Origin of the sequence: Burkholderia sp. AU31624 (assembly GCF_020420065.1) — a bacterium.
GTDB lineage: Bacteria > Pseudomonadota > Gammaproteobacteria > Burkholderiales > Burkholderiaceae > Burkholderia.
Genome location: NZ_JAIZRT010000005.1, coordinates 170,566 through 225,571 on the forward strand (window position 1 = coordinate 170,566; position 55,006 = coordinate 225,571).

58 protein-coding genes and 1 pseudogene (2 of these 59 running past the window's edge) are annotated in these 55,006 nt (G+C 66.9%); 25 read left to right on the forward strand and 34 right to left on the reverse strand.

Features of this window, described 5'->3' with window-relative positions; genetic code table 11:
- Nucleotides 1–26, reverse strand: partial view of an ATP-NAD kinase family protein gene (locus LGM89_RS19810; protein WP_226207704.1) — the 5' end (the start) only. Its footprint begins 1,033 nt before the window's first position; the window shows 26 of its 1,059 coding nt (coding positions 1–26); the start codon lies at nt 24–26; its stop codon lies beyond the left edge, outside the window.
- 529 nt (nt 27–555) lie between these two features.
- On the opposite strand from LGM89_RS19810, the gene LGM89_RS19815 reads away from it, so the two are divergent.
- Nucleotides 556–2,472, forward strand: coding sequence for a sigma-54-dependent Fis family transcriptional regulator (locus LGM89_RS19815; protein WP_226273717.1), 1,917 nt, complete (start codon nt 556–558; stop codon nt 2,470–2,472).
- Between the two features lie 19 nt (nt 2,473–2,491).
- Here LGM89_RS19815 and LGM89_RS19820 read toward each other — a convergent pair whose 3' ends face one another.
- Both LGM89_RS19820 and LGM89_RS19825 read right to left on the reverse strand, forming a co-directional pair.
- Entirely contained in the window at nt 2,492–2,926 is a 435-nt protein-coding gene (locus LGM89_RS19820) for a carboxymuconolactone decarboxylase family protein (RefSeq protein WP_089495000.1), read from the reverse strand.
- Nucleotides 2,910–3,377 (reverse strand): MerR family transcriptional regulator, encoded by a 468-nt coding sequence (locus LGM89_RS19825; protein ID WP_226273718.1) that lies wholly within the window; start codon nt 3,375–3,377, stop codon nt 2,910–2,912. The genes LGM89_RS19820 and LGM89_RS19825 overlap by 17 nt, the downstream gene beginning before the upstream one ends.
- Nucleotides 3,378–3,652: 275 nt before the next feature.
- Between LGM89_RS19825 and LGM89_RS19830 the strand changes: the two genes are divergently transcribed.
- Together LGM89_RS19830 and LGM89_RS19835 are read left to right on the forward strand one after the other, a co-directional pair.
- Nucleotides 3,653–4,264, forward strand: a complete 612-nt coding sequence (locus tag LGM89_RS19830; protein ID WP_089495002.1) for a ComEA family DNA-binding protein — start codon at nt 3,653–3,655, stop codon at nt 4,262–4,264.
- Nucleotides 4,265–4,352: 88 nt separating this feature from the next.
- Entirely contained in the window at nt 4,353–4,790 is a 438-nt protein-coding gene (locus LGM89_RS19835; protein ID WP_069248127.1) for a YidB family protein, read from the forward strand.
- A 103-nt stretch (nt 4,791–4,893) separates the two neighbouring features.
- Here LGM89_RS19835 and clpB read toward each other — a convergent pair whose 3' ends face one another.
- Both clpB and LGM89_RS19845 read right to left on the reverse strand, forming a co-directional pair.
- The gene (clpB, locus tag LGM89_RS19840; RefSeq protein WP_226273719.1) at nt 4,894–7,491 is read right to left on the reverse strand and encodes an ATP-dependent chaperone ClpB; all 2,598 of its coding nucleotides are present in this window, start codon (nt 7,489–7,491) and stop codon (nt 4,894–4,896) included.
- A gap of 157 nt (nt 7,492–7,648) precedes the next feature.
- Nucleotides 7,649–8,164 carry an Rrf2 family transcriptional regulator gene (locus tag LGM89_RS19845; RefSeq protein ID WP_089495003.1) on the reverse strand — a complete coding sequence of 172 codons (516 nt, stop codon included), beginning with the start codon at nt 8,162–8,164 and terminating at the stop codon, nt 7,649–7,651.
- 249 nt (nt 8,165–8,413) lie between these two features.
- On the opposite strand from LGM89_RS19845, the gene LGM89_RS19850 reads away from it, so the two are divergent.
- Nucleotides 8,414–8,974, forward strand: a complete 561-nt coding sequence (locus tag LGM89_RS19850) for a group III truncated hemoglobin (RefSeq protein ID WP_226207710.1) — start codon at nt 8,414–8,416, stop codon at nt 8,972–8,974.
- 66 nt (nt 8,975–9,040) lie between these two features.
- Here LGM89_RS19850 and LGM89_RS19855 read toward each other — a convergent pair whose 3' ends face one another.
- The 6 genes from LGM89_RS19855 to LGM89_RS19880 form a co-directional block, all read right to left on the reverse strand.
- Complete coding sequence (locus LGM89_RS19855; protein ID WP_043188206.1) at nt 9,041–9,517, reverse strand: molybdenum cofactor biosynthesis protein MoaE; 477 nt, start codon at nt 9,515–9,517, stop codon at nt 9,041–9,043.
- Between the two features lie 10 nt (nt 9,518–9,527).
- On the reverse strand, nt 9,528–9,785 hold the full coding sequence (gene moaD, locus LGM89_RS19860) for a molybdopterin converting factor subunit 1 (protein WP_089425581.1): 258 nt from the start codon (nt 9,783–9,785) through the stop codon (nt 9,528–9,530).
- A 19-nt stretch (nt 9,786–9,804) separates the two neighbouring features.
- Nucleotides 9,805–11,052 carry a gephyrin-like molybdotransferase Glp gene (glp, locus tag LGM89_RS19865; protein WP_089495005.1) on the reverse strand — a complete coding sequence of 416 codons (1,248 nt, stop codon included), beginning with the start codon at nt 11,050–11,052 and terminating at the stop codon, nt 9,805–9,807.
- Between the two features lie 242 nt (nt 11,053–11,294).
- Nucleotides 11,295–12,746: a threonine synthase gene (gene thrC / locus LGM89_RS19870; protein ID WP_226273720.1), complete on the reverse strand. Its 1,452-nt coding sequence runs from the start codon at nt 12,744–12,746 to the stop codon at nt 11,295–11,297.
- Between the two features lie 12 nt (nt 12,747–12,758).
- Complete coding sequence (locus LGM89_RS19875) at nt 12,759–14,087, reverse strand: homoserine dehydrogenase (protein WP_226273721.1); 1,329 nt, start codon at nt 14,085–14,087, stop codon at nt 12,759–12,761.
- Between the two features lie 52 nt (nt 14,088–14,139).
- Nucleotides 14,140–15,378 carry a pyridoxal phosphate-dependent aminotransferase gene (locus LGM89_RS19880; RefSeq protein ID WP_089425584.1) on the reverse strand — a complete coding sequence of 413 codons (1,239 nt, stop codon included), beginning with the start codon at nt 15,376–15,378 and terminating at the stop codon, nt 14,140–14,142.
- A 316-nt stretch (nt 15,379–15,694) separates the two neighbouring features.
- Here LGM89_RS19880 and LGM89_RS19885 point away from each other — a divergent pair, with 316 nt between their 5' ends.
- From LGM89_RS19885 to LGM89_RS19925, 9 genes are all read left to right on the forward strand, one after another.
- Complete coding sequence (locus tag LGM89_RS19885) at nt 15,695–16,069, forward strand: Mth938-like domain-containing protein (protein WP_041492864.1); 375 nt, start codon at nt 15,695–15,697, stop codon at nt 16,067–16,069.
- A 124-nt stretch (nt 16,070–16,193) separates the two neighbouring features.
- Nucleotides 16,194–17,870, forward strand: a complete 1,677-nt coding sequence (locus LGM89_RS19890) for a glycosyltransferase family 39 protein (RefSeq protein WP_226207714.1) — start codon at nt 16,194–16,196, stop codon at nt 17,868–17,870.
- A gap of 13 nt (nt 17,871–17,883) precedes the next feature.
- The gene (locus LGM89_RS19895; RefSeq protein ID WP_011352303.1) at nt 17,884–18,255 is read left to right on the forward strand and encodes an EamA family transporter; all 372 of its coding nucleotides are present in this window, start codon (nt 17,884–17,886) and stop codon (nt 18,253–18,255) included.
- A gap of 133 nt (nt 18,256–18,388) precedes the next feature.
- On the forward strand, nt 18,389–19,540 hold the full coding sequence (locus LGM89_RS19900) for a DegT/DnrJ/EryC1/StrS family aminotransferase (RefSeq protein WP_226273722.1): 1,152 nt from the start codon (nt 18,389–18,391) through the stop codon (nt 19,538–19,540).
- 6 nt (nt 19,541–19,546) lie between these two features.
- The gene (locus tag LGM89_RS19905; RefSeq protein WP_226273723.1) at nt 19,547–20,584 is read left to right on the forward strand and encodes a glycosyltransferase; all 1,038 of its coding nucleotides are present in this window, start codon (nt 19,547–19,549) and stop codon (nt 20,582–20,584) included.
- On the forward strand, nt 20,581–21,528 hold the full coding sequence (locus LGM89_RS19910) for a formyltransferase (protein ID WP_226207716.1): 948 nt from the start codon (nt 20,581–20,583) through the stop codon (nt 21,526–21,528). Before LGM89_RS19905 ends, LGM89_RS19910 begins: the two co-directional genes overlap by 4 nt.
- On the forward strand, nt 21,525–22,580 hold the full coding sequence (locus LGM89_RS19915) for a bifunctional UDP-4-keto-pentose/UDP-xylose synthase (RefSeq protein ID WP_006482864.1): 1,056 nt from the start codon (nt 21,525–21,527) through the stop codon (nt 22,578–22,580). The genes LGM89_RS19910 and LGM89_RS19915 overlap by 4 nt, the downstream gene beginning before the upstream one ends.
- Nucleotides 22,581–22,593: 13 nt before the next feature.
- Nucleotides 22,594–23,490 (forward strand): polysaccharide deacetylase family protein, encoded by an 897-nt coding sequence (locus tag LGM89_RS19920; protein ID WP_226273724.1) that lies wholly within the window; start codon nt 22,594–22,596, stop codon nt 23,488–23,490.
- A gap of 108 nt (nt 23,491–23,598) precedes the next feature.
- Nucleotides 23,599–24,060: a peroxiredoxin gene (locus LGM89_RS19925; RefSeq protein ID WP_006756046.1), complete on the forward strand. Its 462-nt coding sequence runs from the start codon at nt 23,599–23,601 to the stop codon at nt 24,058–24,060.
- Nucleotides 24,061–24,252: 192 nt separating this feature from the next.
- Here the strand turns inward: LGM89_RS19925 and LGM89_RS19930 are convergent.
- Nucleotides 24,253–24,497 (reverse strand): annotated as a pseudogene (locus tag LGM89_RS19930) (hypothetical protein); the annotation flags it as partial.
- Here LGM89_RS19930 and LGM89_RS19935 point away from each other — a divergent pair.
- Nucleotides 24,393–26,195, forward strand: coding sequence for a PhoH family protein (locus LGM89_RS19935; protein ID WP_089425590.1), 1,803 nt, complete (start codon nt 24,393–24,395; stop codon nt 26,193–26,195). The pseudogene LGM89_RS19930 and the gene LGM89_RS19935 overlap by 105 nt on opposite strands.
- Nucleotides 26,196–26,431: 236 nt before the next feature.
- Nucleotides 26,432–27,526 carry a C40 family peptidase gene (locus LGM89_RS19940; RefSeq protein ID WP_226273725.1) on the forward strand — a complete coding sequence of 365 codons (1,095 nt, stop codon included), beginning with the start codon at nt 26,432–26,434 and terminating at the stop codon, nt 27,524–27,526.
- A 148-nt stretch (nt 27,527–27,674) separates the two neighbouring features.
- On the opposite strand, the gene LGM89_RS19945 is transcribed toward LGM89_RS19940, so the two are convergent.
- The 10 genes from LGM89_RS19945 to LGM89_RS19990 all read right to left on the reverse strand — a co-directional run bounded on the left by LGM89_RS19945 (nt 27,675) and on the right by LGM89_RS19990 (nt 35,310).
- Complete coding sequence (locus tag LGM89_RS19945) at nt 27,675–28,685, reverse strand: inorganic phosphate transporter (protein ID WP_089495013.1); 1,011 nt, start codon at nt 28,683–28,685, stop codon at nt 27,675–27,677.
- Between the two features lie 10 nt (nt 28,686–28,695).
- Nucleotides 28,696–29,322 carry a DUF47 domain-containing protein gene (locus tag LGM89_RS19950; RefSeq protein WP_089495014.1) on the reverse strand — a complete coding sequence of 209 codons (627 nt, stop codon included), beginning with the start codon at nt 29,320–29,322 and terminating at the stop codon, nt 28,696–28,698.
- Between the two features lie 138 nt (nt 29,323–29,460).
- On the reverse strand, nt 29,461–30,843 hold the full coding sequence (locus tag LGM89_RS19955) for a replicative DNA helicase (RefSeq protein ID WP_006486249.1): 1,383 nt from the start codon (nt 30,841–30,843) through the stop codon (nt 29,461–29,463).
- 139 nt (nt 30,844–30,982) lie between these two features.
- Nucleotides 30,983–31,435 carry a 50S ribosomal protein L9 gene (gene rplI / locus LGM89_RS19960; RefSeq protein ID WP_021156519.1) on the reverse strand — a complete coding sequence of 151 codons (453 nt, stop codon included), beginning with the start codon at nt 31,433–31,435 and terminating at the stop codon, nt 30,983–30,985.
- A gap of 27 nt (nt 31,436–31,462) precedes the next feature.
- Complete coding sequence (rpsR, locus tag LGM89_RS19965; RefSeq protein ID WP_006486248.1) at nt 31,463–31,738, reverse strand: 30S ribosomal protein S18; 276 nt, start codon at nt 31,736–31,738, stop codon at nt 31,463–31,465.
- A gap of 4 nt (nt 31,739–31,742) precedes the next feature.
- Nucleotides 31,743–32,042 carry a primosomal replication protein N gene (gene priB / locus LGM89_RS19970; protein ID WP_011657069.1) on the reverse strand — a complete coding sequence of 100 codons (300 nt, stop codon included), beginning with the start codon at nt 32,040–32,042 and terminating at the stop codon, nt 31,743–31,745.
- A 40-nt stretch (nt 32,043–32,082) separates the two neighbouring features.
- A complete protein-coding gene (gene rpsF / locus LGM89_RS19975; protein ID WP_006402295.1) occupies nt 32,083–32,457 on the reverse strand; it encodes a 30S ribosomal protein S6 in 375 nt (124 codons plus the stop codon).
- 243 nt (nt 32,458–32,700) lie between these two features.
- On the reverse strand, nt 32,701–33,591 hold the full coding sequence (locus tag LGM89_RS19980) for an anti-sigma factor family protein (RefSeq protein WP_226273726.1): 891 nt from the start codon (nt 33,589–33,591) through the stop codon (nt 32,701–32,703).
- Complete coding sequence (locus LGM89_RS19985) at nt 33,581–34,222, reverse strand: RNA polymerase sigma factor (protein ID WP_226273727.1); 642 nt, start codon at nt 34,220–34,222, stop codon at nt 33,581–33,583. Before LGM89_RS19985 ends, LGM89_RS19980 begins: the two co-directional genes overlap by 11 nt.
- A gap of 176 nt (nt 34,223–34,398) precedes the next feature.
- Nucleotides 34,399–35,310: a LysR family transcriptional regulator gene (locus tag LGM89_RS19990; protein WP_226273728.1), complete on the reverse strand. Its 912-nt coding sequence runs from the start codon at nt 35,308–35,310 to the stop codon at nt 34,399–34,401.
- Nucleotides 35,311–35,482: 172 nt separating this feature from the next.
- On the opposite strand from LGM89_RS19990, the gene gcl reads away from it, so the two are divergent.
- The 5 genes from gcl (at nt 35,483) to lysM (ending at nt 39,982) form a co-directional block, all read left to right on the forward strand.
- Nucleotides 35,483–37,258: a glyoxylate carboligase gene (gene gcl, locus LGM89_RS19995; RefSeq protein ID WP_226207720.1), complete on the forward strand. Its 1,776-nt coding sequence runs from the start codon at nt 35,483–35,485 to the stop codon at nt 37,256–37,258.
- A 43-nt stretch (nt 37,259–37,301) separates the two neighbouring features.
- Nucleotides 37,302–38,093 carry a hydroxypyruvate isomerase gene (gene hyi / locus LGM89_RS20000; protein ID WP_226273729.1) on the forward strand — a complete coding sequence of 264 codons (792 nt, stop codon included), beginning with the start codon at nt 37,302–37,304 and terminating at the stop codon, nt 38,091–38,093.
- Nucleotides 38,094–38,152: 59 nt separating this feature from the next.
- Nucleotides 38,153–39,046 (forward strand): 2-hydroxy-3-oxopropionate reductase, encoded by an 894-nt coding sequence (locus LGM89_RS20005; RefSeq protein ID WP_089440271.1) that lies wholly within the window; start codon nt 38,153–38,155, stop codon nt 39,044–39,046.
- Between the two features lie 328 nt (nt 39,047–39,374).
- Nucleotides 39,375–39,500, forward strand: coding sequence for a hypothetical protein (locus tag LGM89_RS37195; protein WP_256093589.1), 126 nt, complete (start codon nt 39,375–39,377; stop codon nt 39,498–39,500).
- Nucleotides 39,501–39,511: 11 nt separating this feature from the next.
- Nucleotides 39,512–39,982 (forward strand): peptidoglycan-binding protein LysM, encoded by a 471-nt coding sequence (gene lysM, locus LGM89_RS20010; protein WP_039367010.1) that lies wholly within the window; start codon nt 39,512–39,514, stop codon nt 39,980–39,982.
- Nucleotides 39,983–40,079: 97 nt separating this feature from the next.
- Here the strand turns inward: lysM and LGM89_RS20015 are convergent, their stop codons facing one another.
- On the reverse strand, nt 40,080–41,102 hold the full coding sequence (locus tag LGM89_RS20015; RefSeq protein WP_089495019.1) for an asparaginase: 1,023 nt from the start codon (nt 41,100–41,102) through the stop codon (nt 40,080–40,082).
- Nucleotides 41,103–41,363: 261 nt separating this feature from the next.
- On the opposite strand from LGM89_RS20015, the gene LGM89_RS20020 reads away from it, so the two are divergent.
- The 3 genes from LGM89_RS20020 (at nt 41,364) to LGM89_RS20030 (ending at nt 43,203) form a co-directional block, all read left to right on the forward strand.
- On the forward strand, nt 41,364–41,654 hold the full coding sequence (locus LGM89_RS20020) for a PsiF family protein (RefSeq protein WP_043188161.1): 291 nt from the start codon (nt 41,364–41,366) through the stop codon (nt 41,652–41,654).
- A gap of 281 nt (nt 41,655–41,935) precedes the next feature.
- Nucleotides 41,936–42,385 (forward strand): hypothetical protein, encoded by a 450-nt coding sequence (locus tag LGM89_RS20025; protein WP_179254817.1) that lies wholly within the window; start codon nt 41,936–41,938, stop codon nt 42,383–42,385.
- A 230-nt stretch (nt 42,386–42,615) separates the two neighbouring features.
- Nucleotides 42,616–43,203 carry a YSC84-related protein gene (locus tag LGM89_RS20030; protein WP_039367021.1) on the forward strand — a complete coding sequence of 196 codons (588 nt, stop codon included), beginning with the start codon at nt 42,616–42,618 and terminating at the stop codon, nt 43,201–43,203.
- A gap of 105 nt (nt 43,204–43,308) precedes the next feature.
- On the opposite strand, the gene LGM89_RS20035 is transcribed toward LGM89_RS20030, so the two are convergent.
- The 9 genes from LGM89_RS20035 to mltG form a co-directional block, all read right to left on the reverse strand.
- Nucleotides 43,309–44,373, reverse strand: coding sequence for a glycosyltransferase family 4 protein (locus LGM89_RS20035; protein ID WP_226273730.1), 1,065 nt, complete (start codon nt 44,371–44,373; stop codon nt 43,309–43,311).
- A gap of 239 nt (nt 44,374–44,612) precedes the next feature.
- Nucleotides 44,613–45,791 carry an AAA family ATPase gene (locus tag LGM89_RS20040; RefSeq protein WP_089473030.1) on the reverse strand — a complete coding sequence of 393 codons (1,179 nt, stop codon included), beginning with the start codon at nt 45,789–45,791 and terminating at the stop codon, nt 44,613–44,615.
- A 30-nt stretch (nt 45,792–45,821) separates the two neighbouring features.
- On the reverse strand, nt 45,822–46,994 hold the full coding sequence (locus LGM89_RS20045; RefSeq protein ID WP_089495022.1) for a mechanosensitive ion channel family protein: 1,173 nt from the start codon (nt 46,992–46,994) through the stop codon (nt 45,822–45,824).
- Nucleotides 46,995–47,083: 89 nt separating this feature from the next.
- A complete protein-coding gene (locus LGM89_RS20050; protein ID WP_059506076.1) occupies nt 47,084–47,440 on the reverse strand; it encodes a Rap1a/Tai family immunity protein in 357 nt (118 codons plus the stop codon).
- A 119-nt stretch (nt 47,441–47,559) separates the two neighbouring features.
- Complete coding sequence (locus LGM89_RS20055) at nt 47,560–48,270, reverse strand: ankyrin repeat domain-containing protein (RefSeq protein ID WP_089425602.1); 711 nt, start codon at nt 48,268–48,270, stop codon at nt 47,560–47,562.
- 43 nt (nt 48,271–48,313) lie between these two features.
- Nucleotides 48,314–49,093 (reverse strand): TatD family hydrolase, encoded by a 780-nt coding sequence (locus tag LGM89_RS20060; RefSeq protein WP_089495023.1) that lies wholly within the window; start codon nt 49,091–49,093, stop codon nt 48,314–48,316.
- A gap of 140 nt (nt 49,094–49,233) precedes the next feature.
- Nucleotides 49,234–50,262, reverse strand: coding sequence for a DNA polymerase III subunit delta' (locus tag LGM89_RS20065; RefSeq protein WP_089495024.1), 1,029 nt, complete (start codon nt 50,260–50,262; stop codon nt 49,234–49,236).
- A 19-nt stretch (nt 50,263–50,281) separates the two neighbouring features.
- Nucleotides 50,282–50,902 (reverse strand): dTMP kinase, encoded by a 621-nt coding sequence (tmk, locus tag LGM89_RS20070; protein WP_069248156.1) that lies wholly within the window; start codon nt 50,900–50,902, stop codon nt 50,282–50,284.
- On the reverse strand, nt 50,902–51,921 hold the full coding sequence (gene mltG / locus LGM89_RS20075) for an endolytic transglycosylase MltG (RefSeq protein WP_226273731.1): 1,020 nt from the start codon (nt 51,919–51,921) through the stop codon (nt 50,902–50,904). The genes tmk and mltG overlap by 1 nt, the downstream gene beginning before the upstream one ends.
- Before the next feature lie 77 nt (nt 51,922–51,998).
- On the opposite strand from mltG, the gene LGM89_RS20080 reads away from it, so the two are divergent.
- Nucleotides 51,999–53,033 (forward strand): YgfZ/GcvT domain-containing protein, encoded by a 1,035-nt coding sequence (locus LGM89_RS20080; protein ID WP_226208126.1) that lies wholly within the window; start codon nt 51,999–52,001, stop codon nt 53,031–53,033.
- 76 nt (nt 53,034–53,109) lie between these two features.
- Nucleotides 53,110–53,955, forward strand: coding sequence for an NRDE family protein (locus tag LGM89_RS20085; protein WP_089495027.1), 846 nt, complete (start codon nt 53,110–53,112; stop codon nt 53,953–53,955).
- A gap of 20 nt (nt 53,956–53,975) precedes the next feature.
- On the opposite strand, the gene LGM89_RS20090 is transcribed toward LGM89_RS20085, so the two are convergent.
- Nucleotides 53,976–54,416, reverse strand: a complete 441-nt coding sequence (locus LGM89_RS20090; RefSeq protein ID WP_069248160.1) for a GNAT family N-acetyltransferase — start codon at nt 54,414–54,416, stop codon at nt 53,976–53,978.
- 41 nt (nt 54,417–54,457) lie between these two features.
- On the reverse strand, nt 54,458–55,006 hold the 3' portion of the coding sequence (locus LGM89_RS20095) for an alpha/beta hydrolase (RefSeq protein ID WP_226273732.1). The gene runs 411 nt beyond the window's last position; only the last 549 of its 960 coding nucleotides appear in the window; the start codon falls outside the window, past its right edge — the gene reads right to left on this strand; its stop codon occupies nt 54,458–54,460.

A 55,006-nucleotide genomic window follows, 5' to 3' on the forward strand; every position in this document is an offset into this window, starting at 1 on the left:
ACGCCGACGGTAACGGGCGTCGTCACGGGTTCGTCTCCATCCAGTTGGCCGGCCGCGGCGCGTGGGCGTGCCGCGGCTCTGCCTGTCTCGTCCGCTGCCATCGCCGGGCGGCGGATCGTCGTCGACGCGACCGCGCCGACTTGCCCGTGATCTCTGCAAGCGGCGTGCCACCCTACGTGCGATGAACGTGAAACCCTTGTGAATGCTGACGCGACTGGGATGCCCGTGATCCGGAATCGCTGCTGGAAGGACGGCGCGCGCGGCCATTCGGCCCGCTCGTCTCACGGCGTCGATACGACGAAACGGTCACCGCGACGCCGGTGCAAGCGCACCGCCCTGCCCGCAAACCCCGCCATGTCGCGGCGCCGCGCAGGCCGCGTCATGCCGGACGATCTCCGCCTGTCGCACACCAACGCGTCTCAACGACACGAGACAGCCCGCGATACCGTGAGACGAACGTCTCAGGCTCGCCGCGTGCTGCGATGCAATGTGATCCGTCGAACGGGATGTGCTACAAGAACATCGCATCCCCGCCGTACGGAACCGGAGCCGACCATGCCCTACGCCGTCCCCCAGGCCCAGCACGCCGACCGCGTGCTCGGCGCGCTCGCCGGACGCCTGCCCGCGCCGGCCGACTCCACGCGCCTCGTGTCGTCGTGGCAGCGGTCGCTGGAGCGTTACAGTCTCGACCCCGCTTCGTCGATCGGCCCGCGCGTGCTGACCGCGGCCGAGCTGCGCGAAGTACGCGACAAGGAGGAGGCCTTCCTGCGCGCGTCGGGCCAGTGCCTGACGCGGCTGCACGACATGATTCGCGTCGCCGACTACTGCGTGATGCTGACCGACGCGCACGGCGTGACGATCGACTACCGGATCGACCGCGAGCGCCGCAATGACTTCCGCCACGCGGGGCTGCACATCGGCTCGTGCTGGTCGGAAAGCGAGGAAGGCACCTGCGGCGTCGCGAACGTGCTGACCGATCTCGCGCCGATCACCGTGCACAAGACCGATCACTTTCGCGCGGCGTTCACGACGCTCACCTGCAGCGCGGCGCCGATCTTCTCGCCGGGCGGCGAGCTGATCGGCGTGCTCGACGCGTCGGCCGTTCATTCGCCCGACGGCCGCGACAGCCAGCGTCTCGTCTATCAGCTCGTGCGGCAGAGCGCGGCGCTGATCGAGGACGGCTACTTCGTGCACAGCACCACGCAGCACTGGATCCTGTTCGGGCATCCAAATCGTCACTACGTCGAAGCGCAACCCGAGTGGCTGATCGCGTTCGACGAATGCGGCAACATCGTCGCCGCCAACCGGCAGGCGCGCGACGCGCTGCCGGCGCTGCGCGAACCGCGCCATATCGACGAGATCTTCGATGCGACCGAGATGCCGCTGCGCGATGCCGCGCGGCTCGATGCGATCGTCGCGCTGCGGCTGCGCGCGACCGGCGCGCCGCTCTATGCGCGGCTGCGCGCGCCGCTACGGCGCACCGGCCGCGAGCCCGGCACGGCCTCGCGCCGCCCGGGAAGCGCGCAACGCCACGTCGGCGCACTGACGCCGTTTCTGCACAGCAGCGACGCGCATATCGCGCAGCAGGCCGAACTCGCGCTGCGTGTCGCAAGCAAGCGGCTGCCGATTCTCGTGCTCGGCGAAACCGGTGCGGGGAAGGAAGTATTCGCGCGCGCGATCCACGATGCCGGCGCGCGGCGTACGCGACCGTTCGTCGCGGTCAACTGCGGCGCGCTGCCGGAAGCGCTGATCGAGAGCGAACTGTTCGGCTATGCGGCCGGCGCGTTCACCGGCGCACGCAAGCATGGCGCACGCGGCAAGATCGCGCTCGCCGACGGCGGCACGCTGTTCCTCGATGAAATCGGCGACATGCCGCTCGCGCTGCAGACGCGCCTGTTGCGCGTGCTCGCCGACGGCGAAGTCGTGCCGCTCGGTAGCGATACGCCCGTCCGCGTCGATCTCGACGTGATTTGCGCGACGCACCGCGATCTCGCGCGGATGGTGGCCGAGGGCACGTTCCGCGAGGACCTGTACTACCGGCTGAGCGGCGCGACGTTCGAACTGCCGCCGCTGCGCGAGCGTGCCGACGTGCGCGACGTGATCGCCGCCGTATTCGCCGAGGAAGCGCAGGCCACCGGCCACGTGCTGACGCTCGATGCGACGCTCGCCGAACAGCTCGCCGCGTATCCGTGGCCCGGCAACGCGCGGCAATTGCGCAACGTGCTGCGCTATGCGTGCGCGGTGTGCGACGCCGCGCGCGTGACGCGGCGAGATCTGCCGGCCGAGATCGCCACGCAACTCGGCGGCGTCGTGCCCGGCGCGCTGCCCGACGACGAACGCGGCCGCATCGTCGCGGCGCTCACCGCGCATCGCTGGCGGCCCGACGCGGCCGCGCAGGCGCTCGGCATCTCGCGCGCGACGCTGTACCGGCGCATCGCGAAGCACCGGATCGTCGCGCCGCACCGCGCGTGACGCGCCGGCGCGCGCTTCGTCATGCGGGCTGCCCGGCCGCTTCGTTCGCGCCTGCCGCGTTGCCGGCCGCCTCATCGCGCCGCGTGAACACTTCATGCGCGGCGAACAGCGCGTTGAGCGCGGCCGGCATCCCCGCGTACACGGCCATCTGCATGAACACCTCGACGATCTCGTCGCGCGTGCAGCCGACGTTCAGCGCGGCCTCGATATGCACCTTCAGCTGCGGTTGCGCATTGCCGAGCGCGGCCAGCGCCGCGATCGTCGCGATCTCGCGCGCTTTCAGGTCGAGTTGCGGCCGGCTGTAGATGTCGCCGAAGCTGAATTCGACCAGGAGCCGCCCGAAGTCCGGCGCGATCGGCGCGAGCGCCGCGATCACGCGCTCGCCCACTTCGCCGTCGATTTCCTTCAGTTTGTTCCAGCCACGCGTGTAGCGGTCTTCAACGAGTCGTTCCATTGTGTCCGTCCTGTTCCGATAGAGAGTGAGAAAGTCTTGCCCGTCGTGCCATCTCCCGCTCCTGTGCCTCATAGTTCACGATCTTGTCGCTGATCACATCGAGGCTCGCCTGCAGCTCCGCGATATGCGCGCGCACTGCCTCGTAATGTGCGATGAGCAGGCTGCGCCGCGCCCCGAAGGTCGACTCGCCTTGCGCGCGCAGCGCCGCGAACGCCTGCATTTGCGCGATCGGCATGCCGGTCGCCTTCAGGCGCATCACGAAGGCCAGCCAGTCAAGGTCGGCCGGTGCATAGAGCCGGTGCCCGGCCGCCGTGCGCGAAATCGCGCGCAGCAGGCCGGCCTGCTCGTAGTACCGCAGCGTATGCGTCGACAGGCCGGTCATTTCGGCGACCTGGCCGATCGTCAGCGGGCCGGCGGGGGCAGAGGAAGGTCGGGTTACGATTTTCGACATGGCAGGAACAAGGTTAGGAGTTAGAGTTCACTCTAAGTCAAGCCCTGTCGAACAGCCAGTGCAACGTCCATCGGCGACACCGTAAAGAATGGTCAAAACCGCCGCCCGGCGCAGGTTTCGGTCTTTACAGCGCCGCAAGCCTTCAGCAAGATTCGGTCAGCCTGTCTTAAAAAGGGCACGCATTTGTCCTATGCTTAACGGCGACGCCCGGCCGGGCGTCACGCCGCCGTCCGTTGCAACAGCCATTCATCCGTCAGAACCAGGGAGCCTTTGCCATGCTGAAAAAGCTGCTGATGCTGTTCGTCGCGCTATCGCTGTCGCTCGCCGCAGGCCTTGCCGCGGCCGTCGAAGTCAATACGGCTGACCAGGCCGCGCTCGAATCCGTGAAGGGTCTCGGACCCGTGAAGTCGAAGGCGATCATCGACGAACGCACCAAGAACGGCCCGTTCAAGGACGCGGACGATCTCGCGAATCGCGTCAAGGGCCTCGGCACGAAGTCGGTCGGGCATCTCGAGGAAAACGGCCTGACGATCGGCGGCGCGTCGACGCCGCCGAAGGGCGTGAAGCTGTCGAAGCCGGCCGCGACGACATCGACCACCACGTCGGCCACGACGTCGGCAGGCACGGCGTCGACGTCCACGACCGCGACGGCCGGCACGACGGCCACCGCGCCGGCACCGGCCGCAAGCGCGCCGGATACGGCGGCGAAGCCGGCCAAGACCAAGCGCCTGACGAAGAAGGAAAAAGCGGCCGCGGCAGCGGCGGCATCCGCCGATGCGGGTGCGAGCGCACCGGCCGCCGCGTCGTCGACAAAAGCGACGAAGGGTTCGAAGAAGAAAGGCAAGAAGGACAAGGCAGCCTCCGCCGCCGCGGCGTCGGGCGCCTGATGTGCGCCGCGCGCGCGACGGCGTGCGCGCGGCATTCGTTCAACGGGCGCCCACGGCGTGGCGCCCTTATCGGTAAAGGTGAAGAACCATGGGTCTCCTCGACATCGTTGGCGGTCTGCTCGGCGGCCAGGCCGGCGGCAACTCGCAAAGCGCGCTGATCACGACCGCGCTCGAATTCATCAACAACCAGCCGGGCGGCCTGAATGGCCTGATCGAGAAGTTCAAGGCCGGCGGCGCCGGCGACATCATCGGCTCGTGGGTCGGCACCGGCCAGAACCAGCCGATCTCGCCGGACACACTGCAGAACGTGCTCGGCTCGGACGCGATCGGTGCGCTCGCGAGCAAGTTCGGTGTCGATCCGTCGATGGCGTCGACCGTCCTCGCGCAGGTGCTGCCGCACGTCGTCAACCACGCGACGCCGGACGGTGCAGTGCCGGCCGACGGCCAGGCACAGGTCGACCCGTCGAACGTGCTCGGCTCGCTGTCGCAGATCGCCGGCATGTTCGGCGGCAACAAGCAGGGCTGACGCGCTGCGTCGTTGCGACGCGCCATAAGCAAACACCCCGCCGAGGCGGGGTGTTTGTTTTTGCGCGCCCGGCGCGAACCGGGCGGCGGCCGAAGGCCTGCGATCAGTGCACGACGCGGTCGAACACGAACTGGCCGTCGTTGACGTCGACCGGAATCACGTCCTTCGGACCGAAGCGGCCCGCGAGGATCAGCTTCGCGACCGGGTTCTCGATCTCCTGCTGGATCGCGCGCTTCAGCGGCCGCGCACCGAACACCGGATCGTAGCCGACCTTCGCGATCTGTTCGAGCGCCGCCGGCGACACGTCGAGCGCCATGTCGAGCTTCGCGAGCCGGTCATGCAGGCGTGCGAGCTGGATCTTCGCGATCGACTCGATGTTGCTGCGGTCGAGCGCATGGAACACGACGACGTCGTCGATCCGGTTCAGGAACTCGGGGCGGAAATGCTGCTTCACCTCGAGCCACACGGCGTCCTTGATCTCTTCCTGCGGCGCACCCGTCATCGCCTGGATGACCTGCGAGCCGAGGTTCGACGTCATCACGATCACCGTGTTCTTGAAGTCGACCGTGCGCCCCTGCCCGTCCGTCATGCGGCCGTCGTCGAGCACCTGCAGCAGCACGTTGAACACGTCCGGATGCGCCTTCTCGATCTCGTCGAGCAGGATCACGCTGTACGGCTTGCGGCGCACGGCTTCCGTCAGGTAGCCGCCTTCCTCGTAGCCGACATAGCCCGGCGGCGCGCCGATCAGCCGCGCGACGCTGTGCTTCTCCATGAACTCGCTCATGTCGATGCGGATCAGGTGCTCTTCCGAATCGAACAGGAACGACGCCAGCGCCTTGCACAGCTCGGTCTTGCCGACACCCGTCGGGCCGAGGAACAGGAACGAGCCGTACGGACGGTTCGGATCGGCGAGACCGGCGCGCGAACGGCGGATCGCGTCGGCCACCGCGCTGATCGCCTCGTGCTGGCCGACCACGCGCTCATGCAGCTTTTCCTCGATGTGCAGCAGCTTCTCGCGTTCGCCCTGCATCATCCGCGACACCGGGATCCCGGTCGAACGCGACACGACTTCCGCGATTTCCTCGGCGCCGACCTGCGTGCGCAGCAGGCGCGGCCGCGTCGGGTTGTGCTGCTCCTGCTCTTCGGCCTGCGTGACCTGCTTCAGTTGCGCCTCGAGCTGCGGCAGCTTGCCGTACTGCAGCTCGGCAACCTTTTCCAGCTTGCCGTCACGCTGCAGCCGCGCGATGTCCGCCCGCACCTTCTCGATCTCTTCCTTCAGCTGCGCGCTGCCCTGCACCGCGGCCTTCTCGGCGGTCCAGATTTCCTCGAGGTCCGCATATTCGCGGCCGAGACGCTCGATCTCTTCCTCGATCAGCTGCAGGCGCTTCTGCGACGCTTCGTCCTGCTCCTTCTTCACGGCTTCGCGCTCGATCTTCAGCTGGATCAGGCGACGATCGAGCTTGTCCATCTCTTCGGGCTTCGAATCGATTTCCATCTTGATCTTCGAAGCGGCTTCGTCGATCAGGTCGATGGCCTTGTCCGGCAGGAAGCGGTCGGTGATGTAGCGATGCGACAGCTCGGCCGCGGCGACGATCGCCGGGTCGGTGATGTCCACACCGTGGTGCAGTTCGTACTTCTCCTGCAGCCCGCGCAGGATCGCGATCGTCGCCTCGACGCTCGGCTCGTCGACGAGCACCTTCTGGAAGCGGCGCTCGAGCGCGGCATCCTTCTCGATGTACTTGCGGTATTCGTCGAGCGTGGTCGCGCCGATGCAGTGCAGCTCGCCGCGCGACAGCGCCGGCTTCAGCATGTTGCCCGCATCCATCGCGCCTTCGGCCTTACCCGCGCCGACCATCGTGTGGATTTCGTCGATGAAGACGATCGTCTGGCCTTCGTCCTTCGCGATGTCGTTGAGCACCGCCTTCAGGCGCTCCTCGAATTCGCCGCGATACTTCGCGCCGGCGAGCAGTGCGGCCATGTCGAGCGACAGCACGCGCTTGCCCTTCAGCGTCTCGGGCACTTCGCCGTTGACGATCCGCTGCGCGAGCCCTTCGACGATCGCCGTCTTGCCGACGCCCGGCTCGCCGATCAGCACCGGGTTGTTCTTGGTGCGGCGCTGCAGGATCTGGATCGAACGGCGGATTTCGTCGTCGCGGCCGATCACCGGATCGAGCTTGCCCGCACGGGCGCGCTCGGTCAGGTCGACCGTGTACTTCTTCAGCGCCTCGCGCTGGCTTTCCGCGTCCTGGCTGTGCACCTGCGAGCCGCCGCGCACCGCGGCGATCGCGGCTTCGAGCGCCTTGCGCGTGAGGCCGTGCTGGCGGGCGAGCTTGCCGGCGTCGCCCTTGTCGTCGGACACGGCGAGCAGGAACATCTCGCTCGCGATGAACGTGTCGTTGAGCTTCTGCGCTTCCTTGTCGGCCTGGTTCAGCAGCCCGGCCAGTTCACGGCCGATCTGGATGTCGCCGCCCGTGCCCGTCACTTGCGGCAGGCGCGAGATGGCCTCGTTCAGCGCGCCTTGCAGCGCCTGAATGTGAACACCCGCGCGCGACATCAGCGAGCGGGCGGAACCGTCCTGCTGCGCGACCAGCGCCGCGAGAACGTGAACGGGTTCGATGTATTGATTGTCGCGGCCTGCCGCGAGGCTTTGCGCGTCCGCGAGTGCTTCCTGGAACTTGGTGGTGAGCTTGTCGATTCTCATTTAGTCGAGACCTCCAATTTTCGATTAACACCAAGATGAGGATGGTTATGCGGCTTTCAAGCGAAATTCGGGTTGATTCAGCGCAAAAATCGATGGATATCCTTGAAGCGGCCCCGGGACGGGCCACGGCCGGATCGAGACGCGCGGCGAGCGCGTATCAGCGCGCCGTCGACGGCGGCTCGACGGACGCCGGTGCGTCTTCCGGCAAAGGCTCGGCATGCAGGCGCACGACCGGGCGGATGCCGAGCAACGCGGCGAGCGGCGAAGCGGGCTCGATCAGTGCGCCGAGCGTGTGACGGTCGAGTTCGGCGAAAAACGCATCGCGCGCGGCCGCCAGTACGCCCTTCAACCGGCAATGCGGCTCGATCACGCAGCCGCGCGATTCGCCATCGGCCGAGAAGCAGCCGACCAGCGCGAAATCGCTCTCGGTCGCACGCACGACCTCGCCGACGGTCAGTTGCAACGATTCGGGGAACAGCCGCAGCCCGCCATTGCGACCGCGGACGGTGTCGACCCACCCCAGCTCGCCGAGCTGCTGCACGACTTTCATCAGATGGTTCTTCGAGATGCCGTAGGCGTCCGAGATCTCCTGGATCGTAGCGAGCCCCTCGCCGCGCACGGCAAGGTACAGCATCACGCGCAGCGAATAGTCGGTGTAGTCGGTGAGTCTCATGGGCGAATACGGAAAAAATCGATCGTACCCCCGATTACGTGAGCCGGGCCGACCGGGATGCGCACGAGGCCGGTTGGCGGCCCTGCACCGCGGCCCCGGGTTGCCGGGATGACGCGCGCGCAATAAGATGCGTGACACTTACACGTTTTTCAGGGGTGTTGGACGCTATTTTGCGTCAAAATTCGGCCGGCGTCCTACTCGATGCCCGCGCCGCCCCTGTCGTTGCCTATTTCTGCCGGCCCTTTTGCCATGACCGTCCTGCCCGCCTCGCCCGATACCGCCCCGGCCCGCCCTCGCGACACCGAGCCGACCGAAGCGAACATCCGCGATCTCGTCTACGCGTTCTACGACCGCGTGCGCGCCGATCCGCTGCTCGGACCCGTGTTCGACGCAAAGCTGGCCGGCCGCTGGGACGACCACCTGCCGAAGATGGTCACGTTCTGGTCGAGCCTCGTGCTCGGCACCAAGGGCTATCGCGGCAACGTGCAGCAGGCGCACCAGCCGCTCGACGGGATCGAGCCGGCCCATTTCAGCCGCTGGCTGTCGCTGTTCCTGAATACCGTCGAGGCGCGCTACGCGCCGCCCGCGGCGATCCGCTTCATGGAGCCGGCGCTGCGGATCGCGCAGAGCCTCCAGTTGAGCCGGTTCGGCTGGGACTACCCGATTCCGCCCGAGCAGCAGGCGCTGCTCGACGCGATCGCGCCACGCCGTCGCGATGCAGGCGACGATCCGCACGCGTTGCCGTCGCGTGCCCGCGGTGAGCCGTTTCCGACGAAGATCATCGGGCGCAGCAGCGATCCGGACGCGTAACGGGCAGCCGGTGCGCGCGAGGCTTGCGCGCATGCGGCATCGCGCCGCATTACCCTGGCGCTACGCTCAGCGCCGCGTATTCCCCGATTCGATGCCCCAGCGCGCGAGCGCGGCATCGTCGGTGCTGCGCGCATCGACCCAGCGCTCGCCATCAGGCGTCGTTTCCTTCTTCCAGAACGGCGCTTCGGTCTTCAGGTAGTCCATCACGAACTCGCACGACGCAAACGCATCGCCGCGGTGCGACGCCACCGTTGCGACCATCACGATCTGGTCGAGCGGCAGGAGCCGGCCGACACGATGCACGATCGCGACGTCGATGCCCGGCCAGCGCCGGCCGGCCTCGGCGGCAATCTTCTCGAGCGCCTTCTCGGTCATCCCCGGATAGTGCTCGAGTTCCATCGCGGCCACCGAATCGCCTTCGTTCAGGTCGCGCACCGTGCCGACGAAGCACGCGACCGCGCCGATCTTCGGGTTACGCGCACGCAATGCCGCGACCTCGGCGTTCAGGTCGAAGTCGTCGGTCTGGATTCGTACCGTTGCCATCGCCCTCGCCTCAACCGCCCGTCACCGGCGGAAAGAACGCGACTTCGCAGCCTTCGGTCAGCCGCGTATCGGGATCGGTCATTTCGTGATTGCACGCCATGCGCAGTGCGCGCCCTTCCGAGAGCGTCTCGGCCCACGCCCCGCCGCGCACGCGCAGCCACGCGCGCACGTCGCCCACCGTCGTGACGCTGTCCGGCACGTCGGCCTGCTCGTCGGCCACGCCCAGTGCCTCGCGCACGCTTGCAAAAAATTTCAGTTGAATCTTCATGGTTCGGGAAGCCGTCGCGTTACGACAGCAGTTCGGAAAACGGAATGAAACGCACGGTCTCGCCGGCGCTGATCGCGTGCTGCGGCGGATTGTCGATCAGGCCATCGCCCCACACCGTCGACGTCAGCACCGCCGAGCTCTGGTTCGGGAACAGGTCGAGGCCGCCGGCCGCGTTGACGCGCGCACGCAGGAATTCGTTGCGCCGGTCGCCCTTGTTTTGCGAAAAGTCGGCGCGCAGCGACAGCGCGCGCGGCGCGACATCGCGCACGCCCGACAGGCGCAGCAGGAACGGCCGCACGAACAGCAGGAACGTGACGAAGCTCGACACCGGGTTGCCGGGCAGTCCGATGAAGTGCGCGTCAGGGCGATCGTCGCCGCGGCGCACCGCACCGTACGCAAGCGGCTTGCCGGGCTTCATCGCGATCTGCCACAGCGCGAGCCGCCCTTCGGCCTCGACGGCCGGCTTCACGTGATCCTCGTCGCCGACCGACACACCGCCGCTCGTCAGGATCACGTCGTGATCGCGTGCAGCCTCGCGCAGCGTGTCGCGCGTCGCGGCGAGCGAATCGGGCACGATCCCGTAGTCGGTCACGTGGCAGCCGAGCCGCTCCAGCAGCCCGCGCAGCGTGAACCGGTTCGAGTTGTAGATCGCGCCCGGCTTCAGCGGCTCGCCCGGCATCGTCAGTTCGTCGCCGGTGAAGAACACCGCGACGCGAATCCGGCGCGCAACCGGCAACTGCGCGCAGCCGACCGATGCGGCCAGGCCGAGCGCCTGCGGCGTGAGCCGCGTGCCGGCGGGCAGGATCACCGAGCCCTGCCGGATATCCGCGCCCTGCGCGGTGATCCATTCGCCGGCCTTCGGCGTGTGCAGGATCTCGACCGCATCGCCGTCGGCCGACGTCTGCTCCTGCATCACGACGGCGTCGGCGCCGGGCGGCACCGTCGCGCCGGTGAAGATCCGCGCGGCCGTGCCGATAGCGAGCGGCGCGGCCGGATGACCGGCCGGAATGCGCTGCGACACCGGCAAGCGCCGCTCGCCATGCAGCAGGTCGGCGACGCGCACCGCATAGCCGTCCATCGCGCTCGTATGCATCGGCGGCACGTCGAGCGGCGAGCTCACGTCGGCCGTCAGCACGCGGCCGAGCGCGTCGAGCGTGGCGACGGTTTCGGCACCGGGCAACGGCTTCGCGGCATCGAGCAGCGCAGCGAGCGCCTCGGCGGTCGACAGCATCGGCGCGCGCGGCGCCGCGGGATTCGGGTTCGACATCGATGGAATCGGGGATCGTTGGATTCAATACGTCATTGTAGCGACGCCGTCGCGCGGGCGCGCGATATGGCCGATATGCGGAAACTGTGATTCGCGCGAGCACGCCGGTCTGACACTTGTTTCGGTGTAGCGCGTCTGTCGCCGCGCGGCACCGCCAAACGAAACGGCCGGAACCCCGATCCGTTCGACGAATCGGCGTTCCGGCCGTCCTGCGCAACCGGGCCCGCAGGCCCGGCCGTGCGTCATGCGCCCGTATGGGCGGCGATGAAGTCCTTCACCTGCTGCGCGTCGGCCTTCACGACCTCGAAACGCTGCGGCAGCGCCTCGAGACCGTCGAATGCGGCCGGCCGCTCGGCTTCGCGATCGAGTGCTTCGCGAATCGTCTCGCCGAACTTGATCGGCTGCGCCGTCTCGAGCACGACCATCGGCACGCCCGCGTCGAGATGCTCGCGCGCGACTTTCACGCCGTCGGCGGTGTGCGTATCGATCATCGTGTCGTAGCGCGAGAACACGTCGCGGATCGTTGCGATGCGGTCCGCGTGGCTGCTGCGGCCCGACACGAAACCGAACTCGGCGACGCGCGAGAAATCGCCGCTCGCCGCGAGATCGAAGCCGCCCTTCTCCTCGACGTCGCGGAACAGCTGCATCACGCGCGCCGGATCGCGGCCGAGCAGGTCGAACACGAAGCGCTCGAAGTTCGACGCCTTCGAGATGTCCATGCTCGGGCTGCTCGTGTGATAGGTGTTCTCGGCGCTGCGCACGCGATACGCGCCCGTGCGGAAGAACTCGTCGAGCACGTCGTTCTCGTTGGTCGCGACCACGAGCTTCGCGATCGGCAACCCCATCATCCGCGCGATGTGGCCGGCGCAGACATTGCCGAAGTTGCCCGACGGCACCGTGAACGACACGCGTTCGTCATTCGACCGGGTGGCCGCGAAGTAACCCTTGAAGTAGTACACGACCTGCGCGACGACGCGTGCCCAGTTGATCGAGTTGACCGTGCCGATCTTCTGCTGCGCCTTGAACGCGTGATCGTTCGACACGGCCTTCACGATGTCCTGGCAATCGTCGAACACACCTTCGACCGCGAGGTTGAAGATGTTCGGATCCTGCAGGCTGAACATCTGGGCCGTCTGGAACGCGCTCATCTTCTTGTGCGGCGACAGCATGAACACGCGCACGCCGGCCTTGCCGCGCATCGCGTATTCTGCCGCGCTGCCCGTGTCGCCGGACGTCGCGCCGAGAATGTTCAGCGACTGCCCGTGCTTCGCGAGCGTGTACTCGAACAGGTTGCCGAGCAACTGCATCGCCATGTCCTTGAACGCGAGCGTCGGGCCGTTCGACAGTTCGAGCAGCGAGAGCGACGCGCCGTTCTCGGTACCGAGCGTCTTCAGCGGCGTGATGTCGGACGCGTTCTCGCCATGGCGCGTGTTGCGGTACACCTCGGCCGTGTATGTGCGGCGCGTGATCGCGCGCAGGTCGTCGGCCGGCACGTCGTCGCAGAACTTCGACAGGATCTCGAACGCGAGATCCGCGTACGACAGCGTGCGCCAGCGTGCGAGCTCGTCGGCGGACACCGTCGGATACTCGGCCGGCAGGTAGAGCCCGCCGTCCTTCGCGAGACCGCCGAGCAGGATGTCGGAGAACGTGTGGCGCTCGCCGATGCCGGCACCGCGCGTGGAGATGTAGTTCATGTCGTCCTCAGCTCAGTTCAGCGCTTCCATGCGCAGCTTCGTCACCTTCGAGACCACCGTCGCGAGGCTCTCGATCTGCGCGATCGCCGCATTCACATTCTTCTCGACCGTGACGTGCGTGATCAGGATGATGTCGGTTTCGCCGTTCGCACCGTCGACCCGCTCGGACTCCTTCTGCAACAGTGCGTCGATCGAGATGCCCGATTCGGCGAGGATGCGCGTGATCGCGGCCAGCACGCCGGTCTGGTCGGCGACGCGCAGGCGCAGGTAGTAGCCGCTCGTCACTTCCTCGATCGGCAAGATCGGCGTGTTCGACAGGCTGTCGGGCTGGAACGCGAGGTGCGGCACGCGATGCTCGGGATCCGCCGTGTGCAGGCGCGTGACGTCGACGAGATCCGCGACCACGGCCGATGCGGTCGGCTCCGCGCCCGCGCCCTTGCCGTAGTACAGCGTCGTGCCGACCGCGTCGCCGTGCACGACGACCGCGTTCATCGCGCCTTCGACGTTCGCGAGCAGGCGCTTCTCCGGGATCAGCGTCGGGTGCACGCGCAGCTCGATGCCGTTTTCGGCGCGGCGCGTGATGCCGAGCAGCTTGATCCGGTAGCCGAGTTCTTCCGCGTAGCGGATGTCGGTCGCGTCGAGCTTGCTGATGCCCTCGACGTACGCTCGCTCGAACTGCACCGGCACGCCGAACGCGATCGCGCTCATGATCGTCGCCTTGTGCGCGGCGTCGACGCCTTCGATGTCGAAGGTCGGATCGGCTTCCGCGTAGCCGAGCTCCTGCGCGGCCTTCAGCGCGGTCGCGAAGTCGAGCCCGCGATCGCGCATTTCCGACAGGATGTAGTTGGTCGTGCCGTTGATGATGCCCGCGATGTACTGGATGCGGTTCGCGGTCAGGCCTTCGCGCAGCGCCTTGATGATCGGGATGCCGCCGGCGACGGCCGCCTCGAACGCGACCATCACGCCCTTCGCGCGCGCGGCCTCGAAGATCTCGGTGCCGTGCACCGCGAGCAGCGCCTTGTTGGCCGTCACGACGTGCTTGCCGTTCGCGATCGCGCGCAGCACGAGCTCGCGCGCGATGCCCGTGCCGCCGATCATCTCGGCGATGATCGCGATCGACGGATCATCGACGACCGAATTGAAATCGTCGGTGATCTGCGCGGCGCCGGCGTCGCCGCCGAGCGCGGCCAGCGCCTTCGCCGGGTTGCGCACGGCAATGCGCGTCACCTCGATGCCGCGCCCCGCGCGTCGCTTGATTTCTTCCTGGTTGCGGCCCAGCACCGTGAAGGTGCCGCTGCCCACCGTGCCGAAGCCCAACAGGCCAACTTTGATCGGTTCCATGCTGCGTGTGATCGAATGAGTAAGTAGTAGTGAGTCCGTGTGGCCGCGCCGCTCAGGCCGAATGGCGCTTGCGGTAGCCGTCGAGGAAGCGAGCGATCCGGTTGATCGAATCGGTCAGGTCGTCGAGGTTCGGCAGGAAGACCACGCGGAAGTGATCCGGCGTCGTCCAGTTGAAGCCCGTGCCCTGTACGAGCAATACGCGCTCCTCGAGCAGCAGGTCGAGAATGAACTGCTGGTCGTTCTGGATCGGATAAAGCTTCGGGTCGAGGCGCGGGAACATGTACAGCGCGGCCTGCGGCTTCACGCAGGTCACGCCCGGGATCGACGTGAGCATGTCGTACGCGAGCTCGCGCTGCTTGTACAGGCGCCCGCTCGGCACGATCAGCTCGTTGATGCTCTGGTAGCCGCCGAGCGCCGTCTGGATCGCGAACTGGCCGGGGACGTTCGCGCACAGGCGCATCGACGACAGGATGCCGAGCCCCTCGAGATAATCCTTCGCGTGCCGGCGGTTGTCGCCGCCGAGGCCCGACACGGCCATCCAGCCCGCGCGATAGCCGCACGAGCGATAGCTCTTCGACAGGCTGTTGAACGTGACGGTGATCACGTCCTCCGACAGCGAACCCAGCGCCGTGTGCTCGAGGCCGTCGTAGACGATCTTGTCGTACACCTCGTCGGCGAACACGATCAGCCCGTGCTGGCGCGCGATCTCGAGCAGCTCGAGCAGCAATTCGTCCGAATAAAGCGCGCCCGTCGGGTTGTTCGGGTTGATCACGACGAGCGCCTTCGTGTTCGGCGTGATCTTGCGGCGGATGTCGTCGAGATCGGGCATCCACGCGTTCTGCTCGTCGCAGACGTAATGCACCGGCGTGCCGCCCGACAGGCTGACCGCCGCCGTCCACAGCGGATAGTCGGGCGCGGGCAGCAGCACTTCGTCGCCGTCGTTCAGCAGCGCCTGGGTCGCCATCACGATCAGCTCGGACGCGCCGTTGCCGATGTAGATGTCGTCGAGGCCGACGCCCACGACGCCCTTTTCCTGCGTGTAGTGCATCACGGCCTTGCGCGCCGAGAACACGCCCTTCGAATCCGAATAGCCGGACGACGTCGGCAGGTTGCGGATCATGTCCTGGATGATCTCGTCCGGCGCGTCGAAACCGAACGGCGCGAGGTTGCCGATGTTCAGCTTGATGATGCGGTGGCCTTCTTCCTCGAGGCGCTTCGCGTGCTCGAGCACCGGGCCACGGATGTCGTAGCAGACGTTGAGCAGCTTGTTCGACTTCTGAATCGGTTTCACGACGACACGGTTCCTGGGTTGGCCTTGCGGCCGGGGGACGGGATCAAAACTGGAAAGCGGCCGGTCTGTGCGCGCTGTCTAGACTGGGGAAAAAGCGGGCGGTCGGGCGCGGCTTGTGGCGACGCGCGACGCAAGTGGCGCCCGGGGGCGACCAAAAAGTTATAATTTAGCGGATTTTGGCTGACTTTCGCAATGCACCATAGCCGCGCCGGGCCCGCGCCGTCAGGCGTCCCGCGTGCTCGGGCAAGCGAAACCGGCCATCCGGGCCCGTGTGGCCCTGCGATACATTCCCCCTACGGAACCGCGGAATACCGATTTGAAACTGCACCAGGACGCGAGCGGCGCGCTCAACACCGTCACCGGCTACGGCCCCGATTATGTCGACGTCAACCTCGAACGCCATGAAACGAGCGTCATCGTGCTGCCCGGCGCGCCGGTCCAGGCATGGCCCGTGTCGTCGTTCGACGCGCTCGCGCCCGAGCATTTCGCGATGCTGCTCGACCCGACACCCGAACTCGTGATTTTCGGCAGCGGCGCGCGGCTGCGCTTCCCGCACCCGCGGCTCGTCGCGGCGCTCACGGCGAAGCGGATCGGCGTCGAGACGATGGATTTCCAGGCTGCCTGCCGCACCTACAACATCCTGATGGCCGAGGGCCGCAAAGTCGCCGCCGCGCTCTTAATTGAACGTTAATCCCGGATGCGGTAAAACTCGGGCCGGCGCAGCGGGTCGATCCCCCGGATCGGCCCGGCCAGGCCGCCCGCCCCCGGCGCAACCCGCCGGCGGCCCGTCACAACAACCAACAGGCTGAAAATCCATGAACGATACGCCGTCGAGGCTACCGCTCAATCGCATCACGCTCGTCCTCCTCGTCATCGCGCTCGCGATCGTCTGGTTCGCGCCGCTCGGGCTGCGCCACCTGATCCCGAGCGACGAAGGCCGCTATGCGGAAATGGCGCGCGAGATGTTCGTCACCGGCGACTGGATCACGCCGCGCTACAACGGCTACAAGTATTTCGAGAAGCCGCCGCTGCAGACCTGGCTGAACGCGCTCACGTTCGCGTGGTTCGGCATCGGCGAATGGCAGGCGCGCCTCTACACGGCCGTCGCGAGCTTCGCCGGCATCCTGCTGGTCGGCTACACCGGCGCGCGCCTGTTCAACCCGCTGTCGGGCTTCCTCGCCGCCGTCGTGCTCGCGTCGTCGCCGTACTGGAACCTGATGGGTCACTTCAACGCGCTCGACATGGGGCTCGCGTTCTGGATGGCGCTGTCGCTGTGCTCGCTGCTGCTCGCGCAGCGGCCCGGGCTGCGCCCGGCCGCGGCACGCGGCTGGATGTGGGCATGCTGGGCCGCGATGGCGTTCGCGGTGCTGTCGAAGGGCCTCGTCGGCCTGATCCTGCCCGGCGCCGTGCTCGTGCTCTATACGCTGATCGCGCGCGACTGGGCGCTGTGGAAGCGCCTGTACCTGGTGAGCGGCCTCGTGATCTTCTTCGCGATCGTCACGCCGTGGTTCGTGCTCGTCCAGCAGCGCAACCCCGAGTTCTTCAATTTCTTCTTCATCGTCCAGCAGTTCCGCCGGTACCTGACCCCGGAACAGAACCGCCCGGGCCCGCTCTACTACTTCGTGCCCGTGCTGCTGGTCGGCTTCCTGCCGTGGCTGTCGGTCGCGTGGCAGAGCATCCGCCATGCGCTGCGGATGCCGCGCCAGCCGAACGGCTTCTCGCCGATGCTCGTGCTGCTGATCTGGAGCGCATTCATCTTCGTGTTCTTCAGCGCGTCGCATTCGAAGCTGATCTCGTACGTGCTGCCGGTCGCGCCGGCGCTCGCGCTGATCATCGGCGCGTACCTGCCGCTGATCAGCGCCGACCGGTTCCGCCGCCACCTGCTCGGCTACCTCGTGTTCCTCGTCGTCGCGGCGTTCGGGATCATCTTCCTCGCGTACCAGGGCGATGCCCGTACGCCGAACGCGCTGTACCGCGCGTTCCAGATGTGGCTGTACGCGGGCCTCGCGGTCGCGGCCGCGCTGACCCTCGCGGCCGCATGGCTGAACCGCCGCGCGGGCGTGGCCGCCGCGCTCGCGGCCTTCGGCGCCGCCTGGCTCGCGTTCGGCACGATCGGCGGCACCGGTCACGACGAATTCGGCCGCTACAGCTCCGGCGCGCTGCTCGCGCCCACCGTGCGCGCCGAACTGGCGAAACTGCCGGCCGACACGCCGTTCTACTCGATCGAGATGCTCGATCACACGTTCCCGTTCTACATGGGCCACACGACGATCATGGTCCAGCGCCAGGACGAGCTCGCGTTCGGGATCTCGATGGAGCCGAACAAGTGGATTCCGACCGTCGACGAATGGATCACGCGCTGGAAGCAGGAAACCCATGCGCTCGCGATCATGCCGCCCGGCGAGTACGACACCCTGGTCAAGCAAGGCGTGCCGATGCGCGTGATTGCACGCGACAACCGCCGCGTGATCGTCGAGAAACCGCAATCGTAAGGACGCCCGCTGCATGAATCCCGTTTCGTTCGTCTGCATCATCACCGGCGTGATGCTCAACGCCTGTGCGCAACTTCTGCTGAAAGCCGGCGTCAACGCCGTTGGACACTTCGAATTCAGCCGTGCGAACATCATCCCGGTCGGCCTGAAGATCGCGACCCAATTGCCGATCATCGGCGGCCTCGGCTGCTACGTGCTGAGCGTCGTGGTCTGGATCGTCGGGCTGTCGCGGGTCGACGTGTCGATCGCGTACCCGATGCTGTCGCTCGGCTACGTCGTCAACGCATTCGCGGCCTGGTACCTGTTCGGCGAAGTGCTGTCGGTCCAGCGGCTCGTCGGCATCGGCATCATCCTGATCGGCGTGCTGGTGCTCGCGCGAAGCTGAGCCCGCCCGCCGCGCGCATTAAGCGTCTGCCTACAAAAAATCACGGTGCGATTGCGCCAACCGGTGTTTAATGCCGGTTTCGGCCGGGATCGCCCGACCCTTTTATTACACGCCATTACAGGCCAAAACGTACATGAGCCAGACTACCGCTCCGTTTCTGCCGTTCACCCGCCCCGAGATCGATGAGGAAACCATCCAGGGCGTCGTCGACGTGCTGCGCTCGGGCTGGATCACCACCGGCCCGCAGAGCCAGAAATTCGAAGCGGCGCTGTCCGAATACTGCGGCGGCCGTCCGGTCCGCGCGTTCAATTCGGGCACCTGCACGCTGGAAATCGGCCTGCGCATCGCGGGCGTCGGCCCCGGCGACGAAGTGATCACGACGCCGGCGTCGTGGGTCTCGACCAGCAACGTGATCCTCGAGACGGGCGCGACGCCCGTGTTCTCCGACATCGATCCCGTCACGCGCAACATCGACCTCGACAAGCTCGAGCAGGCGATCACGCCGCGCACGAAGGCGATCATCCCCGTGTTCCTGTCCGGCCTGCCGGTCGACATGGACCGCCTGTACGCCATTGCGCGCACGCACAAGCTGCGCGTGATCGAGGATGCGGCGCAGGCGTTCGGCTCGACGTGGAACGGCAAGCGCATCGGCGCGATCGGCGACATCGTGTCGTTCAGCTTTCACGCGAACAAGAACCTGACGACGATCGAAGGCGGCGCACTCGTGCTGAACAACGAGGAAGAAGCGACGCTCGCGCAGAAGTACCGGCTGCAAGGCATCACGCGCACGGGCTTCGACGGGATGGACTGCGACGTGCTCGGCGGCAAGTACAACCTGACCGACGTCGCCGCGCGCGTCGGCCTCGGCCAGTTGCCGCACATCGAACGCTTCACCGCGCAGCGCCGCGCGCTTGCGCGTGCCTACTTCGCCGCATTCGACGGCAGTGCAGCCGTGAAGCTCGGCGTCGGCCTGCCGATCGCCGAATTCGATAACGGCAACTGGCACATGTTCCTGATCACGCTGCCGCTCGAGCGCCTGACGATCACCCGCGCCGAGTTCATGGCGCAGATGAAGGAACGCGGCATCGGCACGGGCATCCACTACCCGGCGATCCATCTTTTCACGCTGTACCGTGCACGCGGCTTCAAGGAGGGCATGTTCCCCCACGCCGAACGGTACGGCGCGTCGACCGTCACGCTGCCGCTCTTCACGCAGATGACGGAAGGCGACGTGCGTCGCGTGGTCGACGCCATCAACCAGATTTGCGAACAATACGGAAAATAAGCGTACATGAGTCACCTTGAAGCACGCGCCGGGCATCCGGCCGCCGGGCACCTGGACGCCGGCCGGCCCGAAGTATCGGTCATCATCCCCGTGTACAACGAGGAAGACGGCCTCGCTGCGCTGTTCGCGCGGCTGTATCCGGCGCTCGACGCACTCGACACGTCATACGAAGTGATCCTGATCAACGACGGCAGCCGCGACCGCTCGGCGGCGATGCTCGCCGATCAGTTCCACGTCCGTCCCGACACGACACGCGTCGTGCTGCTCAACGGCAACTACGGCCAGCACATGGCGATCCTCGCCGGCTTCGCGCAATCGCGCGGCGAGATCGTCATCACGCTCGACGCCGACCTGCAGAACCCGCCCGAGGAAATCGGCAAGCTGATCGCGAAGATGCGCGAGGGCTACGACTACGTCGGCTCGATCCGCAAGCAGCGCCAGGACAGCCTGTGGCGGCGCAAGGCGTCGCAGATGATGAACCGCCTGCGCGAGCGCATCACGCGCATCAAGATGACCGACCAGGGCTGCATGCTGCGCGCGTACAGCCGCCGCATCATCGACACGATCAACGTGTGCGGCGAAGTCAACACGTTCATCCCGGCCCTCGCGTACACGTTCGCGCAGAAACCGACCGAGATCGAGGTCGCGCACGAGGAGCGCTTCGCCGGCGAGTCGAAGTACTCGCTGTACAGCCTGATCCGGCTGAACTTCGACCTCGTGACGGGCTTCTCGGTCGTGCCGCTGCAGTGGCTGTCGTTCATCGGCGTGATCCTGTCGCTCGGCTCCGCCGCGCTGTTCGTGCTGCTGCTCGTGCGACGCTTCATCGTCGGCGCGGAAGTGCAAGGCGTGTTCACGCTGTTCGCCATCACGTTCTTCCTGCTCGGCGTGATCATCTTCGCGCTCGGCCTGCTCGGCGAATACGTCGGCCGCATCTACCAGCAGGTGCGTGCACGGCCGCGCTACCTGATCCAGGCCGTGCTCGAGCAGCACGACGGCGTGCCGCCGGTGCCGGCCGGCGCGAATCGCACGGGTACCGTGCAATGAAGCCGCGCGCAGTCGTCTTCGCGTATCACAACGTCGGCGTGCGCTGCCTGCAGGTGCTGCTCGCGCGCGGCGTCGACGTCGCGCTCGTCGTCACGCACGAGGACAACCCGAACGAGAACATCTGGTTCGGCAGCGTCGCATCCGTCGCGGCCGAGCACGGCATTCCGGTGCTCACGCCGGCCGATCCCGCCGATCCGGCGCTGCGCCGCGCGGTATCCGACGCGCAGCCGGACTTCATCTTCTCGTTCTACTACAGGCACATGCTGCCGGTGGACCTGCTCGCGATCGCGCCGAAGGGCGCGTACAACATGCACGGGTCGCTGCTGCCGAAATACCGGGGTCGGGTACCGACCAACTGGGCGGTGCTAAACGGCGAAACCGAAACCGGCGCGACGCTGCACGAGATGGCGGCGAAACCCGACGCCGGCGCGATCATCGGCCAGACCGCGGTGCCGATCCTGCCGGACGACACGGCCACGCAGGTGTTCGACAAGGTCACGGTAGCCGCCGAGCAGACGCTCTGGCGCGTGCTGCCCGCGCTGCTCGCGGGCGAGGCGCCGCACCTGCCGAACGATCTCTCGAGCGGCAGCTACTACGGCGGGCGCAAGCCCGAGGACGGCCGCGTCGACTGGTCGAAGCCGGCCGCGCAGGTCTACAACCTGGTGCGCGCGGTCGCGCCCCCGTATCCGGGCGCGTTCACGGACGTCGACGGCGCGCGTTTCGTGATCGCGCGCGCGCGCCTGGCGGCACCCGGCAGCGCGGCGGCGGCCGCGGCGGCAGATTTGCCGCCCGGCCTGCACGTAAGCGATAATGCGCTATTCGGCGTCTGCGGCGACAGCCGCGCCCTATCCATTCTCGAGCTGTGGCAGCAGCGCGACGGCAGCGAAACCGTCGTGACGCCTGCGGAATTCGCGCAGTTCATTCATTCTTCCCGTCATTCATGAAAGCAAAAAAAGTCCTGATCCTGGGTGTGAACGGCTTCATCGGCCATCACCTGTCGAAGCGCATTCTTGAAACCACCGATTGGGAAGTGTTCGGCATGGACATGCAGACCGATCGGCTGGGCGACCTCGTCAACCACGAGCGGATGCATTTCTTCGAAGGCGACATCACGATCAACAAGGAGTGGGTCGAGTATCACGTGAAGAAGTGCGACGTGATCCTGCCGCTCGTCGCGATCGCGACGCCCGCCACCTACGTCCAGCAGCCGCTGCGCGTGTTCGAACTCGACTTCGAGGCGAACCTGCCGATCGTGCGTTCGGCCGTCAAGTACGGCAAGCACCTCGTGTTCCCGTCGACCTCCGAGGTCTACGGCATGTGCTCGGACGAGCAGTTCGACCCGGATGCATCGGCCCTCACCTACGGCCCGATCAACAAGCCGCGCTGGATCTACGCGTGCTCGAAGCAGCTGATGGACCGCGTGATCTGGGGCTACGGGATGGAAGGCCTGAACTTCACGCTGTTCCGTCCGTTCAACTGGATCGGCCCGGGCCTCGACTCGATCTACACGCCGAAGGAAGGCAGCTCGCGCGTGGTCACGCAGTTCCTCGGCCACATCGTGCGCGGCGAGAACATCAGCCTCGTCGACGGCGGCTCGCAGAAGCGCGCGTTCACCGACATCGGCGACGGCATCAGCGCGCTGATGAAGATCATCGAGAACAAGGACGGCGTCGCGTCGGGCAAGATCTACAACATCGGGAATCCGAAGAACAACTTCTCGGTTCGCGAACTCGCGCACAAGATGCTCGAACTGGCGGCGGAATTCCCCGAGTACGCCGATTCGGCCAAGCAGGTGAAGCTCGTCGAGACGACGTCCGGCGCCTACTACGGCAACGGCTACCAGGACGTGCAGAACCGCGTGCCGAAGATCGACAACACGATGCAGGAACTCGGCTGGGCGCCGCAAGCGACGTTCGACGACGCGCTGCGCAACATCTTCGAAGCGTATCGCGGTCACGTCGCCGACGCACGCGCGCTCGTCGAACAGCAAGGCTGATCGGGACGTTCGCTTGGCTCGCATCGTCCTCAAGATCGACGTCGACACGCTGCGCGGCACGCGCGAAGGCGTGCCGAACCTCGCGCGCATCTTCGACCGCTTCAATGCGCGCGCGACCTTCCTCTTCAGCCTCGGGCCCGATCACACGGGCTGGGCGCTGCGGCGCGTGTTCCGCCCCGGCTTCCTGAAGAAAGTGTCGCGCACGTCGGTGGTCGAACACTACGGCGTGAAGCAGCTGATGTACGGCGTGCTGCTGCCGGGCCCCGACATCGGCCGCCGTGCAATCGCCGACATGCGTGCGATCCACGAGGCCGGTTTCGAATGCGGGATCCACACGTGGGATCACGTGTACTGGCAGGACAACGTCCGCGCGCGCGATTGCGACTGGACCGCGCGTGAAATGCAGAAGAGTCACGCGCGCTTCATCGAGGTCTTCGGCGCGCCGCCCGTCACGCACGGCGCGGCCGGCTGGCAGATGAACGATTCCGCGTTCGAGCAGATCGACGCATGGGGAATGCGCTACGCCTCTGACGGTCGCGGCCATTCGCCGTACCTGCCCGTCGTCAACGGCCGCACGCTGTCGCACGTGCAGATGCCCACCACGTTGCCGACGCTCGACGAAGTGCTCGGCATCGACGGCATCGACACGCACAACGTCGCCGCGCACATCCTCAAGTTCACCGAAACCAATCCGCACGACCAGGTGTTCACGCTGCATGCGGAACTGGAAGGCCAGAAGCTCGCGCCCGTGTTCGAGCAACTGCTCGCCGGCTGGCGCGCGCAAGGCCACACGTTCGCGACGATGGGCGACTACCACGCGACGCTGGACCGCGACTCGCTGCCATCGTACCCTGTCACGTGGGGCGAAATCCCCGGCCGCTCCGGCGAACTGATCGTCCAGCCCGACTGAGTTCGCACGAGCCGGCGTCGCCCGCTGCGCCCTTGCGGCGCGCGGCCGCGACGCCCCGCCGAACCGCGCCGCCGCAGCGGCGCCTTTCCATAACAACAGGAGAAACACGTGTCCGTCGAAGTTGACCGTCAAGTTCCCGATTTCACCGCACCGGCCACGGGCGGCGACATTTCGCTGTCCGACCTGAAGGGCAAGAAACTCGTGCTGTACTTCTATCCGAAGGACAACACGCCGGGCTGCACGACCGAAGGGCTGCAGTTCCGCGATCTCTATCCGAAGTTCAAGAAAGCCGGTGCGGAAGTCATCGGCGTGTCGCGCGACAGCCTGCGCTCGCATGACAATTTCAAGGCAAAGCTCGAACTGCCGTTCCCGCTGATTTCCGATGCCGACGAAGCGCTGTGCGCGCTGTTCGATGTCATCAAGATGAAGAAAATGTATGGCAAGGAAGTGCGCGGAATCGAGCGCTCCACGTTCCTGATCGACGCCGACGGCGTGCTTCGCCAGGCATGGCGCGGCATCAAGGTACCGGGTCATGTGGACGACGTGCTAAGTGCTGTACAAGCGCTTTGAGGCGCGTTATATTGGGCCGCAATGAATGCCAGTTCGCCCCATATTTCTCGTAGCTGCGCCGGTGCTCGTTGCGATGCTTGCCGGCACCTGACGCGCATTACGACCGTATCAGCCAAGCCGCATGCCTCTATCGACGAGGCAGCGGCTTTTTTTATGGATTGCGCGCCGGGCCTCGGTCCGGCCCTCACCGCGTCAAGGAGCTGATCGACACTTAGGCGAACCGGCTAGACGAACTTCCTGTGCGCCACCGCGCGCAAACTGCATGCGTCTACGTCACGCAGGATGCGATCAGCGGCGCACGCCATGCGACACGATTCCTCCCGAGGGACACCATGCCTTTGCCTACTCCCCCCAGCAAGCTCGGCAGCCTGCTGCCGCCCGACGAATACAAGGCGAAAGCGCGGCCCGCGAAAGCCGCGAAGAAATCCGCCGAAGGGGACGCATCCACAGCCGGTGACTTTGGTCCGGCGAGCGTGGCCCAACCGATGACCGAAGCCGCGAACACGGCCGCGCCTTTGCGCGCCGTCGCGTCTTCGGCGCAAGATGCCGCGAGCGCACCCGCTCGCGGCCGCAAGACCAAACAGACGGCGGCCCTGCTGCAGCCGATGCCGGCGCCCGCCGAACCCGCGGCGCCCGTCGTTGCACGCAACGACAAACCGGCTGCCGACAAACCGGCCGCCGCACCGGCGCGCGATACCGGCGCCGCGACGAAGTCACGCAGCCGCAAGCCCGCCGAAGCCGAACTGCAGAAACTGTTCGTGCTCGACACCAACGTGCTGATGCACGACCCGAGCAGCCTCTTCCGCTTCGAGGAACACGACGTCTATCTGCCGATGATGACGCTCGAGGAACTCGACAACCACAAGAAGGGGATGTCCGAAGTCGCGCGCAACGCACGCCAGGTCAGCCGCACGCTCGACGCGCTCGTCGCCGATGCCGGCCCGATCACGGCCGGCATCCCGCTGTCGCGCCTCGGCAGCCGCGAGGCGCTCGGCCGCCTGTACTTCCAGACGAAGCTGGCGGACATCGCGCCCGTCGAAGGCTTGCCCGAAGGCAAGGCCGACAACCAGATCCTCGGCGTCGTGCGCGCGCTGCAACGCGACCGCCCCGATCGCCAGGTCGTGCTGGTGTCGAAAGACATCAACATGCGGATCAAGGCGCACGCGCTCAGCCTGCCCGCGGAAGACTACTTCAACGACCAGGTGCTCGAGGATAAGGACCTCCTGTACAACGGCGTGCGCGAACTGCCGCAGGACTTCTGGACCAAGCATGCGAAGGGCATGGAGAGCTGGCAGGACACGAAGACGGGCACCACGTACTACCGCGTGACCGGCCCGCTCGTCGCGTCGATGCTCGTCAACGAGTTCGTCTATCTCGAGCCGCAGAACGGCGAGCCGACGTTCCATGCGATCGTCCGCGAGCTGAACGGCAAGACGGCGCTGCTGCAGACGCTGCGCGACTACAGCCACCACAAGAACAACGTGTGGGGCATCACCGCGCGCAATCGCGAGCAGAACTTCGCGCTGAACCTGCTGATGAACCCCGAGATCGACTTCGTCACGCTGCTCGGCCAGGCCGGCACCGGCAAGACGCTCGTCGCGCTCGCGGCCGGCCTCGCGCAGGTGCTCGACGACAAGCGCTACAACGAGATCATCGTGACGCGTGCGACCGTGCCGGTCGGCGAGGACATCGGTTTCCTGCCGGGCACCGAGGAAGAGAAGATGCAGCCGTGGATGGGCGCATTCGACGACAACCTCGAAGTGCTGCAGAAGACCGACGACGCCGCCGGCGAATGGGGCCGTGCCGCGACGCAGGAGCTGATCCGTTCGCGCCTGAAGGTAAAGAGCATGAACTTCATGCGCGGCCGCACATTCGTCGACAAGTACCTGATCATCGACGAGGCGCAGAACCTGACGCCGAAGCAGATGAAGACGCTCGTCACGCGCGCCGGCCCGGGCACGAAGATCGTGTGCCTCGGCAACATCGCGCAGATCGACACGCCTTACCTGACCGAAGGCAGCTCGGGCCTCACGTACGTCGTCGACCGCTTCAAGGGCTGGGGCCACAGCGGCCACGTGACGCTCGCGCGCGGCGAACGCTCGCGGCTCGCCGACTACGCGTCGGACATCCTGTAACGCGGCTGGCCGGCCGATCGGCCGGCTGTCGACGCCTCGCGGCGCTCCTCTCAGGAGCGCCGTTTTTATTTGGGGTCGAAGACGTAAGTAACGCTTCGTCACGCAACAACGCAGTTTACGCGCGAAACTTCAAGTAAATTCTCAGGAATGGTTGCTTAAGCCCCGTCGGAGCGTCTACCATCGGGTCTGTCTGTTGTCATACGATTCGCGAGCGCGCCGCGCTCGCCCGCCTCGCCATGCTTCGAATTTGGGTCCCCGTCGCCGTCGTTTCCCTGCTTGCGGCCTGCTCCAGCGTGCCGCCGCAGTCGGCATCGCGCTCCGATTCGGGCATGAGGATCACAACGCCGCGCGCATTCCCCGCCCCCGCCAATTTCCCGAAATTCGTCGATCACAGCGTCGGCCAGGAAGAAATCTCGATCCAGGCGATGAGCCTCGTCGGCGTCCCGTATCGCTGGGGCGGCAACACGCCGACGAGCGGCTTCGACTGCAGCGGGCTCGTGCGCTATGTGATCGGCCGGGCGGCCGACGTGAACCTGCCCCGCACGACGGCCGACATGAGCGGCCGCGGCGTGTCGATCGAGCCCGACCAGATCGCGCCGGGCGACCTGATCTTCTTCAATACGACCGGACGGCCGCATTCGCACGTCGGCATCTATGTCGGCAAGCTGCGCTTCGTCAACGCACCGTCGACGGGCGGCACCGTGCGGCTCGACTACCTGACGAACCCGTACTGGGCCAAGCGTTTCGACGGCATTCGCCGCGTCGCGCCGCCGCGCGGGGCGCCAACGCCGTTCGATGCACCGACCTACGAGGCGAAGCGCGACGAGCCGCGCAGCGCGCCGGCGGCCGCACCGGCCCCGGTGGTCGTGACTGCCGCCGCGCCGCGGCCGCCTGCCTATGCGTCGTCGCAAGCGAGAACCGCGCAGGCGCCTGCGCCCGCGCCGGTTATCGCTGCCGCGCCGGTCGTGACGACCGCCGCAGCCGCACCCGCAGCCCCGGCCGCCGATCCGTACGAACCGCCGCCACCGCGCAGGCAGGCCGCGCAGCAACAGGCAACGTCAGTGAATGACGGGATGACCGCGATGACGGCCAATGCAGCGCCTGCCGCCCCGGTCGAGTCCGGCACGCAGATTCCGACGACGGCGCTCACGGCCGCCCAGGCCGCCGCGTTCGATGCCGAACCGCCGCCTGCCGCCGCGCCGGCATCTCCGCGCAGTATCGAGCCCGCACCTGTGCAGGTATGGCGCGCGTCGACGCAATCCGCGCCCGTCAGCCCGCGCACCGGTACGGCAGACGATCCGATCGCGCGGTTTGCGAACGGAAGCTACTAACCGGTTGCCCGAACCTCGACAGTCAATCACGTTGGCGGTATCTGCCGCCGCCCCGCCCGTTCCGCCGCGAACTCCCCGCTCCCAAAGAAAATGCGCCGCAGCCTTTCGGCTGGCGGCGCATCGGATGTCGATCCGGCTACGTCGGCGATCAGAAGATCTGGTGACCGAGCCACCATCCGCCGGCCGCGAACAACGCAGCCGCGGGCAGCGTCAGCACCCAGGCCCACACGATGTTGCCGGCCACCCCCCAGCGCACGGCCGACAGCTTCTGCGTCGCGCCGACGCCGACGATCGCGCCGGTGATCGTGTGCGTGGTCGACACCGGAATGCCGAGGAACGACGCGAGGAACAGCGTCATCGCACCACCGGTTTCCGCACAGAAACCCCCGACCGGCTTGAGCTTCGTGATCTTCTGGCCCATCGTGCGCACGATGCGCCAGCCGCCGAACAGCGTGCCGAGGCCCATCGACAGGTAGCACGCGCCGATCACCCACGCCGGCGGCGCATCGGCGGTCGCCGACGCATAGCCCGACGCGATCAGCAGCATCCAGATGATGCCGATCGTCTTCTGCGCGTCGTTGCCGCCGTGGCCGAGGCTGTACAGCCCGGCCGACAGCAGCTGCAGCCGGCGGAAGCGCCGGTCGACCTTGCTGGGCGCGGTGCGGAAATACAGCCACGACACCCCGAGCATGAACAGCGAACCGAGGATGAAGCCGAGCAGCGGCGAGATGAAGATGAACGCGATCGTCTTCAGCAGCCCGTCGATGTTCAGCGAGCTCCAGCCCGACTTGGCGAGCGCCGCGCCGACGAGGCCGCCGATCAGCGCGTGCGATGAGCTCGACGGAATCCCGTAGTACCACGTGATCACGTTCCAGCCGATCGCACCGACCAGCGCGCCGAAGATGACGTAGTGGTCGACGATCTCGGGGTCGATCGTGCCTTTACCGACGGTCTGGGCGACTTTCAGGTGGAAGATGAAGTACGCGATCACGTTGAACGCGGCCGCGAACACGACGGCCTGCTGGGGCTTCAGCACCCCGGTCGACACGACGGTGGCGATCGAGTTCGCCGCGTCGTGAAAGCCGTTCATGAAGTCGAATATGAGCGCGACGAGCACGAGTGCCGCGACCATCCATAGGGCGAGTTGTATCGAATGCATCGTGGTCCGCTCAGGCGTTTTCCAGCACGATGCCTTCGATGATGTTCGCGACGTCCTCGCACTTGTCGGTGATCTCTTCGAGCAGCTCGTAGATCGCCTTCAGCTTGATGAGCGTCTTCACGTCGTCTTCCTCGCGGAACAGCTTCGACATTGCGGCGCGCAACACGCGATCGGCTTCCGACTCCCAGCGGTCGATCTCCTCGCACTGCTTGAGGATCTGCGCCGACTGCTTCATGTCGGACAGCAATCCGACTGCCTGTTGCACGTGCTGGGCCGACTGCGTGACGATGTGCGCGAGCTGGCTCGCTTCCGACGTGACGGAACGTACGTCGTACAGCGACACGGCCGTCGCGACGTCTTCCATCAGGTCGAGGATGTCGTCCATCGTCGTGATCAGCTTGTGGATCTCGTCGCGATCGAGCGGCGTGATGAACGTCTTGTGCAGCAGATCGATCGCCTCGTGCGTAAGCTTGTCGGCGGCCTTCTCGGCGGTTTGCACGTTTTGCTTGTGAATCTCGGCATCGGCGAGATTGTCGATCAGCAGTTCGAGTTCGCGCCCGCCGGCAACGATGTGCTTCGCGTGCGCGTTGAAGAGTTCAAAGAACTTGCCCTCGGTGGGCATGAATCGACCGAACATGGGATTCCTGAGAGATTGTCAAACTACTGTCACGAAAACGGGCGGTATTGTACCGTTTCCGGTCGCGCCGCGCCGCGCGCATGTGCGCACGGCGGGATTGGATACAACGTTTGGCGATTTAGGACTTTACAACCGGCGTTACTCGCCGTAGAAGGTCTGCGCTCCAGCAAAGTTGTCGAACTTCGTGTATTGCCCCAGGAACGTGAGCCGAACGGGGCCGATCGGACCGTTACGCTGCTTGCCGATGATGATTTCGGCCGTACCCTTGTCGGGGCTGTCCGGGTTGTAGACTTCGTCACGGTAGATGAACAGGATCACGTCCGCGTCCTGTTCGATTGCGCCCGATTCGCGCAAATCCGACATCACCGGGCGCTTGTTCGGGCGTTGTTCGAGGCCGCGGTTCAGCTGCGACAGCGCGATCACCGGCACGTCGAGTTCCTTCGCGAGGCTCTTCAGCGATCGCGAGATTTCCGAGATTTCGGTCGCGCGGTTCTCGCCCTGCGACGAACCTGACATCAGCTGCAGGTAGTCGACGATGATCAGGCCAAGCTTGCCGCATTGCCGCGCCAGCCGCCGCGCGCGCGAGCGCAATTCCATCGGGTTCAGGCCGCCGGTTTCGTCGATGAAGAGCTGTGCCTCGCTCATCTTCTGCACCGCGTGCGTCAGTTTCGGCCAATCCTCGTCCGTCAGGCGGCCCGTGCGCATCCGGTGCTGGTCGAGCCGGCCGATCGAGCCGAGCATCCGCATCACGAGCTGGGTACCCGGCATTTCCATCGAGAACACTGCGACCGGCAGCCCGTACTCGACCGCGACGTATTCGCCGATGTTCATCGAGAAGGCCGTTTTACCCATCGAGGGTCTTCCGGCAACGATGATCAGTTCACCGCCGTGCATCCCGGACGTCATCCGGTCGAGGTCGACGAAGCCCGTCGGCGTGCCCGTGACGTCGCTCGGGTTCGCCGTGTGGTACAGCGTATCGATGCGCTCGACGACCTGCGTGAGCAGCGGGCCGATCTCGAGAAAGCCCTGGTTGCCGCGCGCGCCCTCTTCGGCAATCGAGAACACCTTCGACTCGGCCTCGTCGAGCAGCTGGCGGACTTCCTTGCCCTGCGGGTTGAACGCATCGGCCGAGATTTCGTCGGCAACCGACACGAGCCGGCGCAGCACCGCGCGGTCGCGCACGATTTCCGCATAGCGGCGGATGTTCGCCGCGCTCGGCGTGTTCTGTGCGAGCGCGTTCAGGTAGGCCAGCCCGCCGACGTCGTCGGCCTTGCCGGACGTGGTCAGCGCTTCGTACACGGTCACGACGTCGGCCGGGCGCGTCGACGCGATCAGGCGGCCGATGTGCTCGTAGATGATCCGGTGGTCGTAGCGGTAGAAATCGCCCTGCGACAGGAAGTCGGCAATCCGGTCCCAGGCCGCGTTGTCGAGCAACAGGCCGCCGAGCACCGACTGCTCGGCTTCGACCGAATGCGGCGGGACTTTCAGCGATTCGATTTGAGGATCTTGCGGCGCGTTCATGGGTTGGGATTATCGCGAATTACACAGGGCGGCGCCATACCGGCCACCGGCGAACGAGCAATAAAAAAGGCAGGCCCCGGTTGCCCGGGCGCCTGCCCTTGTCCGGACGGCGGAAGCCGCCCGGAAAGCTTGCGTACGCTTACGCGTGGTCGCCGATCACGTTGATCGTGACGTCGACGACGACGTCCGTATGCAGCGCGACCTGGACGTTGTGCTCGCCGATCATCTTCAGCGGGCCTTCCGGCATGCGAACTTGCAGCTTCTCGACTTCGAAACCTGCCTTCTTCAACAGTTCCGCGACGTCGCCGTTCGTGACCGAGCCGAACAGACGGCCGTCAACGCCCGACTTCTGCGTGATTTCGAACGACTGGCCGTTCAGCTTCTCGCCGACTGCCTGCGATGCCGCCAGCTTTTCAGCGGCGATCTTTTCGAGTTCAGCGCGGCGAACTTCGAATTCGGCGATCGCTTCCTTCGTTGCACGGCGAGCCTTGCGGTTCGGGATCAGGAAGTTGCGAGCGTAACCGTCCTTGACCTTGACGATGTCGCCGAGGTTACCCAGATTAGCGACTTTTTCCAACAGAATGATTTGCATTCGAATTCTCCTTATTGCGTCGCCTGGTTACGCCTTGTGCTGATCGGTGTACGGCAGCAGCGCGAGGAAACGCGCACGCTTGATGGCCGTATCCAGCTGACGCTGATAGTGCGCCTTCGTACCCGTCAGACGAGCCGGCGTGATCTTGCCGTTTTCGCCGATGAAGTCCTTCAGCGTTTCCGTGTCCTTGTAGTCGATCTGCTCGACGCCTGCAGCCGTGAAACGGCAGAACTTCTTGCGCTTGAAGAGCGGGTTTTGTTGCTGACGACGCTTGTCGAATTTCTTACCAGTCGGGCGGGGCATGATTTCAGTCCTTTCCAATGTCCTGCAATGCTGTGATGTGAAACACCAAGGTTCTCGCGTTGCGGCTTTTCTTTGCCAGGAAGCCCGTGAACAGCGTTTCGACGCCCATTTCACGACTTTCCAGCCTGCCGCTCGCCTCACCGGCCGCCACCGCCTCGATCGTCATTTCGACCTGACGGGGAATGCCTGCTTCGACGACTTCCGTGCGGTGATGCAATGTGGCGCTTGCGATCGGAACACCTGCCGGCGTATATCGCACCGGTGCGCGTTCGACGACGCTTGCCGTCAATTGCAACCTGTTCACGTGAGTGACGCGCTCCTTGATGGCTTAATGAATGACGAACTTAAGCCTGCGCTTCGGTCGGCTGAGCTGCAGCCGCCTTCTTGGCTTCTTCGCGCTGAACTTCCTTCATCATCGGCGACGGGCCGGTTTCGGCCTTCTTCATCTTGACGATGAGGTGGCGCAGCACGGCGTCGTTGAACTTGAACGCGTGTTCGAGTTCGTCGAGCGTCGTCTGGTCGCACTCGATGTTCATGCAGACGTAGTGAGCCTTCGCGAGTTTCTCGATCATGTAGGCCAGTTGGCGACGGCCCCAGTCTTCGACGCGGTGGATCTGACCGCCGTGCGACGTGATCGTGGTCTTGTAACGCTCGATCATCGCGGGCACTTGCTCGCTCTGATCGGGGTGCACGATGAATACGATTTCGTAATGACGCATTACACACTCCTTGTGGATTAAAGCCACCCGGGCGTCTGAACCGGTGTGGCAAGTGAGAAGCCGAAGATTCTAACCCGGATACGGGGCGCATGCAAGGCCAATCGACGGTTCGTGCGCGGATTCGGCCATGTTTTCAAAGACTTGAGGGGGCGAACCCGGGCAGGTCGGGCGCTCTTGGGCGCATTTCCCGGTCAGGGTCGGAACAGAAACGCGCGACAGGCGGCAGGCCGCAGCCCGCCGCCGTCATTCGGTGCGTGTCACGCCGAGTCGCGCATCGAGCGCGGTCCTGAATGCCGCGAGCGCCGACGGTTCGGCGTCGGTCACGGCCCACCAGGTCATGCCGGCCGCCTCCCAGCGGTCGAGCGCGTAGCCTTGCGACACGGTCGTGTACGGCGCCCCCGGCCCCTCCCCGGCCGGCCGCACGTAGACGTCGATCACGTGCTGCCGGTGACGGTAGACGAGCACCGCGACGCGGCGCCGCCCGACATAGTCGAGCCGGCCGCCGACCAGCGCGAAGCCGTCCGCCGCGAGATCCTCGACCGGCGGCGCATAGTCGATCCGGCCGTTGAACCACGGCTTGACCGTGTGCCGGTCGGTCGAGATCACGTCGATGTCCCGCGCCGACAGGTCGGCCCGCACGTGGCTCGACACGAGTTCGTCGACCGTGCGGTCGGTGTCGGCGTGGCGGGCGGACAACGTCATCCCGCCCGCCGCGGCAAGCGCCACCAGCAGCGCGACGCCCCAGCCGAGGCCGGGCAGCGCGGCCACGCGCGGCCCCATGCCGGCCGACGCCGGGCGCGCCGCCCCGCCTTGATCCGTCAGCCACGAAAACCAGCGGCGGCCACGCGGACGCGGCTGCGGCGTTGACCGCGGTTCGGGCTGCGGCTGCGCCTGCTCGCGCACGGGCGCATCGGCCGCCGCCGGCAGGCTCGCGAGAATGCTGGCCCGCAATGCATCCGGCGCACGGTGGTAGTCGGCCTGGCGCACGGCCTGCACCAGCGTGACGATCCGCGCGCGTTCGCGGCGGCACGCTTCGCATCCTTCGACATGCTGCTGGACCCGCAACGCATCGGGCGCCGACAGCTCGCGGTCGACGTCCGCGTCCAGCAACGCTCGCGCTTCGTTACAGTCCATCGATAGCCTCCGATGCGGTTCCGCCAGCCGGCGTACGGCCCTGCCTGCCTTCGGCCGCCGGTGCGGGCTCGCCGCGCAGCAGCGCGGCGAGCTTGCGCCGGCCGCGTGCGAGCCGCGACATCACGGTGCCGACCGGCACGTCCGCGATCGCCGCGATCTCGCGGTAGCTCAGGTCCTCCATCTCGCGCAGCACGAGCACCTCGCGGTATTCGGGCGCCAGCTTCGCGAGCGCTTCGTTCACGAGCCGCACGTTCTCGCCGCGCAGCAGGTGCGCGAGCGGATCGTCGGTCGCGGGTTGCCAGTCGTCGGGCACGTCGGTGTCGTCGAGCGTGTCGGGCAGCGCAACCTCGTGCGCATGCGTGCGGCGCCGCCATTCCGTGTACCAGGTGTGGCGCACGATCGTCAGCAGCCACGGCCGGGCGTTGTCGCCGCGACACGAATCGACGAAGCGCAGTGCGCGCATGCACGCGTTCTGGACGACGTCGTCCGCATCGCCGGCGTTGCCGCTCAGCCAGCGCGCGAGGTTGTACGCGGCGTCGAGATGCGGCAGCACGAGCGCACGAAACCGCTCGCCGCGCGCCACCGCGTCGTCCGCCGACCGCTCTTCGATCGCCTGTCCGGCTTGCCCCACATGGCCTCCCTGGTCCCGGCGGCCGAAGCCGCGCCCGTTCCGAGCACGGCGCCCGGACAGACTGGCAACGTGCACGCTTGATGACCTTACCGTCGTTGCGTCGAGTTTATTCCCGCGCCGCGCGCCCGAAGCGTAAAAAATCGCCGGACAGCCCTGCGGCCGGGCCGTCCGCGCCGTTACGGCGTGGTGCTCCAGTAGCCCGGACTCGCGTAAGCGGCGCGCAGGTAGTCGATGAAGTAGCGCACGCGCGCCGGCACGTAGCGCTGCTGCGGGTAGACCGCGAGGATGTCGTAGTCGGGCAACGCATATTCGTCGAGCACGGTTTCAAGCTCGCCCGTCTCGAGCTGGGCGGCGATCTCCCAAGTGGAGCGCCAGCCGAGCCCGAGACCTTCGGCCACCCAGCGGTGCAGCAGCTCGCCGTCGTTGCAGTCGAGATTGCCCGCCACGCGCATCGTCGCGATCTTGCCGTGGCGCTGGAAATACCAGCCGCGGTTCTGCCCGCCCTGCAGGTTGAACGCCAGGCAGTTGTGCTTGAGCAGGTCGTCGAGCGACTTCGGCCGGCCGTGCCGGCGGAAATACTCGGGCGTGCCGCACACGACACGCCGGTTCGACGCGAGCTTCACCGCGACGAAGTTCGGATCGACGGCCCCACCGATCCGGATCGACAGGTCATAGCCTTCGCGCACGAGATCGACGACGCGGTCGGTCAGGTTGAACGACAGCTGCATCTCGGGCTTGTCGGCCAGAAAGCCGGGGGCGTGCGGCGCGACGTGCTTGCGCCCGAATGCGGCCGGCGCGGACACGATCAGGTGGCCGCTGACCGCGCGCCCCCCGGCGGCCAGCTCGTTCTCGGCCTGGTCCCATTCGGACAGGAGGCCGCGACAACGCTCGAGGAACGCGGCGCCCTCCTCGCTGACCACCAGCCGCCGCGTAGAGCGGTACATCAGCTTCACGCCGAGACGCTTTTCGAGCGCGTCGATGCGCCGCCCGAGCACCACCGGCGACACGCCCTCCTCGAGCGCCGCCGCCGCGAGGCTGCCGGCATCGGCCACCCGCACGAACGTCTCGATCTGCTTGAAGCGATCCATCTCCCGTCTCCGTCTCTGCGGCGGCACCGGCGGAAAGCCCCGCCCGGCCGTCATTCCATACTTTTAGTTTCGAAAAAAGCGACTTCGGCTGATCTTATCAAACCTTTCCTGCATCCCTAAAGTGTCCCCAACAGACCCATTTGCAAGATCCACCCCATTCAAGGAGACATTCATGGCCAAGATGAGAGCCGTCGACGCAGCTGTGCTCGTGCTCGAGAAAGAAGGCATCCAGACCGCGTTCGGCGTGCCGGGCGCAGCGATCAACCCGTTCTACTCGGCCATGCGCAAGTCGGGTGGCATCAGCCACGTACTGGCACGCCACGTCGAAGGCGCGTCGCACATGGCCGAAGGCTTCACGCGTGCGGCCCCGGGCAACATCGGCGTGTGCATCGGCACGTCGGGCCCCGCCGGCACCGACATGATCACCGGTCTCTATTCCGCTTCCGCCGACTCGATTCCGATCCTCGCGATCACCGGGCAGGCACCGCGTGCCCGCCTGTACAAGGAAGACTTCCAGGCCGTCGACATCGAATCGATCGCGAAGCCCGTCACGAAGTGGGCCGTCACCGTGCGCGAGCCGGCGCTCGTGCCGCGCGTGTTCCAGCAGGCGTTCCACCTGATGCGCTCGGGCCGTCCGGGCCCGGTGCTGGTCGACCTGCCGATCGACGTGCAACTCGCCGAAATCGAATTCGACATCGACACGTACGAACCGCTGCCGGTCTACAAGCCCGCGGCCACCCGCGCGCAGATCGAGAAGGCGCTCGCGATGCTCAACGACGCGGACAAGCCGCTGATCGTGTCGGGCGGCGGCGTGCTCAACGCAGCGGCGGAAGACCTGCTCGTCCAGTTCGCCGAAACGATCGGCGTGCCGGTGATCCCGACGCTGATGTCGTGGGGCGCGATTGCCGACGACCACCCGCTGATGGCCGGCATGGTCGGCCTGCAGACGTCGCACCGCTACGGCAACGCCACGATGCTCGCGTCCGACTTCGTGCTCGGCATCGGCAACCGCTGGGCGAACCGGCACACGGGCAGCGTCGAGGTCTATACGAAGGGCCGCAAGTTCGTGCACGTCGACATCGAGCCGACGCAGATCGGCCGCGTGTTCGGCCCGGACCTCGGCATCGTGTCGGACGCGAAGGCCGCGCTGGAACTGTTCGTCGCCGTCGCACGGGAATGGAAGGCCGCCGGCAAGCTGAAGGACCGCAGCGCATGGGTCGCGGAATGCCAGGAACGCAAGCGCACGCTGCAGCGCAAGACGCACTTCGACAACGTGCCGGTCAAGCCGCAGCGCGTGTACGAAGAGATGAACAAGGTGTTCGGCCGCGATACGTGCTACGTCAGCACGATCGGCCTGTCGCAGATCGCCGCCGCGCAGTTCCTGCACGTGTTCAAGGCACGTAACTGGATCAACTGCGGCCAGGCCGGCCCGCTCGGCTGGACGATCCCCGCCGCGCTCGGCGTGCGGGCAGCGGACCCGAGCCGCCCGATCGTCGCGCTGTCCGGCGACTACGACTTCCAGTTCATGATCGAGGAACTGGCCGCCGGCGCGCAATTCAAGCTGCCGTACGTGCACGTCGTCGTGAACAACTCGTACCTCGGGCTGATCCGCCAGGCGCAGCGTGCATTCGACATGGACTACTGCGTGCAGCTCGCGTTCGACAACGTGAACGCGCCGGAACTGAACGGCTATGGCGTCGACCACGTCGCGGTTGCGGAAGGCCTCGGCTGCAAGGCGCTGCGCGTGTTCAAGCCGGAAGAGATCGAGCCGGCGCTGCGCCAGGCGCAAACGCTCGCGGAAGAGTTCAGCGTGCCGGTGGTCGTGGAAGTGATCCTCGAGCGCGTGACGAACATCTCGATGGGCACCGAAATCGACGCGATCAACGAATTCGAGGATCTCGCCGAAAAGGCCGAGCACGCACCGACCGCGATCTCGATGCTCGACTGAACCGCACGACATTTTTGACTGACCGACCGAAGAGGCTTAGCTCATGCCGAAGTTTGCTGCAAACCTGACCATGCTGTTCAACGAAGTGCCGTTCCTCGACCGCTTCAAGGCGGCCGCCGACGCGGGCTTCGACGCCGTCGAGTTCCTGTTCCCGTATCCGTACGCGAAAGAGGAACTCGCCGAGCGGCTCGAGACGCATCGCCTGCGCCTCGTGCTGCACAACCTGCCCGCCGGCAACTGGGACCAGGGCGAGCGCGGCATCGCGTGCCTGCCCGATCGCGTCGGCGAATTCCAGGAAGGGGTCGGCCGTGCGATCGAGTACGCGAAGGCGCTGAAGGTGCCGCAGCTGAACTGCCTCGTCGGCATCCCGTCGGCCAGCACGGCGCGCGACAAGACGTTCGTCACGATCGTCGACAACCTGCGCTTTGCCGCCGATGCGTTGAAGCGCGAAGGCATCCGCCTGCTCGTCGAGCCGTGCAACAGCTTCGACATCCCGGGCTTCGCGCTGAACCGCTCGTCGGAAGGGCTCGACGTGATCCGCGCGGTCGGCTCGGACAATCTGTTCCTGCAGTACGACATCTATCACATGCAACGCATGGAAGGCGAACTGGCCGCGACGATCGAACGCAACCTCGCATCGATCGGCCACGTCCAGCTCGCGGACAACCCGGGCCGCAACGAGCCGGGCACGGGCGAGATCAACTACGCGTTCCTGTTCGCGCTGCTCGACCGGCTCGGCTATGCCGGCTACGTCGGCTGCGAATACAAGCCCCGCACCACCACGACGGAAGGCCTCGGCTGGCTGCAAAGCGTCGCCGGCTGCGCACCGGGCTAGGCGCGTCGCGCCGCCTGAGATCCGCCCTTTCCGTTTTCAGCCCTATAGGAGACTTTCACATGGCAACCATCGGTTTCATCGGCCTCGGCATCATGGGCGCGCACATGGCGCGCAACCTGCTCAAGGGCGACCACCAGCTCGTCGTGAACGGCGCGTTCCCGATCCCGGACGACCTGCGCACGAGCGCGAAGGTCGTCGCGAACTCGACCGAAGTCGCGAAGAACGCGGACATCATCATCTCGATGGTGCCGGATACGCCGGACGTGCGTAACGTGCTGTTCGCCGACGACGGCGTCGCGAAGGGCCTCTCGGCCGGCAAGCTCGTGATCGACATGAGCTCGATCTCGCCGCTCGACACGCAGGAATTCGCGAAGCAGATCAACGCACTCGGCTGCGACTACCTCGACGCGCCGGTGTCCGGCGGCGAAGTCGGCGCACGCGAAGCGACGCTGACGATCATGGTCGGCGGCCCGGAGGCGGCATTCGAACGCGCCAGGCCGCTGTTCGAGAAGATGGGCAAGAACATCACGCTCGTCGGCGACAACGGCGCGGGCCAGACCTGCAAGGTCGCGAACCAGATCATCGTCGCGCTGAACATCGAGGCGGTCGGCGAAGCGCTGCTGTTCGCCGCTCGTTCGGGCGCCGATCCGGAGCGTGTGCGTCAGGCGCTGATGGGTGGCTTCGCCGCGTCGCGCATCCTCGAAGTGCACGGCGCGCGGATGACGAAGCGCACGTTCGATCCGGGATTCCGCATCGAGCTGCACCAGAAGGACCTGAACCTCGCGCTCGACGGCGCACGCAAGCTCGGCCTCGCGCTGCCGCATACCGCGAGCGCGCAGCAACTGTTCAGCGTGTGTGCGTCGCACGGCGGCAAGGCCTGGGATCACTCGGCGCTCGTGCGCGCGCTCGAGATCATGTCGAACTTCGAGATCGGCCAGACGCCGGCCGCGTAACACGGCTGCAACGATGCGCGTTTCCGCTGCGATGGCGGACGCGCGCGACAGACACACGTGACCGGCACGGCCGGTCGCATCGATGCGCGAGGCGCCACGCACTCGCGCATCACGGTGGGGCGCCCCGCCCTGCACTGCCGATGGCATGCGGGACGGGGCGAAAAACGCCGCTCTGGGCTGAGAGCGGCGTGGTGGGGTCCGCAGCGGCACCCGGCGACGCCGGGGAAGCCTTGGTCGGTCAGACGTCGTCGTCGGGTGTCCGCCTGTCGGATTTCGCGTATTACATTTCTTTACGTTCGAGCGTGCGATTTTTCATGCAATCGTCGTCATGAACGCCTACACTTTCGCCACGCCTTTCGAGAAAACCGCCGCGCTAGCGTTCACCTCCGGTGACCGCGCCCAGCGCGGTGTTTTTTTCGCCACTTCACGGCGCGTTTTCTTTTCAACCACCTAAGGAGTGCAACGATGGGTCTTCTTTCGTTTATCAAAGAGGCGGGCGAAAAACTGCTGGGTCATGCCGATGCGCAAGCCGCGGAAGATCCGAATGCCGCAAACCAGACCGCGGCCGATGCCATCAAGAACTACATCAACACGCAAGGTCTCGACACGTCGAACCTGACCGTGGCGTTCGACGGCGCATCGCGCACCGTGACGCTGTCGGGCAGCGTCGCCGACCTCGACACGAAGGCCAAGGTCAAGGTCGCGGCCGGCAACGTGCAAGGCGTCGCGGGCGTCAATGACGACGATCTGCAGCCGGACGATCCGGAAGTGCAGTACCACGACGTGAAGCCGGGCGACACGCTGTCGGCGATCGCCAAGGAAGTCTACGGCGACGCGAACAAGTACCCGGTGATCTTCGAGGCGAACAAGCCGATGCTGTCGAGCCCGGACCGGATCTACCCGGGCCAGAAGCTCGTGATTCCGCCGCAGTCCTGAGCATTGTTGCCGGACTGACGGACAAAAAAAGCAGGCCGATGGCCTGCTTTTTTCATGGTGACGCGCGCGGCCCGCGCCGCGCGTATCGGTCAGCCGGTCATAGCGTATCGAACACGCGCTGCAGCGCGTCGCGGCCGTGAATGCCGTTCGCGAGCGCGAGCATCAGCAGCACCCGCGCCTTGAACGGGTTCAGCGACCCTGCGCTCACGAAGCCGAGCGCATCGTCGCTCGCGGCGCCGTTGCGCATCACATGCCCGGACCCGACGCGCGACGCGCGAACCACCGCGACGCCCGCGTTCACCGCATCGGCCAGCGCCGCCTGCAGCGTCGCATGGATCGAGCCGTTGCCCGTGCCCGCGACGACGAGACCGCGCACGCCGGCCGCGACGAGCGCGTCGACGGCCGTCCGCGTCACGCCCGCGTAGCTCGCGACGACGTCGACAGGCGGCCACGCGGCGGCGATCGCCAGTGGCGTGTCGCGCGAACGCGTGACGCGGCGGGCGAATTCGACCCGGCCGTCCTGCACCCAGCCGAGCGCGCCGAGTTCCGGCGACTGGAATGCATCGACCGCATAGGTGCTCGTCTTCACGACGTCGCGCGCGCCGTGGATCCGGTTGTTGAATGCGACCAGCACGCCCTGCCCGCGCGCGGACGGATGCGCGGCCACCGTCACCGCATTCAGCAGGTTCAGCGGGCCGTCGGAAGACAGCGCGGTCGCCGGCCGCATCGCGGCCGTCAGCACGACCGGCTTGTCGCCGTCGACGACCAGGTGCAGCGCATACGCGGTTTCCTCGAGCGTGTCGGTGCCGTGGGTGATCACGATGCCGTCGACCGCCGGGTCGGCCATCAGCGCGTCGATCCGCGCGGCGAGCGTATTCCACAGCGGCAGCGCGAGATCCTTGCTGTCGATACTGGCGATCTGCTCGGCGTCGACGCGCGCGACGGACGCGAGCGCCGGCACCGCGTCGACCAGGAAAGTGACGCCCAGCGCGCCGGCCTGGTAGCCGGCCGTGCTGGCGGCGTCGGGCGCGGCGCCGGCGATCGTGCCGCCGGTGGCGAGCACGGCGATGCGCGGCAGGGCCGCCGCGGACGAAGGGGATGCGGAATTCGAAGTGTTCATGGCCGCGATTGTAAAGGCTTGCGGCCGGGTTCCGGCGTGGCGACCGAGGCCGGCCGCCGCGCATCATGGTTTGTCCCGATCGTCCGGTGACGCGTGCCGTCAACGGCCGTGGCGTCCGCAACGTTATAGAAAGTGCCGTTTTGGTGTTTTCACATTGATTTGCCATAATCGGAGCGCGCTGTGCGATGCGACCCTATCCTCATTGCACGGTGCTTCGTGGCGGCGTCGATAACACGCAATTCACCCCATGGGAGTGTCGAAATGAAAATCCAATCGCTCGTAGCCGCAGTGCTTCTCGGCGGCATGCTGGCTTCCCCCGCGTTCGCGGCGAACAGCCAGCAGGACAAGATGAAGGCCTGTAACACCCAGGCAGCCGGCAAGACGGGCGACGAACGCAAGGCGTTCATGAAGGACTGCCTGTCGGCGAAGCCCGCGAAGGCCATGTCGCAGCAGGAAAAGATGAAGGCGTGCAACACGCAGGCCACCGGCAAGAAAGGCGACGACCGCAAGGCGTTCATGAAGAGCTGCCTGAGCAGCCAGCCGGCCGCCTGAGTTCCGGCGCTCCCGTATCGAATGCCGCGCACCGCTTCGGCGGGCGCGGCATTTTTGTTTTCGTTGCACGCGCATCGACGCGCCCCGCCCGGCCCCGCTGCCGCGCCGTTGCAACAGTCTCCCGCCCCGCTTTTCCAGCCCGCCGTGCCGGCGCCGCCACATGGTGCGGCAATTCGCCGCGTTTTCTTCTATGATGGCTGCAACGCGGCCCATCCAAGTACAAGAAGCGCCATCGGGCCGCCCTCGAGACAGACGCGCACACGCGTCAAACGGAGGCATGGATGGCATGGAGACAACACCGCTGGTTCCGCCGCTGGCTGATCGTGATCGTATTCTGGGCCGTGCCCGTCGCGATCGTCGCCGTGCGCGAGATCCGCGAGGAGATGGCGTACAACAAGGCGGACCTGCAACTCGCGCTGACCACCTGGCAGCTCACCGATGCGCAGCAGGCCGCCGGCGCCGCCGCGAAGTGCCACGGGGAATCTGACGAGGCGCGCGCGGCCGGCTGCCCGGCCGACGTGCTCGCCGCCAATGCGCCGCGCCAGCAGGCGGCCCGCGACGAATACGTGGTGCGCCGCAATACGCTCGCAGGCTATCTGTGGCATGCGTTCGTCGGCTATTGGGTCGTGCCGGCCGCGTTCCTGTTCGCCTGCGGCGTCGTGATCGCGCTGATCCGCCGCGCGCTGCGCCGCCCGCCGATCAAGCCGCCTGTTCCACCCGTCACGCACTGATGCGCGCGGCAGGCGCCGCCATCCGATCGACCATCGTGTTTCCCGCATGCCGATACGACGTCGGCGCGCGGGTGCCGGTTCGTCCGTTGGCGCGCCGCGACATCCCCGAGCGATTTGACGCTTTTTCACGTCGCAACGAAAAGAGGCTGTAATCCGCTGTGATATAACTGCCGACGTGATCCGCTCCCTGAGCGAGACTCACTCCGAACATCATCCGATGGAGAAGAACGATGCAAAAACGGAATCTTGTGCTGAAAGCCGCCGCTGCGCTCATCGTCGGTAGCCTCGCGCTCACCGGTTGCACCACCACCCCGGACAAGCCGGACAACGCCGCAACGAACGCGTCGAAGCGTCAGGCAATCGACTCGAGCGTCGACGCCACGCTGTCGCGCATGTACTCCACGGTCAAGGGCTCGCGCGAACTCGTCGCGAAGTCGCGCGGCGTGCTCGTCTTCCCGGACGTCATCCAGGCCGGCTTCATCGTCGGCGGCCAGTCCGGCAACGGCGCACTGCGCGTCGGCGGCAGCACGGTCGGCTACTACAACACGTCGTCGCTGTCGGTCGGCCTGCAGGCCGGTGCGCAGTCGAAGGCGATCGTGTTCCTGTTCATGACGCAGGAAGCGCTCGACGAATTCCGCGGCTCGGACGGCTGGGCGGCCGGCGCCGGCGCATCGGTCGCGCTCGTGAAGATGGGCGCGAACGGCGCGGTCGACACGACCACGGCCACCGCGCCGGTCCAGGTCGTCGTGCTGACGAACGCGGGCCTGATGGGCGACGTGTCGATCAACGGCACGAAGGTCACGAAGCTGAAGATCTGACGCTCGCGCACCGCCCGTGCGCACCACGCGCAGGCCATGCACAAACGGCGATGTCCTTGCGGGCATCGCCGTTTTTCCATCCGCGCGCGTCGTGCGCGTCGCGCGTCAGGTCGTCGAGTCGATCACCTTGAAGCGTGCGCGCTTCTGCGCACGGATCACCGACTGGTAGACGTCGACATACTGCTGCGCCATGCGGCGCGACGTGAAGCGTTCCTCGAAGCGCTGCCGCACGCGCGCTCGCGGCAGCAGGTGCAGCCGGTTCACGGCGGCCACCGCGCTGATTTCGTCCTCGACGATGAAACCCGACACGCCCTCGTCCACCACTTCGGGCACCGCGCCGCGATTGAACGCGATCACCGGCGTGCCGCACGACATCGCCTCGATCATCACCAGGCCGAACGGCTCCGGCCAGTCGATCGGGAACAGCAGCGCATGCGCGCCCGACAGGAATTCGGCCTTCTGGTGATCGGCGATCTCGCCGATGAATTCGACGTGCGGCAGCGCGAAGAGCGGCTTGATCTCGCGCTCGAAGTATTCCTCGTCGGCCGCGTCGATCTTCGCGGCGATCTTGATCGGCAGCCCGCACTGGCGGGCGATGCGGATCGCCGTGTCGACGCGCTTCTCCGGCGAAATGCGGCCGAGGAACGCGAGATAGCGCGGCTCGACCGGCTGCGGCATGTACGGCGTATCGGGCAGCCCGTGGTAGACCGTCGTCAACCATTTCGCCTGCGGCAGCGGCTGGCGTTGCGCGTTCGAAATCGAGATCACCGGCGCCGTGTTGAACGTGTCGAACACCGGCTGCTGCTCGGGCAGGTCGAGCCGGCCGTGCAGCGTCGTCACGTAGGGCGTTTCCTGCCGGTTGAAGACCGAGAACGAGTAGTAGTCCATGTGGAAATGGAGCACGTCGAAGTCCTTCGCGCGGCGCGCGACCGTCTCCATCAGCAGCATGTGCGGCGCGACCCGGTCGCGGATCGACGAATCGAGCCGCAGCGCGCGCGGCCAGACCGGCTCGAGCTTCGCCCGCGTCGTCGAATCGCCGCTCGCGAACAGCGTCACATCATGGCCAAGCTCGACGAGCGCCTCGGTGATGTAGGACACGACGCGCTCCGTGCCGCCGTACAGCTTCGGCGGCACCGATTCGGTCAGCGGCGCGATCTGGGCAATTCTCATGGTCCACGTCTCCTGTGTCCTGTCCGTTGCGTCACGGCCGGCGGGCCTTCGGGCTTTCACGCCCCGGCCCCCCATGCAGCGCCAGCCGGATATCCCTTCATTATTCGCGATCCCGCTGCGCGGAACCGCCCGTCTTTCATTTTATGGGTGTTGTTACAGGCAGGATACATTCCGCGTTTCGGGCCGATCCGGCCCCCTATGCGACGATCGCGCCCGAACGCGTGCCGCCGCCCTGCCCGTCAGCGCGACGGCCACTTCCATGGCGGCAGGTCGCGCGTATCGGCATCGACGAGCCCGGTCGCGCCGAGCTGCTTGTCGAGCACCAGCGATTCGCAGCCGGCCTCGCGCTCGAGCGTCGCGATGAGCCGCGCCGCGTGCGACACGACGAGCACCTGCGAACGCTGCGCCGCCTGCGCGATCAGGCGGCCGAGCGCCGGCAGCAGATCGGGGTGCAGGCTCGTCTCCGGTTCGTTCAGCACCATCAGTGCCGGCGGCCGCGGGGTCAGCAGCGCGGCCGCGAGCAGCAGGTAGCGCAGCGTGCCGTCCGACAGCTCGGCCGCCGCGAGCGGCCGCAACAGCCCCGGCTGGCGCATCAGCACGTCGAAGCGGCCACGGCCGCCCGGATTGTCGATCTCGACCGACGCGCCGGGAAACGCGTCGTCGAGCGCCGCATCGAGTGCCGCGCCGTCGCCGATCTCGCGAATCGTCTGCAACGCGGCGGCCAGGTCGGCGCCGTCGTCCGCGAGCACCGGCGTATGGGTGCCGATGTGCGACTGTCGCGCCGGCGCCTGCGCATCGGTCCGGAAGTGATCGTAGAAGCGCCACGAGCGGATCCGTTCGCGCACCGCGATCATCTCGGGCGCGCCGGTTGGATCGGCGAACTCGGTCATCATGCTGTCGAAGCTCGCCACCGGCTGCGGAATCGTCTGCCAGTCGCCCGACGCGGTACGCGCGCGGATCTGCGCGCCCTGACGGTCGACCAGCAGCGTCGACGGGCGCAACATCGCACCGCCCCAGATGCACTCGCGCTTCACCACCGGATCGAGCGAAAACTGCGTCGCGTCGTTCTTCACCGGCATGCCGAGATCGATCGCATAGCCGAAATCGTCGCAGGCGAAGCCGAGCTTCAGGCTCACGGGCCCGCTGCGCACCAAAGGCGTCACCGGCATGTCGCCGTCCAGCATCGCCCGCGAAAAGCGCTCGGGGCCGGCCCACAGCGTCGACGGCAACCCGCCTTCGCGGGCGAGCGACGGGATCACGCGCCCCTGCGCGGTGTCGGCGAGCAGCCGCAGTGCGCGGTACACGCTCGACTTGCCGCTGCCGTTCGGCCCCGTGACGACGTTGAGCGCCGCGAGCGGCACGATCAGCTCGCGCAGCGAGCGGTAATTGGCGATGGCGAGCGTGTTCAGCGCGGTCATGACGATGGAGGGTGAGCGTGCGGGCCGCTGTCAGCGGCCTTCGGCGGTCTGCGGGTCGGCCGCGGTATTGGCCGCCGTGCTGGCGGCAGGCGAGCGCGCGTGCGGCCGTTCGGGATTCGGCGCATCCGGCGCGGCATCGTGCGGATACAGTTCCATTCGGCTGCGCGGCAGGCATTGCGGATAGCGATCCTGCAGGTACGCGATCAACCCTTCGCGCACGCGGCAGCGCAGGTCCCAGCACGACGACGAATCGGCCGCGCTGACGAGCGCGCGCAACTGCATCGTGCGCTCCGTCGCGTCGGTCACCTGCAGCACCTGCACGCGGCCGTCCCACTCCGGCGCCGCGTGGACGAGCCGCGCGAGTTCCTCGCGCAGCGGCGCGAGCGGCGTGCGGTAATCGACCGACAGATAGACCGTGCCGATGATTTCCGAGCTGCTGCGCGTCCAGTTCGTGAACGGGTTCTCGATGATCCACTGCAGCGGCACGACGAGGCGCCGCTGGTCCCACAGCCGCACCGACACGAACGACCCGGTGATTTCCTCGATGCGCCCCCACTCGCCCTGGATCACGACCACGTCGTCGAGCCGGATCGGCTGAGTGAGTGCGATCTGCAGCCCGGCGATCAGGTTGCCGAGCACCGGCCGTGCGGCAATACCGGCGACCAGGCCCGCGACGCCGGCCGACGCCAGCAGGCTCGCGCCGACCTGGCGCACGTTCGGGAACGTCATCAGCGCGGCGCCGGTGCCGATGATCACGATCAGCACCATCACGGTCCGCACGAGCACCTTGGCCTGCGTATGGATGCGCCGGGCCTGGAGGTTGTCGGCCGTATCGATCGGATGCGCCTGGATGATGGCGTCGCCGACGCCGGCCGCCAGCCGCACCAGCAGCCACGTGAGCGAAACGATGGAGCCGACCGCCGCCGCCGTGCGCATGCCGCGCACGAACGACATGCCGTCGTCGGCCTGGACCCACAGGAATTCGAGCGCAAGCAGCGCGAGCACGACGAGCGACGGCCGGTCGATGTAGCGCAGGATCGCGCTCATCAACGGATACGGCTGCGCGATGCGCTTGACGATGCGTGCGCCGAGACGGTGCACGACCGTGACGACCAGCAAGACGATGATGGACACGGCCAGCGTGCCGAGCCATGAATGCAGCGGCGCATCGGTGATGCGCTGCAGTTCCTCGATTGAAATCATCGGCGCCCTTGGGTAATGAGGCGCGCACGCCTCGTCCTGGATGCGTCGGCGACGCCCGGCCCGCGCGCGGGCCCGGACACGGCGTCAGGTCAGCTGCCGCTCCTGCAGGGAAACGCCTTGCCGAGACCGAGCGACACCGCGGTGCTCGCGTTGTAGTCGGCCAGCTTCGGATTTTCCGCGATGTACTTGCGCACCGCGTCGGTCATCTGCTGCGCCCGGATGTCGGGCGGCAGGCAGAAATACTGGCCGACCCGCGGCCCCGTCGTGCCGCCGATCGCATCGATGGTGTTGTAGACGCCGTCGGCGGCGCCTTCGATGTAGGCCGCGCACGACGCCCGCGACTTGACGTCCGTCTTCGCGCACAGCCGGTCGAGATCAGCGCCCGTGAAAGCCGCCGCCGACAACGGCACGGCAAACGCCGCGGCACAAAACATTGCGCGCAACATGGTGTTCCTTATGTCAATGCGGCCCGAGACCGCCTGCTGCCTTGGCCGGCGCGGCGCCGGGACGCCCTGCTCCGGCCGGAATCCGGCCGGGCGGGCACCGTCTGCCGCACCGAAAACCGTCATTTTGCACTCTTTTGCGCCTCTGCCGGCGTCGATGCCCCGATGCGGGTCGTCCGCTTGCTCAGGATCTCGATCGCGTCCGGCGCGTTGTAGTGCTTCGCGAATTCGAGCGCGGTGATGCCGAGCTGGTTCTTCACCTGCGGATCGGCGCCCTGGTCGAGCAGCAGCGTGACCGTCGACGGATGGTTGCCGCGTGCGGCCATCATCAGCGGCGTCGTGCCGTTCGGCGAGGCGGTATCGATGTACGCGTCGTGGTCGAGCAGCAGCTTCACCACTGCATCCTGGCCATTGGTGGCCGCGTAGTGCAGCGGCGCCCAGCCCTTCTTGCTGACTTCCGCCCCCTTGTCGATCAGCAGCTTCGCGAGGCCGACGTCGCCGTTCAGCGACGCGAGCATCAGCGCGGTTTCGCCGGCCTTGTCTTCCTTCTCGAGGTCGACGTTCGGCGTCGTGGCGAGCGCCGCCGCGACCTTGTCGGACTTCTCGCGCGCGGCGATCACGATCAGCGGGTCGCCGTTCGGCGCGATCGTGTTCGGGTCGAGCTTGCCGCTCTTGAGCTGCTTGCCGATGTCGGCGATGTCGTCGAACTTGACGGCCTTGACGATCGCATCGAGCGATTCGGCATGCGCGCCGGCTGCCGCGAACAGGCCGCTCGCGACGAGCGCGGCGGCAACGAGTGCACGTTTCGGCAGATGGTTGGTCGGCTTCGTCATTGTTGTGGGCTCCTTCCCTGGGTTGTCGGCTGCGCGCCCGTCGTTAGCGGGCGATCTTGAACAGCCGGAAAAAGTTCTGCGTCGTCGCATCGGCGAGCGCCTCGACGGCGATCCCGCGCTCGGATGCGATAAAGCGTCCGACATGGCTGACGTACGCAGGTTCATTCGGCTTGCCGCGATACGGCACCGGCGCGAGGTACGGCGAGTCGGTCTCGATCAGCAGCCGGTCGAGCGGCACGCGCCGCGCGACGTCCTGCACGTCGGTTGCATTCTTGAACGTGACGATGCCCGACAGCGAGATATGGAAGTTCTGCGCGAGCGCCTGCTCGGCCACCGGCCACGGCTCGGTGAAGCAGTGCATCACGCCGCCCGGCACGCCCGCACGCTCCTCGGCCATGATCCGCAGCGTGTCTTCCGACGACGAGCGCGTGTGGATGATCAGCGGCTTCATCGTCGCGGTCGCCGCGCGGATATGCGTGCGAAAGCGTTCGCGCTGCCATTCCATGTCGTCGATCGAGCGGCCTTCGAGCCGGTAGTAGTCGAGGCCCGTTTCGCCGATCGCGACGACCTTCGGGTGCGCGGCCAGCTCGACGAGCTCCGCGAGCGTCGGCTCGTGCATGTCCTCGTGATCGGGATGCACGCCGACCGACGCATAGACGTTGTCGTGCGCGTCCGCGATCGCCAGGACCTCCGGCAGCGTCTCGAAATCGACCGACACGCACAGCGCGTGCGTAACGTCGTGCTCGCGCATGTTCTCGAGAACGGCCGGCAGGCGGTCGGCCAGGCCCTTGAAATTGATATGGCAGTGAGAGTCGACGAACATCGTGTTTCCTAATACGTAAGGCGGGCGCTCATGCGCGCACCGGCATGCGGCAACGGGCGGCGTTCGCGGGCCGGACGGCCACGGTCGCGTCGCGGCGTGGGCCCGTCATCGTTTCGCAACCCGCGAGAAACAATGCCGGATCACGCGAACATTTCCCGATATCCGAGAAACAATTCCTCGAATACGAGCCGCGCGTTGAGCGGATGGTTCTCGACCGTCCGCTGCCGCGTCACGGCCTTCATGAAGCGGGCGAACGCGTTCGCATCGACCGCTTCCGCGCAGCGCGCGAGCGCCGCCGCGTGCATCGGGAAGTAGCGCGGCGCGCCCGCCATCCGCTGGGCGAGCAGATCGTACAGCCAGCGCTGCAGCCAGCCGAGCACCAGCGGCACCGGCAGCTTCTGCAGCGTCTCGCCGCATGCGAACGGGTCGCAGGCCGCCCCGGCCGCGAGCTGCCCGAGCGTGTAGTCGCGCAGCGGGCGGTTCTCGTCGCTCGCGAGCGCCAGCGCGGCGAGCGGCGCACCGCCGGCCTCGGCGAGCAGCGCCGGCGCGTGATCGACGCCCTGCGCGGCAAGCCAGGCCGCGGCCGCGTCGGGCGCCGGCACCGCCATCGGCCACTGCCGGCAGCGGCTGACGATGGTCGGCAGCAGGCGGTCGATGCGCGCCGACACGAGCAGGAACACGACGCCGGACGGCGGTTCCTCGAGCGTTTTCAGCAGCGCGTTCGACGCGGCGACGTTGAGCGCTTCGGCCGGATACAGCACGACGACGCGCGCGCCGCCGCGGTGCGAACCGACCCCGCAGAAGTCGAGCAGCGCGCGCACCTGCTCGATCTTGATTTCCTTGCTCGGCGCCCGCGTCTTCTTGCCGCCTTCGTCCGCGTCGGCCGCCTTCGCGTCGTCCGCGGCGCCCGGCGCCTCGCCCGCCAACGCCTCGGGCAGCACGATCCGGTAGTCCGGATGGTTGCCCTGCGAGAACCACGTGCAGGCCGCGCAGGCGCCGCACGGCTCGCCGTTCGGCCGCGGCGATTCGCACAGGAAGCCCTGCGCGAGATGCTGCGCGAACTGCAGCTTGCCGATCCCGGCCTGGCCATGCAGCAGCAGCGCGTGCGGCCATTGCGCGCGCAGTTGCTGCAGGCGGTTCCAGTCGTCGGTTTGCCACGGATAGATCATGGAGTGCGTTCCTTGCGAATTACAGCGCGGCGAGCACGCGTTCGAGCTGCTGGCGGATCTCGGGAATCGTCTGCGTCGCATCGACGATCGCGAAGCGGTGCGGCGCCTCTTCCGCGCGCCGCAGGTACTCGCCGCGCGTGCGCGAGAAGAACGCGTCGGATTCGCTCTCGAACTTGTCGGGCATGCGCGCGGCACCGCGGCGCTCGCTCGCGACTTGCGGCGCGACGTCGAACAGCACCGTCAGATCGGGTTGGAACCCGCCCTGCACCCAGCGCTCGAGCGTCTCGAGCTTGTCGCGCGGCAGCCCGCGGCCGCCGCCCTGGTACGCGAATGTCGCATCGGTGAAGCGGTCGGATACGACCCAGTCGCCGCGCGCGAGCGCCGGCTCGATCACGAGCGCGAGATGCTCGCGGCGCGCGGCGAACATCAGCAGCGCCTCCGTCTCGAGATCCATCGGCTGGTTCAGCAGGATCTCGCGCAGTTTCTCGCCGAGCTGCGTGCCGCCCGGCTCGCGGGTGACGACGACTTGCCGACCGGCCGCAGCCAGCTTGCCCTGGAGGCGTTCGCAGAACCATTGCAGGTGGGTGGTCTTCCCCGCCCCGTCGATGCCCTCGAACGTGATGAATTTACCGCTCGCCATTATTGACCTCGTATGTACTTGTCCACGGCCTTGTTGTGGTCGCCGAGCGTGTCCGAGAACACGCTCGTGCCATCGCCTTTCGCGACGAAATAGAGCGCGCTCGTCGGTGCCGGATTGATCGCCGCCTGCAGCGCGGCCACGCCCGGCAACGCGATCGGCGTCGGCGGCAGCCCGCGTCGGGTGTAGGTATTGTAAGGAGTGTCGGCCTGCAGGTCGCGCTTGCGCAGGCGGCCGTCGTACGCATCGCCGAGCCCGTAGATCACCGACGGATCGGTCTGCAGCGGCATGCCGATGCGCAGCCGGTTCGCGAACACGGCCGCGACGAACGCGCGGTCGGCCGCATGGCCCGTTTCCTTTTCGACGATCGACGCGATCGTCAGCGCTTCGTAAGGCGTCTTGTACGGCAGGCCCGGCACGCGCGCGGCCCAGGCCTCGTCGAGACGCGTCTGCATCAGATGGTACGCGCGCCGGTAGATGTTCAGGTCGCTCGTGCCCTTGTCGAACAGGTAGGTGTCGGGGAAGAACAGCCCCTCGCCGCTGCCGCGCTGCACCGCGCTGTCCGACGCGCCGATCGCGCGCAGCAGCTCGGCGTCGCTCATGCTGGCCGTCGCGTGCGCAAGATCGGGGTTCGAGTCGAGTTCCGCGCGCATCCGCTTGAAGGTCCAGCCTTCGATGACCGTCGCGACATATTCGTTCACGTCGCCGCGCGCGATCTTCTGCAGCACCTCGTAAGGCGTGATGCCGGTCTTGAATTCGTAGTTGCCGGACTTGAGCCGGCTCGACAGCCCGAGCACGCGCGTCATCGAGACGAAGCCGAGCGGCTCGACCGGCACGCCGCCACGCTTCAACTGCAGCGCGACGCTCTTCACGCTGCTGCGCGGCTTGATCGTGACGTCGAGCGATGCCGAACCCAGCAGCAGCGGCCGGGTTGCCCAGTAATACCCGCCGCCCGCGCCGGCAGCGGCCACAACGACGGCCAGCGCCACGATCGTCGCGGCGCATTTCTTCAGTAGGGACATGGAAACGTGACTCAGGTAAGACCCATATAATACTTGCTCGCCTCCGTCAAAGTCAGGGTTGACTGTTCCCTCATTCCATGAGCACACCGTTCGCTTCACCGGCAGTCCAGGCCGCACCCGCCTCGCTCCCCGTTTTCCCCCGTCCGTCCGCCGCCGATTTCGATGCGCCGGGCGCCTGCATGCCGTTGCCGCAGTTCGGCGTGATCGACGTGGCCGGCGATGATGCCGCGACGTTCCTGCACAGCCAGCTCACCAACGACATCGAACATCTCGACGCCGCGAGCGCGCGGCTGTCCGGCTATTGCTCGCCGAAGGGGCGCCTCCTCGGCTCGTTCCTCACGTGGCGCGCCGGCCACGGCGTGCGCCTGCTGGTGTCGAAGGACGTGCAGCCGGCCGTGCAGAAGCGGCTGTCGATGTTCGTGCTGCGTGCCAAAGCGAAGCTGACGGATGCGAGCGACGCGCTCGCGGTGGTCGGTTTCGCGGGCGACGTGCGCGACGCGCTGTCGGGCATCTTCGATGCGCTGCCGGACGGCGTGCACGTGAAGGTCGACGGCCCCGCCGGCACGCTGATCCGCGTGCCCGATGCAGCCGGCCGCAAGCGCTATGTGTGGATCGGCCCGCGCGCCGAAGTCGACGCGCGCATCGCCGCGCTCGGCGGGTCGCTGCCGGTCGTGTCGCCGGCCGTGTGGGACTGGCTCGACATCCGCGCGGGCGAACCGCGCATCACGCAGCCTGCCGTCGAACAGTTCGTGCCGCAGATGGTCAACTTCGACGTGATCGGCGCCGTCAACTTTCGCAAAGGGTGCTACCCGGGCCAGGAAATCGTCGCGCGCAGCCAGTACCGCGGCACAATCAAGCGCCGCACGGCGCTCGCGCACGTCGCGGGCGAGACCGATACCGTGCATGCCGGCGTCGAGCTGTTCCACAGCGACGATCCCGGCCAGCCCTGCGGGATGATCGTCAACGCGGCGGCCGCGCCCGCGGGCGGGGTCGACGCGCTCGTCGAGATCAAGCTCGCCGCGCTCGACAACGGCACGGTGCACCTCGGTGCGGCCGACGGCCCGGCGCTCGCATTCGATACGCTGCCGTACGCGTGGCCGACGGAAGCGTGATGCACTGACAACCCGTTCGGGCGCCGGCTCGCGAGTCGCAGCCGGCGCTCGATGTTTCCTGCGAGAGATTCGCCCGATGTGTCTGATTGCCTTCGACTGGCAGCCCGATGCCGCCGCCGGTCCCGTCTTTACCCTCACCGCCAACCGTGACGAGTTCTTTCGTCGAACCAGCGCGCCGCTCTCGTGGTGGGAAGATGTACCGGGCGTGCTGGCCGGCCGCGATCTCGAAGCGGGCGGCACGTGGCTCGGCGTATCGCGCGACGGCCGCTTCGCCGCGCTGACGAACTACCGCGCGCCGTTCGACATCCGCGCGGGCGCACCGACCCGGGGCAAGCTCGTGTCCGATTTCCTCGGCGGCCCGTCCGTCGCGCCGCTCGACTACCTCGGACAGCTCGCGGAGCATGCGGCCGTCTACAACGGCTTCAACCTGCTCGTCGGCGACTGGCGACGGCGTGAGCTCGCGTGGTTCTGCAATCGCGCGCCCGAAGGCGAAAGCAGTGTCGCCGCGCCCGTCGCGATCGCGCCCGGCGTGCATGCGCTGTCGAATGCGCGGCTCGATACGCCCTGGCCGAAAGTGGTGCGCAAGCGCGCGGAGCTCGGCACGCTGCTCACCGACAATCCGACCCCGTCGCTCGACGAACTGATCGCGCTGATGCGCGACCCGCATGTCGCGGACGACGACGCACTGCCGCATACCGGCATTCCGATCGAGCGCGAGCGTGCGCTGTCGGCTGCATTTATCGAGACACCCGAATACGGTACGCGCGGCACGACTGCGCTGCGCGTCACGATGAAGGAAGGCGTGCGGCTGACGGTCGAGATCAAGGAGCGCTGCGACGACGACGGCTCGCACCGCACCGTTCGCCCGGGCACGTTCGAGCGCGCGTTCACGTTCGACCTCGACGCGACGCCGCGGCGCTGAGCGCGCGAACAGGCGCTGCGCTACGGCGCGCGCGCCATCTCGACGTGCGGCACGCCGGCTTCGACGAACGGTTCACCGACCGCCGCGAAGCCGTGCCGCAGGTAGAACGACACGGCCGAATCCTGCGCGTAGAGCCGCACGACGATTTCGCCGCGGCGCCGCGCCGCCTCCAGCAGCGCGTTCAACACGGCTGACCCGACGCCCTGCCCGCGTGCATCGGCCAGCACCGCGACGCGGCCGATCGTACCGGACGGCAGCAGCCGCCCCGTCGCGACCGCGCGCCGCGCGCCGGTCGCCGCATCGACGCGGTACGCCACCGCATGGAGCGACAGCGGATCGTCGTCGTCGAGTTCCCATTCCGGCGGTATCTGCTGCTCGCGCACGAACACCGCGTCGCGGATCCGCGCGGCGTCGCCGCCGAGTACCGTCCAGTCGCCCGTTTCCACCACGCCATTCGTCATCGCAGCTCCCATGCGGCGCGGACGCCGCCAAACAACCACCGTCAAACGTCGTCGAATGCTGCCTTCAACGCCGCGACCGCGTCGGCATGCGCGGCTCGCACCTCGGGCACGTAGCCGCCCATCTTGAAGAATTCGTGGATCATCCCCGGATAGCAGACCAGCGTGACCGCGTTTCCCGCCGCGCGCAACTTCTCCGCATACGCGGCGCCTTCGTCGCTCAACGGATCGTATTCGGCCGTCGCAATCCACGCCGGCGCGACGCCCGCGAACGACGGCGCATCGCGCGTGCCGTCGAGCGGCGCGAAACGCCAGTCGTCGCGGTCCGCCCGATCGCGCACGTATTGCGTGAAGAACCACTGGATCGTGTCCTGCGTCAGCAAGTAGCCGTTCGCGAGCCGTGCGTGCGATTCGGTGTCCTGGAAGCCCGTCACACCCGGGTAGATCAGCATCTGCAGCGCAAGGCGGATGCCCGCATCGCGTGCGAGCACCGCGCAGACGGTCGCGAGCGTGCCGCCCGCGCTGTCGCCGCCGACGGCCAGCCGTTCGGCATCGATGCCGAACGTGGCCGCTTCGCGATGCAGCCATTGCAG

Excerpts from the sequence above, each read along its gene's own strand:
- LGM89_RS19990 (WP_226273728.1), bottom strand. The coding sequence starts at position 35,310 with ATGGATCGCTTCAAGCAGATCGAGACGTTCGTGCGGGTGGCCGATGCC.
- tmk (WP_069248156.1), bottom strand. The coding sequence starts at position 50,902 with ATGGCGAGCGGTAAATTCATCACGTTCGAGGGCATCGACGGGGCGGGG.
- LGM89_RS19875 (WP_226273721.1), bottom strand. The coding sequence starts at position 14,087 with ATGGAACCGATCAAAGTTGGCCTGTTGGGCTTCGGCACGGTGGGCAGC.
- LGM89_RS20080 (WP_226208126.1), top strand. The coding sequence starts at position 51,999 with ATGAGCACACCGTTCGCTTCACCGGCAGTCCAGGCCGCACCCGCCTCG.
- LGM89_RS19835 (WP_069248127.1), top strand. The coding sequence starts at position 4,353 with ATGGGTCTCCTCGACATCGTTGGCGGTCTGCTCGGCGGCCAGGCCGGC.
- LGM89_RS19900 (WP_226273722.1), top strand. The coding sequence starts at position 18,389 with ATGAGCCAGACTACCGCTCCGTTTCTGCCGTTCACCCGCCCCGAGATC.
- moaD (WP_089425581.1), bottom strand. The coding sequence starts at position 9,785 with ATGAAGATTCAACTGAAATTTTTTGCAAGCGTGCGCGAGGCACTGGGC.
- LGM89_RS19815 (WP_226273717.1), top strand. The coding sequence starts at position 556 with ATGCCCTACGCCGTCCCCCAGGCCCAGCACGCCGACCGCGTGCTCGGC.
- LGM89_RS19850 (WP_226207710.1), top strand. The coding sequence starts at position 8,414 with ATGACCGTCCTGCCCGCCTCGCCCGATACCGCCCCGGCCCGCCCTCGC.
- LGM89_RS19910 (WP_226207716.1), top strand. The coding sequence starts at position 20,581 with ATGAAGCCGCGCGCAGTCGTCTTCGCGTATCACAACGTCGGCGTGCGC.
- LGM89_RS20015 (WP_089495019.1), bottom strand. The coding sequence starts at position 41,102 with ATGAACACTTCGAATTCCGCATCCCCTTCGTCCGCGGCGGCCCTGCCG.
- LGM89_RS20055 (WP_089425602.1), bottom strand. The coding sequence starts at position 48,270 with ATGACGAAGCCGACCAACCATCTGCCGAAACGTGCACTCGTTGCCGCC.
- LGM89_RS19890 (WP_226207714.1), top strand. The coding sequence starts at position 16,194 with ATGAACGATACGCCGTCGAGGCTACCGCTCAATCGCATCACGCTCGTC.
- LGM89_RS19955 (WP_006486249.1), bottom strand. The coding sequence starts at position 30,843 with ATGAACGCGCCGCAAGATCCTCAAATCGAATCGCTGAAAGTCCCGCCG.
- LGM89_RS19980 (WP_226273726.1), bottom strand. The coding sequence starts at position 33,591 with ATGGACTGTAACGAAGCGCGAGCGTTGCTGGACGCGGACGTCGACCGC.
- hyi (WP_226273729.1), top strand. The coding sequence starts at position 37,302 with ATGCCGAAGTTTGCTGCAAACCTGACCATGCTGTTCAACGAAGTGCCG.
- rpsR (WP_006486248.1), bottom strand. The coding sequence starts at position 31,738 with ATGCCCCGCCCGACTGGTAAGAAATTCGACAAGCGTCGTCAGCAACAA.
- gcl (WP_226207720.1), top strand. The coding sequence starts at position 35,483 with ATGGCCAAGATGAGAGCCGTCGACGCAGCTGTGCTCGTGCTCGAGAAA.
- LGM89_RS20045 (WP_089495022.1), bottom strand. The coding sequence starts at position 46,994 with ATGATTTCAATCGAGGAACTGCAGCGCATCACCGATGCGCCGCTGCAT.
- LGM89_RS20040 (WP_089473030.1), bottom strand. The coding sequence starts at position 45,791 with ATGACCGCGCTGAACACGCTCGCCATCGCCAATTACCGCTCGCTGCGC.
- LGM89_RS19935 (WP_089425590.1), top strand. The coding sequence starts at position 24,393 with ATGCCTTTGCCTACTCCCCCCAGCAAGCTCGGCAGCCTGCTGCCGCCC.
- rplI (WP_021156519.1), bottom strand. The coding sequence starts at position 31,435 with ATGCAAATCATTCTGTTGGAAAAAGTCGCTAATCTGGGTAACCTCGGC.
- rpsF (WP_006402295.1), bottom strand. The coding sequence starts at position 32,457 with ATGCGTCATTACGAAATCGTATTCATCGTGCACCCCGATCAGAGCGAG.
- LGM89_RS19905 (WP_226273723.1), top strand. The coding sequence starts at position 19,547 with ATGAGTCACCTTGAAGCACGCGCCGGGCATCCGGCCGCCGGGCACCTG.
- mltG (WP_226273731.1), bottom strand. The coding sequence starts at position 51,921 with ATGTCCCTACTGAAGAAATGCGCCGCGACGATCGTGGCGCTGGCCGTC.
- LGM89_RS20090 (WP_069248160.1), bottom strand. The coding sequence starts at position 54,416 with ATGACGAATGGCGTGGTGGAAACGGGCGACTGGACGGTACTCGGCGGC.
- LGM89_RS20050 (WP_059506076.1), bottom strand. The coding sequence starts at position 47,440 with ATGTTGCGCGCAATGTTTTGTGCCGCGGCGTTTGCCGTGCCGTTGTCG.
- LGM89_RS19855 (WP_043188206.1), bottom strand. The coding sequence starts at position 9,517 with ATGGCAACGGTACGAATCCAGACCGACGACTTCGACCTGAACGCCGAG.
- LGM89_RS19830 (WP_089495002.1), top strand. The coding sequence starts at position 3,653 with ATGCTGAAAAAGCTGCTGATGCTGTTCGTCGCGCTATCGCTGTCGCTC.
- LGM89_RS19895 (WP_011352303.1), top strand. The coding sequence starts at position 17,884 with ATGAATCCCGTTTCGTTCGTCTGCATCATCACCGGCGTGATGCTCAAC.
- LGM89_RS20025 (WP_179254817.1), top strand. The coding sequence starts at position 41,936 with ATGGCATGGAGACAACACCGCTGGTTCCGCCGCTGGCTGATCGTGATC.
- LGM89_RS19950 (WP_089495014.1), bottom strand. The coding sequence starts at position 29,322 with ATGTTCGGTCGATTCATGCCCACCGAGGGCAAGTTCTTTGAACTCTTC.
- LGM89_RS19945 (WP_089495013.1), bottom strand. The coding sequence starts at position 28,685 with ATGCATTCGATACAACTCGCCCTATGGATGGTCGCGGCACTCGTGCTC.
- LGM89_RS19845 (WP_089495003.1), bottom strand. The coding sequence starts at position 8,164 with ATGAGACTCACCGACTACACCGACTATTCGCTGCGCGTGATGCTGTAC.
- LGM89_RS20065 (WP_089495024.1), bottom strand. The coding sequence starts at position 50,262 with ATGATCTATCCGTGGCAAACCGACGACTGGAACCGCCTGCAGCAACTG.
- LGM89_RS19820 (WP_089495000.1), bottom strand. The coding sequence starts at position 2,926 with ATGGAACGACTCGTTGAAGACCGCTACACGCGTGGCTGGAACAAACTG.
- lysM (WP_039367010.1), top strand. The coding sequence starts at position 39,512 with ATGGGTCTTCTTTCGTTTATCAAAGAGGCGGGCGAAAAACTGCTGGGT.
- LGM89_RS20060 (WP_089495023.1), bottom strand. The coding sequence starts at position 49,093 with ATGTTCGTCGACTCTCACTGCCATATCAATTTCAAGGGCCTGGCCGAC.
- LGM89_RS19825 (WP_226273718.1), bottom strand. The coding sequence starts at position 3,377 with ATGTCGAAAATCGTAACCCGACCTTCCTCTGCCCCCGCCGGCCCGCTG.
- LGM89_RS20005 (WP_089440271.1), top strand. The coding sequence starts at position 38,153 with ATGGCAACCATCGGTTTCATCGGCCTCGGCATCATGGGCGCGCACATG.
- LGM89_RS19940 (WP_226273725.1), top strand. The coding sequence starts at position 26,432 with ATGCTTCGAATTTGGGTCCCCGTCGCCGTCGTTTCCCTGCTTGCGGCC.
- LGM89_RS20020 (WP_043188161.1), top strand. The coding sequence starts at position 41,364 with ATGAAAATCCAATCGCTCGTAGCCGCAGTGCTTCTCGGCGGCATGCTG.
- LGM89_RS20085 (WP_089495027.1), top strand. The coding sequence starts at position 53,110 with ATGTGTCTGATTGCCTTCGACTGGCAGCCCGATGCCGCCGCCGGTCCC.
- LGM89_RS20030 (WP_039367021.1), top strand. The coding sequence starts at position 42,616 with ATGCAAAAACGGAATCTTGTGCTGAAAGCCGCCGCTGCGCTCATCGTC.
- thrC (WP_226273720.1), bottom strand. The coding sequence starts at position 12,746 with ATGAACTACATCTCCACGCGCGGTGCCGGCATCGGCGAGCGCCACACG.
- LGM89_RS20035 (WP_226273730.1), bottom strand. The coding sequence starts at position 44,373 with ATGAGAATTGCCCAGATCGCGCCGCTGACCGAATCGGTGCCGCCGAAG.
- LGM89_RS19915 (WP_006482864.1), top strand. The coding sequence starts at position 21,525 with ATGAAAGCAAAAAAAGTCCTGATCCTGGGTGTGAACGGCTTCATCGGC.
- glp (WP_089495005.1), bottom strand. The coding sequence starts at position 11,052 with ATGTCGAACCCGAATCCCGCGGCGCCGCGCGCGCCGATGCTGTCGACC.
- LGM89_RS37195 (WP_256093589.1), top strand. The coding sequence starts at position 39,375 with ATGAACGCCTACACTTTCGCCACGCCTTTCGAGAAAACCGCCGCGCTA.
- clpB (WP_226273719.1), bottom strand. The coding sequence starts at position 7,491 with ATGAGAATCGACAAGCTCACCACCAAGTTCCAGGAAGCACTCGCGGAC.